The 57,671-nt window shown below is 43.4% G+C and carries 54 protein-coding genes, 1 other RNA gene and 2 other annotated features (1 of these 57 running past the window's edge); of the genes, 10 read left to right on the forward strand and 45 right to left on the reverse strand.

Annotated elements, in window-relative coordinates:
* Positions 1–554: 554 nt before the first annotated feature.
* The 12 genes from IWT5_RS10540 to yfmF form a co-directional block, all read right to left on the reverse strand.
* Positions 555–2,612: an LTA synthase family protein gene (locus IWT5_RS10540; RefSeq protein WP_089109920.1), complete on the reverse strand. Its 2,058-nt coding sequence runs from the start codon at positions 2,610–2,612 to the stop codon at positions 555–557.
* Between the two features lie 178 nt (positions 2,613–2,790).
* Positions 2,791–3,027 carry a YkuJ family protein gene (locus tag IWT5_RS10545; protein ID WP_089109921.1) on the reverse strand — a complete coding sequence of 79 codons (237 nt, stop codon included), beginning with the start codon at positions 3,025–3,027 and terminating at the stop codon, positions 2,791–2,793.
* A gap of 161 nt (positions 3,028–3,188) precedes the next feature.
* A complete protein-coding gene (mutL, locus tag IWT5_RS10550) occupies positions 3,189–5,168 on the reverse strand; it encodes a DNA mismatch repair endonuclease MutL (RefSeq protein ID WP_089109922.1) in 1,980 nt (659 codons plus the stop codon).
* 12 nt (positions 5,169–5,180) lie between these two features.
* Positions 5,181–7,826 carry a DNA mismatch repair protein MutS gene (gene mutS, locus IWT5_RS10555; protein ID WP_191981313.1) on the reverse strand — a complete coding sequence of 882 codons (2,646 nt, stop codon included), beginning with the start codon at positions 7,824–7,826 and terminating at the stop codon, positions 5,181–5,183.
* A gap of 30 nt (positions 7,827–7,856) precedes the next feature.
* Positions 7,857–8,660, reverse strand: a complete 804-nt coding sequence (locus IWT5_RS10560) for a TIGR00282 family metallophosphoesterase (protein ID WP_089109923.1) — start codon at positions 8,658–8,660, stop codon at positions 7,857–7,859.
* Between the two features lie 128 nt (positions 8,661–8,788).
* Positions 8,789–10,348: a ribonuclease Y gene (gene rny, locus IWT5_RS10565; RefSeq protein ID WP_089109924.1), complete on the reverse strand. Its 1,560-nt coding sequence runs from the start codon at positions 10,346–10,348 to the stop codon at positions 8,789–8,791.
* Between the two features lie 253 nt (positions 10,349–10,601).
* The gene (gene recA, locus IWT5_RS10570) at positions 10,602–11,708 is read right to left on the reverse strand and encodes a recombinase RecA (protein WP_089109925.1); all 1,107 of its coding nucleotides are present in this window, start codon (positions 11,706–11,708) and stop codon (positions 10,602–10,604) included.
* Positions 11,709–11,796: 88 nt separating this feature from the next.
* The gene (locus tag IWT5_RS10575; RefSeq protein WP_089109926.1) at positions 11,797–13,044 is read right to left on the reverse strand and encodes a competence/damage-inducible protein A; all 1,248 of its coding nucleotides are present in this window, start codon (positions 13,042–13,044) and stop codon (positions 11,797–11,799) included.
* Positions 13,045–13,124: 80 nt separating this feature from the next.
* Complete coding sequence (gene pgsA / locus IWT5_RS10580) at positions 13,125–13,706, reverse strand: CDP-diacylglycerol--glycerol-3-phosphate 3-phosphatidyltransferase (protein WP_089109927.1); 582 nt, start codon at positions 13,704–13,706, stop codon at positions 13,125–13,127.
* 63 nt (positions 13,707–13,769) lie between these two features.
* Positions 13,770–14,726, reverse strand: a complete 957-nt coding sequence (locus IWT5_RS10585) for a helix-turn-helix domain-containing protein (protein ID WP_089109928.1) — start codon at positions 14,724–14,726, stop codon at positions 13,770–13,772.
* 113 nt (positions 14,727–14,839) lie between these two features.
* Positions 14,840–16,126: an EF-P 5-aminopentanol modification-associated protein YfmH gene (gene yfmH / locus IWT5_RS10590; protein WP_089109929.1), complete on the reverse strand. Its 1,287-nt coding sequence runs from the start codon at positions 16,124–16,126 to the stop codon at positions 14,840–14,842.
* Positions 16,123–17,382, reverse strand: a complete 1,260-nt coding sequence (gene yfmF / locus IWT5_RS10595) for an EF-P 5-aminopentanol modification-associated protein YfmF (RefSeq protein WP_159459325.1) — start codon at positions 17,380–17,382, stop codon at positions 16,123–16,125. Before yfmF ends, yfmH begins: the two co-directional genes overlap by 4 nt.
* A 180-nt stretch (positions 17,383–17,562) precedes the next feature.
* Here yfmF and IWT5_RS10600 point away from each other — a divergent pair, with 180 nt between their 5' ends.
* Positions 17,563–18,918: an aspartate kinase gene (locus IWT5_RS10600; RefSeq protein ID WP_089109931.1), complete on the forward strand. Its 1,356-nt coding sequence runs from the start codon at positions 17,563–17,565 to the stop codon at positions 18,916–18,918.
* Positions 18,919–19,002: 84 nt separating this feature from the next.
* Here IWT5_RS10600 and IWT5_RS10605 read toward each other — a convergent pair whose 3' ends face one another.
* The 14 genes from IWT5_RS10605 to ezrA form a co-directional block, all read right to left on the reverse strand.
* Positions 19,003–19,851, reverse strand: coding sequence for an amino acid ABC transporter substrate-binding protein (locus tag IWT5_RS10605; protein ID WP_089109932.1), 849 nt, complete (start codon positions 19,849–19,851; stop codon positions 19,003–19,005).
* 16 nt (positions 19,852–19,867) lie between these two features.
* Positions 19,868–20,506, reverse strand: coding sequence for an amino acid ABC transporter ATP-binding protein (locus tag IWT5_RS10610; RefSeq protein WP_089109933.1), 639 nt, complete (start codon positions 20,504–20,506; stop codon positions 19,868–19,870).
* A gap of 20 nt (positions 20,507–20,526) precedes the next feature.
* Positions 20,527–21,171 carry an amino acid ABC transporter permease gene (locus IWT5_RS10615; protein WP_089109934.1) on the reverse strand — a complete coding sequence of 215 codons (645 nt, stop codon included), beginning with the start codon at positions 21,169–21,171 and terminating at the stop codon, positions 20,527–20,529.
* A 158-nt stretch (positions 21,172–21,329) separates the two neighbouring features.
* Positions 21,330–21,560, reverse strand: a binding site (T-box leader).
* 84 nt (positions 21,561–21,644) lie between these two features.
* Positions 21,645–22,448: a septum site-determining protein MinD gene (gene minD / locus IWT5_RS10620; protein ID WP_089109935.1), complete on the reverse strand. Its 804-nt coding sequence runs from the start codon at positions 22,446–22,448 to the stop codon at positions 21,645–21,647.
* Positions 22,449–22,453: 5 nt separating this feature from the next.
* Positions 22,454–23,116, reverse strand: a complete 663-nt coding sequence (locus tag IWT5_RS10625; protein ID WP_089109936.1) for a septum site-determining protein MinC — start codon at positions 23,114–23,116, stop codon at positions 22,454–22,456.
* Positions 23,117–23,131: 15 nt separating this feature from the next.
* On the reverse strand, positions 23,132–23,656 hold the full coding sequence (gene mreD / locus IWT5_RS10630) for a rod shape-determining protein MreD (protein WP_089109937.1): 525 nt from the start codon (positions 23,654–23,656) through the stop codon (positions 23,132–23,134).
* 10 nt (positions 23,657–23,666) lie between these two features.
* The gene (gene mreC / locus IWT5_RS10635) at positions 23,667–24,530 is read right to left on the reverse strand and encodes a rod shape-determining protein MreC (RefSeq protein WP_089109938.1); all 864 of its coding nucleotides are present in this window, start codon (positions 24,528–24,530) and stop codon (positions 23,667–23,669) included.
* 233 nt (positions 24,531–24,763) lie between these two features.
* Positions 24,764–25,768, reverse strand: a complete 1,005-nt coding sequence (locus IWT5_RS10640; RefSeq protein ID WP_089109939.1) for a rod shape-determining protein — start codon at positions 25,766–25,768, stop codon at positions 24,764–24,766.
* A 191-nt stretch (positions 25,769–25,959) separates the two neighbouring features.
* On the reverse strand, positions 25,960–27,270 hold the full coding sequence (locus IWT5_RS10645) for a bifunctional folylpolyglutamate synthase/dihydrofolate synthase (protein ID WP_089109940.1): 1,311 nt from the start codon (positions 27,268–27,270) through the stop codon (positions 25,960–25,962).
* 94 nt (positions 27,271–27,364) lie between these two features.
* Complete coding sequence (locus tag IWT5_RS10650; RefSeq protein WP_089109941.1) at positions 27,365–30,031, reverse strand: valine--tRNA ligase; 2,667 nt, start codon at positions 30,029–30,031, stop codon at positions 27,365–27,367.
* A 58-nt stretch (positions 30,032–30,089) separates the two neighbouring features.
* Positions 30,090–30,306: a binding site (T-box leader), on the reverse strand.
* A 23-nt stretch (positions 30,307–30,329) separates the two neighbouring features.
* On the reverse strand, positions 30,330–30,839 hold the full coding sequence (gene tpx, locus IWT5_RS10655; RefSeq protein ID WP_089109942.1) for a thiol peroxidase: 510 nt from the start codon (positions 30,837–30,839) through the stop codon (positions 30,330–30,332).
* A gap of 198 nt (positions 30,840–31,037) precedes the next feature.
* Positions 31,038–32,255, reverse strand: a complete 1,218-nt coding sequence (gene thiI, locus IWT5_RS10660) for a tRNA uracil 4-sulfurtransferase ThiI (RefSeq protein WP_089109943.1) — start codon at positions 32,253–32,255, stop codon at positions 31,038–31,040.
* Between the two features lie 24 nt (positions 32,256–32,279).
* Entirely contained in the window at positions 32,280–33,428 is a 1,149-nt protein-coding gene (locus tag IWT5_RS10665; RefSeq protein WP_089109944.1) for a cysteine desulfurase family protein, read from the reverse strand.
* 213 nt (positions 33,429–33,641) lie between these two features.
* Positions 33,642–35,381: a septation ring formation regulator EzrA gene (gene ezrA, locus IWT5_RS10670; RefSeq protein ID WP_089109945.1), complete on the reverse strand. Its 1,740-nt coding sequence runs from the start codon at positions 35,379–35,381 to the stop codon at positions 33,642–33,644.
* 178 nt (positions 35,382–35,559) lie between these two features.
* On the opposite strand from ezrA, the gene msrC reads away from it, so the two are divergent.
* Complete coding sequence (msrC, locus tag IWT5_RS10675; protein WP_089109946.1) at positions 35,560–36,033, forward strand: free L-methionine (R)-S-oxide reductase MsrC; 474 nt, start codon at positions 35,560–35,562, stop codon at positions 36,031–36,033.
* Between the two features lie 194 nt (positions 36,034–36,227).
* Positions 36,228–36,833, forward strand: a complete 606-nt coding sequence (gene rpsD, locus IWT5_RS10680; RefSeq protein WP_089109947.1) for a 30S ribosomal protein S4 — start codon at positions 36,228–36,230, stop codon at positions 36,831–36,833.
* Between the two features lie 76 nt (positions 36,834–36,909).
* On the opposite strand, the gene IWT5_RS10685 is transcribed toward rpsD, so the two are convergent.
* The gene (locus IWT5_RS10685; RefSeq protein WP_159459326.1) at positions 36,910–37,506 is read right to left on the reverse strand and encodes a DUF1054 family protein; all 597 of its coding nucleotides are present in this window, start codon (positions 37,504–37,506) and stop codon (positions 36,910–36,912) included.
* A gap of 84 nt (positions 37,507–37,590) precedes the next feature.
* On the opposite strand from IWT5_RS10685, the gene IWT5_RS10690 reads away from it, so the two are divergent.
* From IWT5_RS10690 to IWT5_RS10710, 5 genes are all read left to right on the forward strand, one after another.
* Positions 37,591–38,061, forward strand: coding sequence for a YueI family protein (locus IWT5_RS10690; protein WP_089109949.1), 471 nt, complete (start codon positions 37,591–37,593; stop codon positions 38,059–38,061).
* A 24-nt stretch (positions 38,062–38,085) separates the two neighbouring features.
* Positions 38,086–39,363, forward strand: a complete 1,278-nt coding sequence (locus IWT5_RS10695) for a replication-associated recombination protein A (protein ID WP_089109950.1) — start codon at positions 38,086–38,088, stop codon at positions 39,361–39,363.
* A 51-nt stretch (positions 39,364–39,414) separates the two neighbouring features.
* A non-coding RNA gene (gene ssrS / locus IWT5_RS10700) (6S RNA) lies at positions 39,415–39,604 on the forward strand.
* Positions 39,605–39,702: 98 nt separating this feature from the next.
* Positions 39,703–39,993 carry a hypothetical protein gene (locus IWT5_RS10705; protein WP_089109951.1) on the forward strand — a complete coding sequence of 97 codons (291 nt, stop codon included), beginning with the start codon at positions 39,703–39,705 and terminating at the stop codon, positions 39,991–39,993.
* A 78-nt stretch (positions 39,994–40,071) separates the two neighbouring features.
* On the forward strand, positions 40,072–40,557 hold the full coding sequence (locus tag IWT5_RS10710) for a universal stress protein (RefSeq protein ID WP_089109952.1): 486 nt from the start codon (positions 40,072–40,074) through the stop codon (positions 40,555–40,557).
* A 185-nt stretch (positions 40,558–40,742) separates the two neighbouring features.
* Here IWT5_RS10710 and IWT5_RS10715 read toward each other — a convergent pair whose 3' ends face one another.
* From IWT5_RS10715 to IWT5_RS10800, 18 genes are all read right to left on the reverse strand, one after another.
* Positions 40,743–41,315 (reverse strand): DNA-3-methyladenine glycosylase I, encoded by a 573-nt coding sequence (locus IWT5_RS10715; RefSeq protein WP_089109953.1) that lies wholly within the window; start codon positions 41,313–41,315, stop codon positions 40,743–40,745.
* 34 nt (positions 41,316–41,349) lie between these two features.
* Positions 41,350–43,008 carry a glycerophosphodiester phosphodiesterase gene (locus tag IWT5_RS10720; RefSeq protein WP_089109954.1) on the reverse strand — a complete coding sequence of 553 codons (1,659 nt, stop codon included), beginning with the start codon at positions 43,006–43,008 and terminating at the stop codon, positions 41,350–41,352.
* Between the two features lie 11 nt (positions 43,009–43,019).
* On the reverse strand, positions 43,020–44,003 hold the full coding sequence (locus IWT5_RS10725; protein ID WP_089109955.1) for a DUF2785 domain-containing protein: 984 nt from the start codon (positions 44,001–44,003) through the stop codon (positions 43,020–43,022).
* A gap of 80 nt (positions 44,004–44,083) precedes the next feature.
* On the reverse strand, positions 44,084–44,863 hold the full coding sequence (locus IWT5_RS10730) for a hypothetical protein (RefSeq protein ID WP_089109956.1): 780 nt from the start codon (positions 44,861–44,863) through the stop codon (positions 44,084–44,086).
* On the reverse strand, positions 44,853–45,731 hold the full coding sequence (locus IWT5_RS10735) for an ABC transporter ATP-binding protein (protein ID WP_089109957.1): 879 nt from the start codon (positions 45,729–45,731) through the stop codon (positions 44,853–44,855). The genes IWT5_RS10730 and IWT5_RS10735 overlap by 11 nt, the downstream gene beginning before the upstream one ends.
* Positions 45,715–46,095: a GntR family transcriptional regulator gene (locus IWT5_RS10740; protein WP_089109958.1), complete on the reverse strand. Its 381-nt coding sequence runs from the start codon at positions 46,093–46,095 to the stop codon at positions 45,715–45,717. Before IWT5_RS10740 ends, IWT5_RS10735 begins: the two co-directional genes overlap by 17 nt.
* A gap of 38 nt (positions 46,096–46,133) precedes the next feature.
* Positions 46,134–47,945: an FtsX-like permease family protein gene (locus IWT5_RS10745; RefSeq protein WP_089109959.1), complete on the reverse strand. Its 1,812-nt coding sequence runs from the start codon at positions 47,943–47,945 to the stop codon at positions 46,134–46,136.
* 12 nt (positions 47,946–47,957) lie between these two features.
* On the reverse strand, positions 47,958–48,713 hold the full coding sequence (locus IWT5_RS10750; RefSeq protein ID WP_089109960.1) for an ABC transporter ATP-binding protein: 756 nt from the start codon (positions 48,711–48,713) through the stop codon (positions 47,958–47,960).
* 353 nt (positions 48,714–49,066) lie between these two features.
* Positions 49,067–49,900, reverse strand: a complete 834-nt coding sequence (locus IWT5_RS10755) for a MetQ/NlpA family ABC transporter substrate-binding protein (RefSeq protein WP_089109961.1) — start codon at positions 49,898–49,900, stop codon at positions 49,067–49,069.
* Between the two features lie 35 nt (positions 49,901–49,935).
* Positions 49,936–50,571 (reverse strand): methionine ABC transporter permease, encoded by a 636-nt coding sequence (locus IWT5_RS10760; protein WP_089109982.1) that lies wholly within the window; start codon positions 50,569–50,571, stop codon positions 49,936–49,938.
* 40 nt (positions 50,572–50,611) lie between these two features.
* A complete protein-coding gene (locus tag IWT5_RS10765; protein ID WP_089109962.1) occupies positions 50,612–51,646 on the reverse strand; it encodes a methionine ABC transporter ATP-binding protein in 1,035 nt (344 codons plus the stop codon).
* A gap of 387 nt (positions 51,647–52,033) precedes the next feature.
* Positions 52,034–52,336 (reverse strand): glycine cleavage system H family protein, encoded by a 303-nt coding sequence (locus IWT5_RS10770; RefSeq protein WP_089109963.1) that lies wholly within the window; start codon positions 52,334–52,336, stop codon positions 52,034–52,036.
* A gap of 29 nt (positions 52,337–52,365) precedes the next feature.
* On the reverse strand, positions 52,366–53,562 hold the full coding sequence (locus IWT5_RS10775) for an FtsW/RodA/SpoVE family cell cycle protein (RefSeq protein ID WP_089109964.1): 1,197 nt from the start codon (positions 53,560–53,562) through the stop codon (positions 52,366–52,368).
* Between the two features lie 113 nt (positions 53,563–53,675).
* A complete protein-coding gene (locus IWT5_RS10780) occupies positions 53,676–53,897 on the reverse strand; it encodes a DUF2969 domain-containing protein (protein ID WP_089109965.1) in 222 nt (73 codons plus the stop codon).
* A gap of 19 nt (positions 53,898–53,916) precedes the next feature.
* Complete coding sequence (yidD, locus tag IWT5_RS10785; RefSeq protein ID WP_439959108.1) at positions 53,917–54,177, reverse strand: membrane protein insertion efficiency factor YidD; 261 nt, start codon at positions 54,175–54,177, stop codon at positions 53,917–53,919.
* 23 nt (positions 54,178–54,200) lie between these two features.
* Positions 54,201–55,208, reverse strand: coding sequence for a rod shape-determining protein (locus IWT5_RS10790; RefSeq protein ID WP_089109967.1), 1,008 nt, complete (start codon positions 55,206–55,208; stop codon positions 54,201–54,203).
* A 119-nt stretch (positions 55,209–55,327) separates the two neighbouring features.
* On the reverse strand, positions 55,328–56,632 hold the full coding sequence (murA, locus tag IWT5_RS10795; protein WP_089109968.1) for a UDP-N-acetylglucosamine 1-carboxyvinyltransferase: 1,305 nt from the start codon (positions 56,630–56,632) through the stop codon (positions 55,328–55,330).
* Positions 56,633–56,655: 23 nt separating this feature from the next.
* Positions 56,656–56,886, reverse strand: a complete 231-nt coding sequence (locus IWT5_RS10800; protein WP_089109969.1) for a DUF1146 family protein — start codon at positions 56,884–56,886, stop codon at positions 56,656–56,658.
* Between the two features lie 464 nt (positions 56,887–57,350).
* On the opposite strand from IWT5_RS10800, the gene IWT5_RS10805 reads away from it, so the two are divergent.
* Both IWT5_RS10805 and lipA read left to right on the forward strand, forming a co-directional pair.
* Complete coding sequence (locus tag IWT5_RS10805) at positions 57,351–57,599, forward strand: lipoyl domain-containing protein (RefSeq protein WP_225360277.1); 249 nt, start codon at positions 57,351–57,353, stop codon at positions 57,597–57,599.
* Between the two features lie 12 nt (positions 57,600–57,611).
* Positions 57,612–57,671, forward strand: partial view of a lipoyl synthase gene (gene lipA, locus IWT5_RS10810; protein ID WP_089109971.1) — the beginning only. 840 nt of this gene lie beyond the right edge of the window; 60 of the gene's 900 nt are visible here — the first part of the coding sequence; it begins with the start codon at positions 57,612–57,614; the stop codon falls past the right edge of the window.

Consider the following 57,671-nt stretch of genomic DNA (forward strand, 5'->3'; position numbering starts at 1 on the left):
TTTGTGACTCATTAATATTACTAGCGAAATTGACTTCGCAAATTACATTTGATATCAGCCGAAACTGATATACCCTGCACATTTGTGAAACAAAACTTTGTTCAGTTTTCAAAGATCTACTTTGTTCTGATTGGCTGATGAATATTTAATCAGTCAACTTTTAAATCATATCATCTGAGCTAAGTAATGTCAAGCAATTATTTTTAATTATTTGACATTACTTATTGGCTTCAAATGCCATGAAACCAGTTCTTACATCTTGTCGAAGAACTGACAGAACTTAATTAGTATAACAACCGTTGCCTGCCAAGTCAATCATTAATTTGAATAATTATGAATTAACTTGGTAAAACATGCGACATCATAAATCACAACTCTCATACATTCAACTTTTCTTAGAGAAGAATCTGTATAATTATTCGACAACATAACGTCACTGCTTTTTAACAACGAATACAATCTTACCAAGATATGGATTCTTGGTCAAGAAGTATTTTACTTTTTTGAAAGAAAAAAAGGGCAGCACATTTAAGTGCTACCCCTTTAATCACAAATTATTTAAGTTCAGGCGCATCCGTCTTGTAATCAGCGGTAACTTTGCCATGATTTTTAGCCATTAAACTCGTTGGTTCAGATTTCTGTGCAGCCTTTAATTGCTGCATACCATTAGCATACTTATAGTTGAACTTACTCTTATTAACCGATTTAAAGCCCTTCAGCTGATAGAACCTCAACAAATCACCCTGAATAACCCGATCCGACAGTGAGAGCTCGGAAGTCACGTGGTTTTGTTCTTGGGCTATTAGCTTCTTTTGGGCTGCATTAGGTTCAATGATGGCACCAGTCTTGGTGTCGTAAACCGTACTGCCGATCTTCACAAATTGCGGTGTGATAAAATCACCATTTCTGAAGGCAACGGTTTGGCTACGATTCTTAGCTAAGAGATCATTCCCGAATTGAATCGTATGATCATCCTTCACACCCAGCAAATCCATTAAGGTAGGTAAAACATCGATTTCACCACCATACGTGTGGTTAATACCACCCTTCATACCGTCCGCATGAATCATGAGCGGCACCTTCTGGAATTGTGCAAGATCATAATTCGTAATCTTCTTCTTACCTAGTAGTTGAGCAATAGCTGGCCGATGATTATTGGAAATCCCATAATGATCCCCATATAAAACGATCATACTATTCTTGTATAGACCGGATTCCTTCATATAGGTTAAAAATTCGCCAAATGCTTCATCCAAGTAATGGGCAGTCTGGACGTATGGATCCACCGTTTTATCGCCAGTCTTAGTCGCAGGAAAGTCCGTATTCTGTTTATCGATCTCATATGGGTAATGGTTCGTCAACGTAATTAGCTTAGTATAAAACGGCTGTGGCAACTGCTGCAGATACTTAGCTGAATCACGGAAGAAGATTTTATCTTTCAGCCCGTAACCAACGGTATAGTTTGGCTTTTCCTTGTAATACTGTGAACTGAAGAAATAATCATAGCCCCATGATTTGTAGGTGTTATCCCGGTTCCAGAAACTCGGAACGTCACCGTGAAAGGCTGCTGAAGTATACCCTCTCTGGTCAAGCATTGCGGGAGCCGCCTGAAACGTGTTTTGGGTCCCATATTCCGTCATTGCAGACCCTTGAGGTAAACCAAACAAAGAGTTTTCGAGCATCATTTCTGCATCAGAGGTTTTCCCTTGCGCAACCTGATTATAGAAATTATCGAAACTCATCGTATGCTGGTCTTTATAGAACTTGTTCAGATTAGGGGTAACTTCTTTACCGTCCACTTTGTAATTAATGAGGAATTGCTGAAAACTCTCCAAGTGAATGATAATGACATTCTTACCTTTTTCTGTCCCAAAGTATGCGGAGTTATCGCCGACACGGTTGTGTTTTAGGTACTTTTGGACACTTTGGAGATCGCCAGCGTTGGCATGTGCTCGTGTGGCACTCTGCTTTTGGGTCTGATAAACGCTAAAAGCGGCGTACTCGTTTAAACCTAAGTACTTCACCAAGTAGTTATTATCAAACGTTCTGGTTAACAAACCTGACCGATCAGCATTCGCCATGCCATATTCGGCACCCATCAATGAAAAAGCCAGCACGGTCATTGTAAACGCATATCGCCGTTTAAATGGCCGGCTATCAACTCTGATGACATGAGCCAATAACAAGATGATAAGTAAAACAACGTCCAGGTAAACCAAAAAATCGGTTGGATGAATAATCTGGGCGATACTTTTTCCTAAATTGTTTTGAACATTACCAGAACCCTTAATCACCCCAAAAGACATGAAATCAGAGAATTCGCGGTAATAAACAATATTGGCAAAAATCCATGACGTTTGAATTAAATTAATCAGGATCATAAGCCAGTAGACTAAGCGTCCACGAAAGTATAATGCGATACCAAACAGCAACAGCGCAGCCGGAATTGGGTTAACAGCAAGTAAAAATTGCTGAACGCCACCCTTGACCCCTAAGCTGAACTCCGTTTGATACGCGATATACGTCTTAATACAAAATAAAACGACTGTAAGAATAAAAAAACCAAATACGGTATTAAGCTTTGCAGTCGTCCGTTTTACTAAATCCGACATAACATCGTGCCTCCAGGTTAAACTTAACAAATGCCATTATATCGAATCTCTATAAAATAGCAATCTTCTCTAAATTACTTTGTAAAAACTTCAGACTTAAAGTAATCTTGTTTTCACATTACCCCCGAATAGACCCTGATTAAAAATAAAAACTATGGTTTCCCATAGTTTTTATTTTTTAGTTATCAGTAAGTAATTCGAACAATTCAATCGCGATCAAATCAATGTTATCAAACTCAAAGTGTTCCTTAGCTTGATGTTCATCTAAACTATAGGTCTGTGTTTCTGGGTGATAGACAACTTGAGCCATCTCAACGCCCTCTTTTTCAAAGCGACGGGGTTGTGGTTCGTCTCCGGCATCTTCTTGCATTGCTTTAAGTCGGTTAATAATGCCGATTAATTGTGATTCTTCCATGAGAATCCCCTTTCCGAATTCATTTTAACAGTCTAATTCTACCAAATCCTGTTGCAGTAAGCACTAGTTTTTGTAAATATCCCTGTGAAATTTTATTTTAAAACTGTAAATCGTTTAAAGAAAAAGGACACACCTAACTAAGTGCGCCCCATAAACTGTTTCTATGCTTCTGAACGCAGTGAATGATGTGATTCCTGAATTCGTTTAAACATTTTTTCCATATCGGTATCGGTAAAATGAATCAATACTGGCCGGCCATGAGGACAGTTAAACGGATTTTCTGCCGTCTTTAAGTGTTCAATCAACGCCTTAGCCTGCTGATCATCTAAGTGATGATTAGCTTTGATAGCCCGCTTACAGCTCATCATAATGGCGGCTTTTTCCCGGAATTGCGCCACCGTTATGTGGCCATCCCGCAAAACCCAGTCAATCATTTCTTTGACCGTATCTGCTTCTTGGCCTGCTTTAAACCACGTTGGATGCTGGTGCAAGATAAAGCTGTTCGGCCCAAATTGCTCTAAGTGCAAACCGACTGCGGCTAAGGTCTCCAGCTTATCGCTGATTTTAAGCATATCGCTCGTACTGTAATCGAGAACAATTGGCACTAGCAACCGTTGCTGGTCTTCACTGACTTCACCAATTGCCTGGCGGTAGTATTCATAGTTGACCCGCTCTTGAGCCGCGTGCTGATCAAGAATGTAAAGTCCTTCATCCGACTGCGCCAACAAGTAGGTGCCATGAAATTGGCCGATGTAGATCAAGTTAGGAAAACGGTCCTTATTATCCAGTAATTCCGTTTCCTGCGGTTTTTGTTTTACCCTCGTAGAATCGCTTTCTTGCGCCGAGTCATTAAACGGTGCCTTAGGCTGTTGATACTTCTCCTCAAAAGCCGAAACTTTCGGCGAACTCAACTCATCTCTCGAATGAATGACAATTGGCTGATTTGAGCCATCAGACGGCTTTTGCTCGAATAACGCTTCTTGATCAGGTTCAGTTCGTTGCACTTGCAGCGGTCGTTCATCCGGATGGGGCGTCTGATTTACTGTCGGACTAATTGATTGAGGCGTATAAGTAGCTGAAACAGCTGCTAGGTCTTCTGCCACCTGATTCGGGTCCACGTGTCCCCGTCTTAAATTAGTGAAGCCATCGGGGATAAGGTTCTGTTCGCTCAACCGTGCCCGAATCGTAGCCGTAATGATTTTCCCTAATTCAGCCTCTTTACTGATGCGGACCTCCTGTTTAGTTGGGTGAACATTCACGTCAACCAGCAGCGGATCCATCTCAAGATTAACCACGGCAACCGGGTAACGGCCCACCATCAGCTTAGACCCATAACCTTCAATGATTGCTTTTGATAACTGATAGTTCTTAATGTATCGGCCATTCAGCAAAATAGTCATATAATTACGGCTGGCTCGAGTCAGCTCAGGTAAGGAAACATACCCGCTCACTTTAAAATCAGCATCCGCATTTTCAATTGGGAGCATTTTCCCAGCTTTATTCATGCCGTAGATACTGCCAATCACTTGGCGCAGATCACCTCGGCCAGCAGTCCGCATTAATTCGCGATTGTTATGAGTCAGTGAAATTTGAATCTGCGGATGCCCTAAAGCCAGTCGGTTAACGATATCGACAATTTTAGCAAGTTCAGTATTCAGCGATTTCATGTACTTTAAACGCGCCGGAACATTGTAAAAAAGGTCTTTAACGGTAATATCTGTTCCTCGGCGAGCTTCTGACGGCTTTTGGTTAATCACTTTCCCGCCGGCGATATGAATTGCTTGGCCTTCTCCACCAGTAGAAGTCACCATTTCGACATCCGCAATAGAAGCAATACTAGGCAGTGCTTCGCCACGGAACCCTAACGAATGAACTTTAAATAGATCCTTACGATCATCAATCTTACTCGTTGCATGGCGATGAAAGGCCAATTCTAGTTGATCTGCTTCGATTCCGCTACCATCATCAATGACTTCAATCGACTTCAAGCCAGCCTCGTCCACGAGAATATCAATCTCATGACTACCAGCATCAATGGCATTTTCCACCAATTCCTTAACAACAGAGGCTGGCCGTTCAATCACTTCACCCGCTGCTATTTGGTTAGCTAATACTGCTGAAAGCTCATGAATTGCTGCCATTTTCTCACCCCATTACCGTTTTTTCTTTGAATGCGCCAATTGCTGCTGCCACTTATAAACTTGGTTCATCACGTCCATCGGCGTCATGCCCATTAAATTTAACGTTTTAACTTCCGAAGCGACTTTATCCGCTTGAGTTACCTTCTCTTCTGGTTCGCCAAATAACGATAGTTGAGTATCTGACTCATCAGTAACATCTTCAGATGTCTGTTCAACTGGTTGAGAATCAGGTTGACTCTCCCGACCCTCAGTGGCTACTTGAACCGTTGCATGCTGGTCCTGGGCTTTTTCTAAATGCGCCAGAATCGTATCTGCCCGCTTCAGTAATGAATCAGGTAAACCGGCTAACTTAGCAACGTGAATCCCATAGGACTTATCAGCTGGTCCATCCTGCATTTGATGCAAGAAAACCAGTTCCCCATTTTTTTCAACGGCGCCAACGTGAACGTTTTTCAACTGAGTCAAGCTCTTATCTAACACGGTTAATTCATGATAGTGGGTCGAGAAAAGGGTTTTTGCGTGAACCCGATCATGAACAAATTCAATGATTGCTTGGGCTAATGCCATCCCGTCGTAGGTCGCTGTCCCACGGCCAATTTCATCAAATAAAATTAAGGAATTGGCAGTTGCGTGTGCCAAAGCTTCATTGGCTTCCTTCATTTCGACCATAAAAGTACTCTCACCAGAAATTAAATCATCCGCTGCACCGATTCGGGTAAAAATCTGATCAAAAATTGGCATCTTGGCCGATTTAGCGGGTACAAAACAACCCATTTGAGCAAGAATAACAGTTAATGCTAGCTGGCGCATATAGGTACTCTTACCGGACATATTAGGCCCCGTGATCAGCAAAATTGACGTCTTTTCAGGCATTTTAACATCATTTGGCACATATGTCTGCCGTCCAAGCACCTTTTCAACGACTGGGTGCCGACCCTCAACAATCTCCAGATCATGATCCGTTTGTGTAAACGTCGGTGCCACAAATCGGTACTTTTCACTGACATCGGCAAAACTCTGCAGCACATCCAGTTCTGACACAGCATGGGCTAGCTTTTGAATTCGCTGAATATTAGCCTTTACTAGTTCACGAACCTTAACAAATAGTTTGTACTCTAAATCAGTGGATTTCTCTTCCGCTTCGATAATCAGGCGCTCTTTTTCCTTTAACTCAGGCGTCGTAAACCGTTCTGAGTTCGCCAAGGTCTGCTTTCTTTCATAGCGGCCCTCTGGCAGTTTATTTAAATTGACTTTGGTGACATCAATGTAGTAACCAAAAACACGGTTATAGCCAATTTTTAGGTTGTTGATCCCAGTAATCTTTCGTTCTGAGGCTTCTAGTTCAGCCATCCACTGTTTGCCGTTATGCATTGCTTCACGGTAAGTATCCAAGGTTTGATCATAGCCATCTTTAATGACCCCACCATCCGTCACGGACAACGGCGGTTCCTCCACAATAGCTGAATCAATGATTTCAACGACGTTATCGAGTGGATCCAACCGTTCATAAATATCGCTAAAAGCTGCTTTTGGCAGTTCATTTAAAATATGCTGGAGCTTAGGAATCTGCTTGAGCGAGGTCTTTAGTTGAATTAAATCACGACCGTTTACACTCCCAAAAGCAATTCGGCCAGCCAGACGTTCTAAGTCATAAACCTGTGTGAGTTCCTCTTGAAGGCTGTTACGTTCAAAATATTGGTCAACTAGCACGCTTACCTTTTTCTGGCGAGCTAAAATATCCTGACGGTTCACTAGCGGTCGATCCAGCCACTGCTTTAGCAGCCGACCACCCATCGCTGTTTTGGTTTCGTCTAATAGCCACAGTAAGGTCCCACTCTTTTTGCCCGTCCGCATATTCTGAGCGAGTTCCAAATTACGTTGAGAATAGTGATCCATTTTCAAAAAGAAAGTGGGTTCGTAAATGACTGCTCGCTGTAAATGCGCTAAGCTCCGTTTTTGGGTGGTATGAATGTAAGTTAATAGATGCTTTAAAACGGTTAGCTGCTCAGTTGCGGTCACACCCTGTGTCAGATAACTAAGTTCAGATCTTACCTCAACATTATCCTGATGAGATAAAAGGATCCCAACCGTCTTCAACCGCTCTAACACCTCTTTTGGAACTGATTGATCAACCACCGTCTCCTTAGTCCGCAAGCTCATGACTTCATTTAAAACGGCATCAAAGTTGTCCAAAGAACTAACCTTTAACTCACCAGTCGATAAGTCCGCATAAGCAAAACCAAACTGATTGTTAATTCGAGTCAGTGCCGTTAAGTAATTGTTTTCCTTGGCATTACCAGCCCCCGTATCGGTTTGAGTGCCTGGCGTCACCAGCTGAATCACTTCTCGCTTAACCATCCCTTTGGCAAGTTTAGGATCTTCCATCTGTTCACAAATGGCTACTTTATAACCCTTATCCACCAAGATATCAATGTAGTTTTGAACCGCATGGTGCGGTACCCCACACATCGGAATGGGGTTTTTCGAACTGTGATTCCGAGTGGTCAGTGTTAATTCCAACAGTTGTGCGCCCTTTACGGCGTCGTCATTAAACATTTCATAGAAGTCACCCAAACGGTAAAACAAAAAAGCGTCGGGGTACTGATCTTTAATTTTTTGGTACTGAACCATCATCGGCGTCTGATTTACTTTCGCCAATCTCTCCACCTCTAATTCATTGCTTATAAATTAACGATCATAAGGATGATCATGATCAATTAATACTGATTTGATTTTAGTTGCATGCCCGGTTTCGTCATTAATATCAATCACACAACCCGACATAATGCCTGGTTCGCTGGTTTCCACTTCATAACGGGCGGGCCGCTGGTTGAGGAACCGTGAAATGACGCTAGCAGGCTGCATGCCTAAGATACCCGCTGCTGGACCAGTCATTCCCGCATCGCTCATAAACGCAGTTTGATGATCGATCACTTGGGCATCGTTAGTTTGAACGTGGGTATGAGTACCAACAACGGCTGAAACACGGCCCTTTAGATACAGTGCAATTGCCCGTTTCTCGCTGGTGACTTCCCCGTGAAAGTCAACAAAGATCACTGGGGTTTCTTTTCGAATCTCTGTCACTAATTTATCAGCAACAGCAAACGGATCATCCAGTGGTGGCAAGAAAACGCGGCCTTGTAAGTTGATAACAGCCAAAGTGGCTTGATTAACCTTTAATTTTGTCCAGCCACGACCCGGAACATCCTTACCAGGAAAATTAGCTGGTCGAATCAACTTATTGGTGCTGCCGATAAATTCATAAATTTCTTTATTATCCCAAGTATGATTACCCATGGTCACAACATCAGCGCCACTTTCCAGCAATTGCTTGTAGATCTTTTGGCTGATTCCGCGCCCAACCGGCGTCGAGTTTTCCCCGTTAACGATTGTGGCTTGGGGCTTTAAATCCCGTTTTAATTGTGGTAAATAAGTTTGAATCATTTGGACGCCACGATCACCGACAACGTCTCCGATAAATAATATCCGCATGCTGATCCTCTAATCTATTTTAGTCTATTGCAACACGTTTTAGTTTAACACATTAGCGGTATAAAAAAGTACCCTCAAGCACTGTTGCCAGTTCTTGAAGGTACCATTCATTTTGTGCTAAATAAGTTTTATTTAGCGTACGCTACCGACCGAACTTCGCGAATAACGGAAACCTTGACGTGACCTGGATAATCCATGTCACTTTCAATCTTATCCTTAATATCGTGAGCTAGTGTAACAGCGTCTAAATCTGAAATTTTATCTGGTTTAACGATTACGCGGACTTCGCGCCCTGCTTGAATGGCAAATGACTTTTTAACGCCGTCAAATTCATCAGCGATCGTTTCTAGCTTTTCCAGTCGGTGAATGTAGCTTTCTAGTGAATCACTACGTGCACCAGGCCGAGAAGAAGAAATTGCATTGGCAGCGGAAACCAACTCAGAAATAATGTAATGAGGTGCTGCCGTTGCTTCGTGAGCCGCAATTGCATCAATCACAACTGGACTTTCTTTATACTTCTTAGCTAAATCAATCCCAATCTGAACGTGAGACTCTTCAACGTCATTTTCAACCGCTTTACCAATGTCGTGTAATAATCCTGCGCGTTTTGCTAGTGTGACATCCTCACCTAACTCAGCGGCAAAAATTCCTGATAACTTAGCAACTTCAATTGCATGCGTTAAAACATTTTGACCGTACGAGATTCGGTAGTTCATCTGACCAACCAGCTTAATAAGTGCTGGGTGCATCGAATGGATACCAAGATCGAATACAGTCTGTTCCCCAAGATCTTGAATCTTTTCATCCAATTCTTTACGGGCCTTTTCAACCATCTCTTCAATCCGAGCTGGATGAATGCGACCGTCTTGAATGAGCTTTTCAAGTGCAATCTTGGCAACTTCTCGACGAATTGGATCGAAACCACTTAAAACGACAGCTTCCGGTGTATCATCAATAATTAAATCGATCCCCGTCAGAGTTTCGAGAGTTCGAATATTACGGCCTTCACGACCAATAATCCGACCCTTCATGTCATCGTTAGGAAGTGTAACAACCGATACTGTGGTATCAGAAACCATATCGGCTCCGCTTCGTTGAATCGCTTGAACGATTAATTCTTTTGCCTTCGAGTCCGCTTCTTGAGCGGCCTTTTCATTGCTTTCTTTAATCATTTTAGCGCGTTCGGAACTTAACGCTTGCTTTGCTTCATTAATAATCAGGGACTGTGCTTCCTCTTTGGAAAGTGCAGCTGCTTCTTCCACAGCTGCTTGCCGTTTTTCAACGAGTGAGTCCGCCTGTTGCTGTAATTTAGCTAGTTTTTGCTGTTCAGAACTCAGTTTGTTTTCCTTTCGTTCTAGAACATCTTCCCGCTTTTGAAAAGCGTTATCTTTGCGATCAAGTGCTTCTTCTCGCTGTAAAACACGGTCTTCTTGTTTCTGGACTTCTCCACGTTGCCGCTTCAAATCCTTTTCAACTTCAGCCCGATAGCGATGACCTTCCTCTTTGGCTTCAAGCAAAGCCTCTTTAGTATCAGTCTCAGCCTGCTTTTTCGCATCAGCTAAAATGCCTTGTGCTGTTTCGTGAGCCGCGTCCAAATTGCGTTCAACAATTGACTTATGGACAAAGTATCCGATAACAACACCTACAACGATAGCGATGATTGCGAGGATTATTTCAGGAATACCCATGATTCCACCTCCGCATCATCAAAATTTTTGATTGCTAAATCAGTAAATTTTAAGATGTTAATTGATTATTGACACAACTAATATTCTAATGTTAACTCTTAACCCTGTCAATAAAAGAGTGGTCAACGACGGATAACTCCTCCTTTTATTAGAAAATGATGGCAAAATCGGCTAGCCAGCTTTGGTATGTGCTGGTTTCGGCTTTCTCACAACAAAAAAGCCCAGAAGTAATTATCTTCTAGGCTTTGAATGATTATGATTTTGTAGGTTTTGCTTTAGTTGGTTTACCATTTTTGGCATCTTTGGGTTCGAGGTCTAGCGTTTCAACGTTCTTTTCGTCCGTTGATTCACCCTGCTCTTCCTCAGCGGCACCATCCATGTTGTACGCTTTACGCACCTTGGTCTTGATCTCGGCCATCACATCAGGATGTTCAGCCAGATAAGCCTTAGCGTTTTCACGGCCTTGGCCAATGCGATCATCACCGTATGAATACCATGAACCGGATTTATTGACGATGTCTTTATCGACAGCCATATCCACTAACTCACCAGTCTGAGAAATCCCAGTACCATACATAATGTCAACTTCGGCACGTTTAAATGGCGGCGCAACCTTGTTCTTGACCACTTTAATCCGCACACGGTTACCAATAATATCAGTACCCTCTTTAATCTGTTCTGCCCGCCGAACCTCTAACCGGATCGTTGCGTAGAACTTAAGGGCCCGTCCACCTGGCGTGGTTTCAGGATTACCAAACATCACACCGACTTTTTCACGGATTTGGTTAATGAAAATCGCGATGGTTTTGGTTTTATTAATTGAGCCTGATAACTTACGGAGTGCTTGTGACATCAGACGAGCTTGTAGCCCAACGTGGGCATCACCCATCTCACCATCAATTTCAGCTCGGGGAACCAGTGCAGCCACAGAATCAACAACAATCATGTCTACTGCGCCACTTGCAACCAAGGCATCCGCAATTTCCAACCCCTGTTCACCAGTATCTGGTTGGGAAAGCAGTAGGTCATCAATGTTAACACCCAAATGAGTCGCATAAGCGGGATCCAGAGCATTTTCAGCATCGATATAAGCTGCAGTACCGCCATTTTTTTGAACCTCAGCAACTGCGTGTAAAGCAACGGTCGTTTTACCTGAACTTTCAGGACCGTATACTTCAACAATTCTCCCTCGAGGATAGCCACCAACACCTAATGCATTATCAAGTGCTAATGACCCACTAGAAATTGTTGAGATCTGAGTATCAGCCTTATCACCCATTCGCATGATAGAGCCTTTACCGAAATTTTTTTCAATTTTCTTTAATGCAGCATCTAACGCTGCCTGCCGTTCGTCAGCCATGTAGTTCCTCCTTAGTAGCCATTTGCAAGTTAAACTATACCTTTCTTAACACAAAATTGCAAGCAAAGTAGAACAAAGGTTCGCACTTTTAGTTGGCCGCTAATTTTTGCCGAATCAGGTCTAAACCAGCCATCACCGATCGCGCCCTAACCTGCTGACGGCCGTTGGTAAAGTGGTATAAGTATGCCTCGGGTTCATCATCACGATAAGCAATTCCGATCCAAACGGTGCCTGCTGATTGGCCCTCCAATTCATCTGGGCCCGCCACACCAGTAAAGGAAACGGCGATATCAGTCTGCATTTTTTGGCGGGCTTGTTTAGCCATCCAAATAGCGGTTGCTTTGCTGACAACTCCCTGCGAGTCAATCACTGCCGAAGGAATTGACAGTAATTGATGCTTGGCTTCGTTAGCGTAAGTCACAAAGCCCCCAGGAAAGACTGCGGAAACACCTGGCACACTGCCAATTGTGCTTTGAAACTCGCCAGCAGTCAGACTCTCAGCAGCAGTCACCGATAGCTTGCGAGTAATCAATTGTTGAACCACGACGTTGGCCAGAGAATTATCGTCCCCATACCCGTAGAAGTACTGACCGTCCTTCGCTAATATCTGATTCACCACATCTTGAATCATTTCCTCAGCGCGTTGCTCATCCTTTGCCGAAGCGGTTATTCGAAGCGTGACCTCTGTCATTTTTGCATATGGTGCAATCGTTGGGTTTGTCTGATGGCCGATTAAATCAGATAGGTCGGTTACCAGCTGGGATTCGCCAATACCGATAAATCGCATCACCCTAGAGGTAAATACGCGGCTTTGCTGACCCTGTTTTTTTAATTGGGGAATCAATTCGCTATCAATCATCTTCAAGCACTCTGCTGGTGGTCCTGGTAGCAAAACATAGCTCGTCCCATTCTGGTTGAGATATAAATCACCGACAGCAAATCCGTTGTGATTAGTCAAACTGATGGCATGTTTAATTTTCAACGCTTGCTTGGCATTATTGGGCGTCGAATTTCTGCCGCTGGTGGCAGCATAGTCATCGATCTTAGCTTTTGCTGCTGCATCAGTCACTAACGGTTCTCCCAAGTGCTGGGCGACGATTTGCTTGGTTAAATCATCTTCGGTAGGACCAAGACCGCCAATCGTCAGCACAAGGTCACTTCTGCTTTCAGCCACTTTTAAGACGCTCTCAAGCCGCTCAGGATTATCACCGACAACAGTCTGATAATAGACGTTAACACCTATCTCAGCTAATTTTTGGGCTAAATAAGCACCGTTTGTGTTCGCAATCTGCCCCAATAGTAATTCCGTACCGACAGCAATAATTTCTGCATTCATATTTATCCTCCGTCATTCAATTCATTTTGCTAGTAAAAAAGGGCCGCTCCGATTTGACGAAGAGCATACCCTTTCTCAGTTTAATCGTTAAATGAATCCGCAAAAACGCTTCGGTTCTTAACAAAATAGTCAATCCCTGAATAAATCGTAAAGAACAGGCAGATGTAAAGTAAAATCGTTCCTAATGGAAAACCGATGAACAAAAAGTTGTTCAGCAGCAATAAAATAATACTAAACATCTGTGAAGTCGTCTTAATTTTACCAGGCCAAGCGGCAGCCATCACCTGACCATTGTTTTCAACAATGATCAAACGTAGACCAGTTACTGCCAATTCACGGCAAACAATAATGGCGACGACCCAAGCCGGTGCCATGCCCATTTGAACTAACAGCACAAAGGCGGTCATCACGATCATTTTATCCGCCAACGGATCGGCAAATTTACCAAAGTTAGTGACTAAATGCTTTCGGCGGGCGATTTGCCCATCAAGAAAATCAGTAATAGAAGCAACAGCAAAAACGATAGCTGCCACAATCTGGGTCACTGGAATCTTGGTTGACAGCCACATAACTGAACCCCAGTCCATTGGTACTGCCAGAATGATTAGGAAAATGGGGATTAAGATAATCCGGCCAATCGTTAATTTATTAGGTAAGTTCACGGTGTTCCCTCCAAATACGTCAGTCTCAAGAAAAGGTAAGCTATTTAGCTTACCCTTTTTTGGTTACTTAAATTGTACGGTGATATTTTGAACCTGAGACGTCGTGGTTGTCGACGATGCTGAGCTAGCTGTACCAGCCGTAGAACCCGTTGTCGACGAAGCCGTCGTTGAAGTAGCAGTTGTTGCTGAACTCGTTGCCTTTGAAATTGGTAATCTCTTACCACCAATGGTGACCTTAGTTTCTGGTGCATTTCCCAAATTCAAAGTAACAGACGTTGCATTAGCGTTCAGCTTAACCGTTTGAACTTTGCCAGCTGTAAGGGTTCCCTGAAAGAGGGAAGTACCGGCAGAAGTTACTGATACCCACGCACTAGCGGACGTCTTGATTTTAACGGTTTTAGTCTTTGGGGCGTTAACCATCGTGTAGGTTGTCGCTGCTCCCGTAGTTGAAACTTTGCTAAAGCTAGCTTTTGAAGCAGCCTTTGAAGAAGCTGTGGCCTTCTTACTAGAAGTTTTAGCAGAAGAACTAGACTTAGCAGCACTCCCCGAAACGGAAACAGAACTGCTATCCACGTTTTGAGAATTGTTGCTAGACTGAGAGCTTTTGGTCGTAGCTAACCAAATACCGATTAAAACGGCTACCACAACGATCACTGCGGCTACAATTGGCACTTGCCGTTTGATTTTAGCCGTTCGATCATCGACCTTGCGTTGAGCTGAACGGGTAGACGGGTTATCTTCGTTAACCCGGTCAACGTACTCCTGCGTTTTGGTACTTGGCAATTGATCACTGTATTCATTGAGTAATTCATTACCATCTAAACCAACTGTCTGTGCGTACTGCTTAATAAAGGCACGCACGTAAAAATCGCCCGGCAGATCAGAAAACTTACCATCCTCAATTGCAATCAGGTATCTCTTTTGAATCTTGGTCGTTTGCTGAAGGTCATCTAAGGTAAACCCTTTAGCAATTCTGGCGTCGCGTAAGGTTTCGCCAATTGACTTTGTATTTTCACTCATAAATTATTCTCCACCTATTAACCTATAAAGTCTTGTCATTTCAGTTTTAGTATAGCATACGTCAAGCTATGATTTAACGAAGAATTCTTGTGTGCCAACTTTTTAAAGCTTTCTTAATGACCAGGAACAATTTCTTGAACACTGATTCCAGCTGAACCCAAAAACTGCTGCATTGTGGCAATGACATCCTGCATGGTCAGGGCTTTGATCACGCCAACTTCGTCAAACAAACTGGCATCACCATATAATTGATCATCAAATTGATTGGCAATTGCTTCCAACGAGTTAAATGACGAAAGTGTGCTGCCAATTGCTTCCCGTTGAACGGCTTCAAAGCGATCACGCGCAGCTTCAAGTTTATCGGTAGCATGGTGTAAAATATCCAGCACTGCGGTTTCAAAAGCTTTTGGATCTTCAGCTTCACCGGCCATGATCACATGGTGAGCACCACGCTGCAACTCAATGTTATACCCAAAACTATCATCAATAATGCCTTGGTCATATAATGACAAGAAATCAGGCGCCGTTTCACCCAAAAGAAGTGTAAAGCCCAGAGAAATTGCATCCTCGTATTTAAGCCGGTTGATCCCCGTCGGCAAATCGTCATTACCCCGTATGCCAACAGTCACTTTAGGCCGTTCAACCGGCATAACTAATTCTTTATGGGCAATGATCTGCTGAGATACCGGTGGTAGGATTCGCTTTATTGGCGCCGGTTTACTAAACGTTTTAGCCGCCTGATTAGCCTCGATCCACCCTAATGCTTCTGCCGGTTTTAATCGGCCCACCACAAACAAGCTCATATTGCTAGGATGATAGAAGGTTTGATGGGCTAAATATAAATCTTCGGGTTTAATTTTATCAATTGATTCAATTGAGCCCGCAATATCATCAGCTAAAGGCTGGTCAGGATACAAATTAGCAATCGTTCCAAAATAAGCACGTGAATTAGGATCGTCCTCATACATTTGGATTTCTTGCCCAATGATCCCCTTTTCTTTATTGACCGTTTGTTCAGTAAAATAAGGATCCTGCACGAAGTCCAGCAAGGTTTCCAAATTTTCCTTCAAATGGTGCGTTGCCGAAAACAAATAACTGGTATGGGTATAACTGGTAAAAGCGTTAGAACTGCCACCAAAATGAGCGAAAGTATCAAACGCATCATGATCAGCTTTTTCAAACATTTTATGTTCCAAAAAATGAGCAATTCCTGCAGGCTGAGTGACTGGTGCTGTACCGTTTAGCGGCACAAAAGACTGGTCAATGGAACCGTAATCCGTCGTCATCACCGCATAGGTTTTATGAAACCCTTCCTTAGGCAGTAAATAAACGCGCAAACCGTTACTTAGTTTTTCGGAATAGAGTGTTTCGCCTAAATCTGAATAGTGCTTCTCTTTCATTTGGCGTCCTCTCCCTTCAAAAAATAAACCGCTTGTAGCTGAACCCGTTTGGCAATCGCCGACACATCTTCTCGGGTCACTTGTTTGATCTGGTTAACCCAGTCTGTGGCACTGACACTGCTGTTCAGTAACTGGTCAAGCATCGCCTGATTAACTAAGGCCCGCTGTGAATCTAAGCGTGATTCGCGACCGTTGATTAAACTAGCAATCACCTGATCAAATACCTCATCACTAAATTGCCCCTTAATAATGGCGTCCAGCTGCTGTGCAATGATTGTTTTCACTGCTGCTTCATTAGACTGATCGATCCCAGTCTGCACGAGTAGTGTGCCCGTAAAACCGTCAAAACGGCTGGAAGCATAATAAGCCAAACTATTTTTTTCACGAACATTTTTAAACAGCATTGAAATTGGTGTTCCGCCGAACAACCCATTGAACACCAAAGCTTTGTAAAAATCTGCTTCACGATAATAAACGGGCAGCTTATACGCAATATTAAGCTTAGACTGCTGCAAGGGCTGACCTTCCGTTTTAGCAACCATTTCGCTTACAGGACGACGATAAATAATTTCTGAACTCTGAATTTGTCGGTCTTCAAGCTGCCATTTAGCTAAATCAGCAACTAAATCAGCTTCCGAAACATCACCAGCTACCGTAATTTGGACCTGATTGGTCGCCAGCAGTTGCTGATAAGTTGCATACAGTGTTTCAGCACCAATACCATTAATTGTCTCGGCGTCACCGTAAAGACTGGTTGCAAAGAACGGTTCATTTTTAAAATAAAGCTGGCTTAACTGCTGCTCAGCATAGTATTGCTTATCATCGTTTAAGGACTTTAAGTACGCCATTAAATTCTGTTTTTGACGGGCAAACGTGACTGACTCAAACGCACCATCGTTCACAAGCGGTCGGTAGATAACACTGCGCAAAAAAGCGATCATTTCACTCAGCAGTGATTCACCGCCAATAAAATGGTCATTAATAATGGTACTTGAAAAGCGCAGCCCCTCTTGCAGGCCATAGCGAAAAACATTGACACCGTAACTTGCACCGTACATCATCGATAATTTTTGAGCTAATTTTGTTTGTGTGGAGTATTCAGCACTGCTGGTCTCCAGTAGCTGTGCTAATAAAATTCGGTTGGATAATTCTTGCACGTTACCGGGCGCAATAAAGTCAACCGTCATACTGATTGTTTTAAATTGGGTCGTTGGAATGACGTTTAACCAAACACCCTTTGCTAATTGCTTTGGCACTTTTAGCCCTCCTTTGGACATTACCAAACCATATTAGATGATTTATCACTAAAACGCCACCCTTTTGGATTGAAAAAGCAAAAATATTTGGCACCCGTTTCACTTTCATCATTGACCTTGCGTTTTAACCGTCTTCTTTGCTATTCTTAATGTTAAATTAAGTCAGTAGGAGGAATTATCATGAAAGTCGTTAAATTCGGGGGGAGTTCCCTTGCCAACTCTACTCAGGTGAACAAAGTGGTTAACATCGTTAAAGCTGACGATCAACGGCGCTTTGTGGTCGTATCGGCACCTGGTAAACGGTTTGACGGGGACATTAAAGTCACAGACTTACTCATTCAATATGCCAAAGCCACCCTAAATGGTGACCCTAGCGACACGATTACTGGGCAAATTATCGCTCGGTATGAAGAAATCGCCACCGCCTTTCAGATTCCTCAATCTGCCTTTGAAGCAATCAAACAAACCATTTTGAACTTACCCCACCACGATTATCAAGATGACAGCTACTTAATGGCGGCTTTTAAAGCTCATGGTGAAAAGCTGAATGCCATCCTAATTGCTCAAGTATTGAAAGCCTCTGGTGTTAACGCGAAGTTTTTGGATCCCAAAGAGGCAGGGTTAGTCGTGACTGACTCACCAGATGATGCTGAAATTATTCCTACGAGTTATGACCGCATCAACGAATGGGCTGACAGCAAGCTTGTCCGAGTGATCCCCGGGTTCTTTGGTTACAACGATCAGGGCCAAATCTGCACTTTCTCTCGGGGCGGTTCCGATATCACCGGTGCAATTATCGCCCGTGGTGTTAAGGCTAAACGCTACGAAAACTTTACCGATGTGGATGCCATCTACGCTGCCAATCCACAGGTTGTTCACCATCCCATTGCCATTCATAACATGACTTTTCGTGAGATGCGTGAACTTTCTTACGCCGGTTTTTCGGTTTTTCATGATGAAGCTTTAATCCCTGCTATTCAGGGTGATATTCAAGTCGTGGTTAAAAACACCAACCATCCCAGTGAACGGGGAACCTCCATCACGTCTCATAAACGCGTGAATCCCGCATACCCAGTTTCAGGGATTGCCAGCTCGCCAAACTTCTGCGGTATTTATATTCGGAAGTATATGTTAGATAAAAAGCGCTATTCTCAAAAAATCCTCAAACTCTTAGCAGAATATGATTTATCTTATGAGCATATGCCCTCTGGGATCGATGATTTAACTGTCATTATGCGTCAAGATCAACTCACACCAGAACTGGAAGACACACTGATCCGTGAGTTAGTCATTGCATTACGCCCAGATGAAATCCATATTTCTCACAATTACGCCCTATTAATGGTCGTTGGTGAAGGCATGGCAAACCGTACTGGCATCATGTCTAAGGCAACCGATGCCTTAGCCCGCCAAAACGTCAAACTGATCATGGTCAACCAAGGGGCTTCAGAGATTTCCATGATGTTTGGAATTAAGCAAGACGAAGCAAAGGTTGCCATCAAAGCGTTATACGATACTTTCTTCCCTGACCTTTAGGAGCTTTTGATGAGTTAACGTAAATAAGCGCTACCCCGTAAAACTAGGGGTAGCGCTTATTTATATTAGACACGCATTCTTTAATTACTTGTTATTCAGTAATGGGGAATCCGCGTTGTCACCAAACCACTTGTGATTGATTTTAGCCAACGTCCCATTCTTAGCAAGAATCTTCAGCCCACGATTAATTTTTTGACGCATCGTTGTATCGGTTTTACGCATCCCAACACCGAACTGCTCTTTAGGAAACTTACCATTCGTAATTTGGTAATCCTTAGGGTTACTTTCGTGGTTGATATAGTAACCGGCATACGTTGAATCAATGACCATCCCTTGAATTCGGCCAGCGTTTAAATCAATAAAGGCATTGGTAAACGAATCATAAAGGACGGGAGACTTACCTTTAATGCGATTCTTCAACAAGTTAGGGTACTGGCTGATATCTTGTGCACCAGAGGAACCCGCTTGAGCCCCCAAAGTCTTTCCCTGCATATCTGCGAAGGAATTGATGTGATCCTTTCTTAGCGAAACCAACGTCTGATCATTTTGCAGATAGGTATTACTGAAAGCGACCTTCTTTTCACGTTCAGGTGTCTTGGAATACCCATTCCAAATCAGATCAATCGTCCCATTATTTAACTCAGTCGCGTTCATTGACCAATCGATCGACTGGAAACTGACCTTAATGCCGTATAGCTTAAACAATGCATTTGCTAAATCAACATCGTACCCCACAAGTTTACCGCTCTTTTGCCGGAAGCCCATCGGTACAAAGGTGTCATCCAAACCAACAGTGACGTAGCCGCGCTTTTGGATTCGGGTCCAGTTATCGACGTGGTTTGCCCGTTTACCAACACTGACACCGCTACAGCCAGATAAGAGTGAGACGGTGCAGACCAGCATGATCAGGCAAAGCCAAATTTTCTTTTTCATGCTTTTTCCCTCCTCACTATGCTTTAATCGGTTCAACACGAACAATTTGATCAGCAATATTTTGAGCAAATTGCATATCATGAGTGACGACAATCTGAGTCATGTTATCCTGCTTTAAGCCCAAAATAATTTGTTCCACTGTCTGACGTAAATCAGGATCCAAAGCACTGGTTGGTTCATCATAGCAAAGGATCTTGGGGTTCATGGCTAAAGCCCTAACAATCGCGACCCGTTGTTTTTGACCGCCAGACAACTGATAAGGATACAAGCCCTCTTTACCGGTCAAATTAAGTTGATCAATCAATTCTTGTGCCCGTTTTTCTGAATCTGACTTCGACTGCTTTAACACTAACTGCGGCGCCAAAGTGATATTGTCCAAAACGGTTAAATTCGGAAAAAGCTGAAAATCTTGGAAGACAACACCGATCACGTTGTCATTGTCCCGGTTATTAGCTGGGTCAAAAGCTTTTCCGTCTAGGATAAACGATCCCGAATTGACGGTTTCTAGTCCACTGATGCAACGTAACAAGGTCGTTTTGCCGGCACCTGATGGTCCAACAATAGCGGTAATCTGATCATCTGGGACCTGCATATTGAAATCATTTAAAATCGTTCGGCCACTAAATTGTTTTTTAATATTTTTAAGTTCTAGCATATCCGTATCCCCTCTCTAGCTTATCGCCATGCCCGGTAGTGTTGCTCAACTTTACGTAGCATAAAGGTCGCAACCGCCGTCATCAGGAGGTAAATGATCCCAACTAAAACAAGTGGCAATAACGTGACATCTCTTGCGGTGGCAACGTTACCTGCACGAAGCAAGTCGCCTAAACCGATGACGTATACCAATGATGAATCCTTAATCAGGTTAATGACTTCGTTCCCAATTGAAGGAACCACGATCTTAACCACTTGCGGAATCACAATTTTGCGAAGTGTTTGACCACGGGTTAAACGCAGCACCCGCGCACTTTCGAACTGGCCTTGATCAATGGCTTGAAAACCACCACGGAAGATTTCAGCAAAGTAGGCGGTGTAATTTAAAATAAAGGCAAACAGTGCAGCGTCATACCGCTGGAAAATAACGCCAATGATTGGCAGACCATAAAAGACAAAAATCAATTGCAGTAATAATGGGGTTCCTCGCATCAGCCAAACGTAAAATTTCAAAATCCAACGAATCGGTGCGATTCTTGAGGTTAACCCTAAACTAGCCAGGATACCCAATGGGATCGAAGCAATCAGTGTCCAGAAGAAAATCTTAATGGTCATCCAGGCACCACTTAGTAATGACGGTAGTATTTCAGATGCGTAATGTAACATAATGTCTCCCCCTTCTTAATAAAAAAAGCCCTCTTGAACTGATAAACAGTTCAAGAGGGCGACAATATCGCGGTTCCACCTCTAATTCGATTACTGCTTACGCAGCAATCCTCACAAAGTTTATTACTGAAATTAAAAAGTCCTCTTGGCAATTAAGCCAAGAGGACGATAATTTCGCGGTTCCACCTCTGATTCGCTGACTGCTCACACAGCCAACCTCAGTAAGTTTATATAATAAACTTCAGCGATAACGAGCTTACCGGAGCTTTCCTACTTGGTTCAGAAAGTCAACTCCCAGATGTGATTCATCATACTCAACTACCCGGTTCTCATCTTCGCGGGCTCTCTGATTAACTAAGTTTGACTACTAGTCTGATCAACGTTTCTTTTATTAGATTAGTTCTCATTATATCTTAAAAAAAGTTCTTGTCAACTCTCATCGGAAAATTAACATAGTCTTTTCTTGAAAATTGTTAGCCACGGGAGAACCAGTGACTAATTTTAGACCAAAAACCGGTCTTCGGCTGTTGAATTTTCATCAACGGAACCGTTTCGCCTTCCAGGCGACGGGCAATGTCCCGATAGCCGCGGCCAGCAGCGTTTTCCGATTCCAAAACAATTGGCTCGCCCCGGTTAGAAGTCGCAATGACTTCATCATCATCTAACACAATGCCTAGTAACGGCACACCAAGATGGTGCGTGATTTCATCAATATCCATTGCTTCGCCGTCAGCCATCATATGGCTTCGAATCCGATTGATAACCAAGTGTGACTCTTCTTTAAGCGGATTTTTTTCGAGCAAACCAACCACCCGGTCAGCATCACGAACAGCAGAAATCTCTGGTGTGGTCACAATGATAGCCGCGTCGGCACCCGCAATCGCGTTAAGAAATCCTTGTTCGATACCAGCCGGACAGTCGATTAAAACATAATCGAATTCTTTTTTCAGCTCGTCGACAATTGCTTTTGCCTGATCTTCTGTTAGCGCGGTTTTATCCGTGTTTTGAGCAGCTGGCAACAAATATAATAAATCATCAAAGCGTTTATCTTTAACCAGCGCTTGCGCTAATTTGGCTCGGCCTTCAACAACATCCACAATATCAAAAATAATGCGGTTATCTAAGCCAAGCACAACGTCCAGGTTTCTCAGACCAATATCTAGATCCACTAAGCAAACGCGCTTACCCATTAAAGCAAGAGCCGTACCAATATTGGCACTGGAAGTTGTCTTACCGACACCCCCCTTACCAGAAGTGATTACAATTGATTTTCCCATCTTCGTTAGCCTCCCATTTGGTGATAAATCTTTGGATTAATCGTTTTTAAATCCGTTAATTGTCCGTACTGCAAGACATGGAGATCGTTAACGTATGCTACTGTCTGATTACCCTCTGCAGGCTGATCAGTTTCCACAATGCTGATTTGCTCACCAATGCGGATTTGCTGTGCGTGTTTTAGATCACCAATCACCACTTTATCTTCGCCACTAGGGTAACCGGCCTGTAAAATTCCCAGAGCCGTACCCATGACATAGATATTACCGGTTGTTAATAGCCGACCACCTTCATTGATCACACCCAGATACAACACATCGCCCTTTAATTCAAGCGTTTGACCGTTGCGAATCGTTTGCGTTGCCAGATGAACGTTGTCTTGTTCCTTTAGATGAAGTGCATCTTCGATGGTGATCACGTCTGGGATCACCTTATGAATCTGAAAATGGTCATAATCACTAAAAATCAGCTCTAACTGTTTATTCTGTTCAGCAGTCAATAATCTTTGATTACTGAGCACGTCAAAACTGATTTGATTGGTGGCGTTAGAATCAGCTGCCAAATTATCAAGAAGTTCCCTAAGCTTCTCCTTGATCTCGTTAAAACTAGCCGCTTGATCTAACACCAATTGATAACCGTCCTGATTACCACGTAACACTACAGCTTGCATACTCCCGACCCCTTTTTAATTCCTCAAACGATTGAACAACCATTGAACTGGAAAATATAGTATGACGTAAGTTGCCAGATTATAGGCTAACGTCGGTGCTAACGAATCAACCATCATATCTGCAAATGACGCCGTTGTCATGTGAACGACTAAATTACCGAAGTAACTTAAACTGCAGATCACGGTGATGTCGATAAAATAAACGAGCAGCCCACTTAAAAAATTAATTGGAAAAGCTTTATAGCAAGCCTTTGTCAGTGCAACTGCAATTGGAAAGACAAATACAAAGATACCCCAAATACCCGTGTAATATACGTCAAACAGGCCACCCGCAACGGCCGCCCAGACAGTCAGCGGAACCTGAATCTGTTCTTCAAAGAAAACGGTAAAAACGAGCCATAAAACCACTAGATAGCTACTCATTGAGTATGGCACACTAAACAGCTGTTGTGGAAATGTCGCGCCTAAGATGCCGTCCAGGTAAAAAAACAGAAACAATCCAATTGGAAAGCCGTAACGTAATTTAGTTACTCGTAACATGATTGCCTCCTTAATTGGTTGTTTGAGCTTGTCGAACAGCGACGGTGACAACGCTCAATTCAGAAAGGTTAGTGGCTGGCTTGATCGAAATCTTCGCCGCTAGGCCGTAATTATCGGTCCCTGTAGTGGCAACGGTACCAACATATAATCCTGCCGGCATCACGCCACCCAATCCACTGGTTGACACTTTATCGCCTTTTTCAATCTTGGTCTTGGCGGTCACGTTACCCATTTCGATGAGGTTCTTATCACGGTCATAACCCGAAATAATACCGTGAACGTTTTGACCGTTCTTGTTAGTAATTGTCACCGCGAACCGGTTAGCAGATTCACTGCTATTAGAAAGTAGTTCAACCTTACTGTTCGTTCGGTTAACTTCTGAAATTCGGCCCACAATACCAGAGCCTGAAAGTACCGGCATGTTCTTCTTAATGCCAGCAGCACTCCCCTTATCGATGATCACTTGGTTCTGCCAAGCAGAAGGTGTTCGCGCAATAACCGTTGCGTTAACCGGTGCATAATCGGTCAGAGAGTGAGCTAATTTAAGCTCTTTTTTTAAGTTTTTATTTTCTTGACTAATGGCTTGATCATGAACTTTAGTCTGTGCCAGTTCTTGAACTTGACTCTTTAGCCGTTGATTTTCCTGATAGGTATTCATTAAATCAGAAAAACCGCTAACTGATCCCTTCAGACCATTTACAGGCCATGCAACGACGCGGTTAACGATACCCACAACGTCGTTGCCAAACTGCTGGATCATAGGTGGCGTCGACCGTTTGTTACGGATGGCAACCGAGACACTCATTAACCCAAAGCTGACAATTAGACAAACAATCACAATCACCAATCGTCGGTTTGAAAAGAATTTATTCATGATCGTCCTCCAGTGATTGGAGAGTGAGTCAGTATCTTAAAATGACTCGTTCTCTTTTTACATTAAACATTAAAAAAGTGCAGTACTCTTCCGCACACCTGTAAGTAAATAATTCCGTATGTTCTAAAAATGAACATACGGAATTATTTGCTTACACGGCTGGAGGTGTTCTGAAAGGTTAAATACACAAACATGGTACCCAACAACCAGAACCAGTACCCCACTCCCGAATGTTATTTCTTTTTCATAACGTCGATGCTCTTAAGTGATTCGCCAGTACCAATAGCGACACAATCAAGTGGGTCGTTAGCGATAAAGACTGGGACTTTAGTTGCATCTGCAATAACGTCTGGTAAATTATGCAATAATGCACCACCACCAGTAAGAACGATTCCATGGTCGATAACATCAGCTGCAATTTCAGGTGAAGTTTCCTCTAAGGTTTCCTTAACCGCACCAATGATTTCCTCGACGGGTTCATGGATAGCTTCCGCAATATCAGCGGCAGAAACGTCGATCGTCTTTGGCAAGCCAGTGATCAAATCACGGCCACGAATGGAAGCACCATCGTCTTCTTTAACAGCTTCCTTTGAAGCAGAACCAATATCCCACTTCAGCTGTTCTGCAGTCCGTTCACCAATCAATAAATTGAAGTGCTGACGAACATAGGCAACGATTGCTTCATCCAGCTTGTCGCCGGCCATCCGGATTGAACGGCTCGAAACGATCCCACCAAGTGAAATCGTCGCAACGTCAGTAGTACCACCACCAATGTCCACAACCATGCTACCGGTTGGATCCATGACTGGAAGGCCAGCACCAATGGCTGCTGCAAATGGCTCTTCAAGTACGTATGCATCACGGGCACCAGCTACTCGAGTAGCGTCGATCACAGCACGTTTTTCAACTTCTGTGACACCACTAGGCACACAAACCATCACGTAAGGTTTGCCGTTTGAGCTGCCTAACGTTTTTTGAATGTAATATTTCATCATGGCAACGGTTGTATCATAGTCAGCGATAACGCCGTCTTTCATTGGCCGAATGGCAACGATACTTGCCGGTGTCCGTCCAATCATTGCTCTTGCATCTTCACCGACGGAAACGATCTCGCCAGTTTTCGAATTCTTAGCAACGACCGATGGTTCGCGTAAAACGATACCCTTACCATCCACGTAAACAATCGTGTTGGCCGTACCAAGATCGATACCAATGTTTTTAGTTCCTATTCCGAACAATCTGTTTCATCCCTTCATTTAGCCGCAATCACTCGTTTGATTGCTTGTTAATTTGCTAGGTGTTATTATACCATACCTCGAAAATTTAATAACTACTCGCCGGTAAAAAGCATAACCAATTATAGGGTGGTCTGGCAAGTATTAATTGGTTATTTAAAAGAAATTAAATATTACATATATAAGTCGCCGAATTAGAGTTCCTTAAAGAAGGCTCGAACATCCGAAATAAAGTACAATGAGCCCGTTATCAAGAATAAATCTTCAGCCGACATCCGCTGGAGGATAGTTCCAATTGCGAGTTGCCAGTTGTCGATAACTTCGATTCGTTGGTCATCCTGATACTGTGCGGCTAATTGCTGTGGATCCGTCACTGCACGAGTTCCCGGTCCTTGAAAAGTGGTCAACACAATATGCAGATTGGCAACGGTCCGCAAAGTTGCCAGCATCTTGTCATGCTGCTTATCTGCTAGTACCCCAAACAAAATATAGATCTCGTTATCGCTGAATCGTTGCTTGAGTAAGGCGGTTAATTCTTCGATAGCGGGTTCATTGTGCGCACCATCGATGACGATCAATGGGTCTTGATTAAGCGGTTCAAACCGGCCAGCCCAAACCGTTTTAGCCAGTGAGCGAACGGTCGTCGAGTGATTAATCACTTGGTGCTGTTGTCTCTGGTACAAAATGAAGGCGGTCAACGCGCAACTGGCATTATCCACCTGATAATCACCCAGCATGCTAATTTTTAGTCCCTTAAACAGCTGATCTTCAAACTGATAGTCAAATTTTTCCTGCCAGCCAGTTGCCGATTTAATATCAGCTGCTGCTTCATGTCCTACCCGATACAAAGCGCTCTGATTTTTTGCTGCGGTTTGTTCGACCACTTTCATTGCAGATTCAGGTAACCGGCCAGCCACAACCGGAACCTTAGGCTTAATAATCCCCGCCTTTTGCGCTGCAATCTCTGGTAAGGTATTCCCAAGGATCTTCATGTGATCAAACCCAATCGTCGTAATGACTGAAACAGCAGGTGTAAACACATTGGTTGAATCCAGTAAACCGCCAATACCAACTTCGATCACCGCCACATCAACCTGGGTTTTAAAATACAGAAACATCATGGCTGTAATAATTTCAAACTCTGTGGGGCCGCCCTCTGGATAACTAGCGTCCAATTCTGCAACTACCGGCTGAACCTGGTTAACGAGTTCAATCAGATCAGCATCAGAAATTGGCTTGCCATCAACTGATATCCGTTCATTAAAGCGAACCAAGAACGGTGACGTAAACGTCCCAACAGTATAGCCTTGCGTCATCAGTAAATCGCGTAAATAAGCTACTGTCGAGCCCTTTCCGTTTGTACCGGCTACGTGAATCGCAGAAATATTTTGCTGAGGATCACCCAGCATTTCAAGAAATCGGTGCATCCGATTCAAATGATCGCTTTTCTTAAATTTCGTGCGTCCATGAATAAAATTCAGGGCATCATCATAATCTTTAACCATGACTAATCAATCTCCACTCTTCTCATTTAAAAGGGGCGGAATCAATATGATCCCGCCCCTTTTGATTCGAAAGCTATTATAACATGTGCAACACTTACTGTTCAGCTTTCAAAGCAGCTAAACGATCCTGAGTTGCCTTTAACTTAGATTCATTATCCGCCTGTTTTTGCCGTTCACTTTCAACAACTTCATCAGGTGCATTGGCAACGAATCGTTCGTTACTCAACTTCTTCTTGGCCCGATCAACCTCAGCTTCGAATTTCTTAATTTCCTTATTCAAACGGGCTGCTTCTTCGTCCAAATCAACCAATTCTGCCAGTGGTACATACACTTCAGCATCGGTGATGATCCCAGTCATGGCAAGCTTCGGCGCTTTAACGTCAGCGCCAATTGTCAATGCCTTAGGATGAACGAAACGATCGATATAATCGCGGTTGGTTTCAAACACGTGGGCTAATTCCTGATTGTCGGTCTTGATCAAAACATCGATCTCTGATGACATCGGTGCATTGGCTTCAGCGCGAATGTTACGAACAGCCTTGATGAGTTCAATCAAGTTAGCCATTTGCGATTCAGCCTTAGCGTTATCAAAGGCCTCATGAAGGACTGGATACTTAGCGGTTACCAGTGACTTGCCGTCATGCGGCATCGTCAACCAAATTTTTTCGGTGACAAATGGCATGATTGGGTGCAGCAAACGTAAGGTCTGATCAAGGACGTAAGCCAAAATATTGCGGGTATTCGCTTTGGCTTTTTCATCGTCACCCGTTAAAATTTCCTTACTCATTTCGATGTACCAGTCACAGAAGTCATTCCAGATGAAATCATACAAAGCCCGACCAGCTTCACCAAAGTTGAACTTGTCAAACTGCTCAGTCACCTGTGCCACCGTTTTGTTCAAACGGCTTAAAATCCAGCGATCGGCCAAGTCCCATTCGCTTTCATCTGGCAGTTCTGGCGTACTCATATCACCGAGGTTCATGATGACATAACGACTAGCGTTCCAGATCTTGTTGATGAAGTTCCAAGCAGCGTCCATCTTGGTGTAAGTAAACCGGATATCTTGACCAGGTGTTGAACCGTTAGACAGGAACCAACGCAATGCATCGGCACCGTATTTATCGATCACATCCATTGGGTCGATCCCGTTACCTAATGACTTACTCATCTTGCGGCCCTGTTCATCACGAATCAATCCGTGAAGCAAGACGTGTTTGAATGGTCGACGGCCAGTAAATTCAAGGGATTGGAAAATCATCCGTGAAACCCAGAAGAAGATGATATCGTATCCGGTTACCAGCGTATTAGTTGGGAAGTAGCGCTTGTAATCTGGCGCGTCTGTGTCAGGCCAGCCCATGGTTGAAAATGGCCATAGCGCACTAGAGAACCAAGTATCCAAGACGTCCTTGTCCTGTTCCCAGTTTTCAATATCTTTTGGTGGCTGCTCGTCAACGTAGATTTCACCGGTCTTTTTATTGTACCAAGCAGGAATCTGATGGCCCCACCAGAGCTGACGGGAAATCACCCAGTCATGGACGTTTTCCATCCATTGGGTGAACGTCCCTTCAAACCGTTCCGGAACGAAGTCGACTCGATCGTCACCCTTTTGGTTCTTCAAAGCTTGTTCTGCCAATGGTTTCATCTTAACAAACCACTGAGTAGACAACCGGGCTTCAACCTGAACCCCAGTCCGTTCTGAATGGCCAACGGAGTGAACGATTGGTTCAATTGAAATCATCAACCCTTGATCTTGCAGATCTTGCACCATGGCTTTACGGGCTTCAAAACGATCCAAGCCTTCATACTTACCGGCCTTTTCGTTCATCGTCGCGTCTTCGTTCATGGTATTGATGCGTTCCAAATTGTGGCGGTTACCAACTAAGAAGTCATTAGGGTCATGCGCTGGTGTTATCTTAACGGCACCAGTTCCAAAATCGGGGTCCGCGTGCTGATCAGTGATGATCGGAATTTCCCGGTTAGCAAGTGGCAAAATAACCTTCTTGCCCACGACATCCTTGTACCGTTCATCTTTAGCGTTTACAGCAATGGCGGTATCACCCATCATGGTTTCTGGACGAGTCGTGGCAATTTCAATGTAATCTTTGCCATTCAACTTCGTTTTGCCATCTGCAAATTTATACTTAACGTGGTAAAAGGCACCCTTGTCATCTTTATGGATAACTTCAATATCAGACAAGGCAGTCCGAGCTTGCGGATCCCAGTTAATGATATATTCGCCACGATAGATCAAGCCCTTGCGATACAGCTGTACGAAAACCTTCTTAACGGCATCTGAAAGGCCCTTGTCCAGCGTGAAACGTTCACGTGAGTAGTCTAATGACAGCCCCAATTTACCCCACTGTGTCTTAATCGTGCTGGCAAATTCGTCTTTCCATTCCCAAACTTTATCGACGAACTTCTCCCGACCTAAGTCGTATCGGCTGATTCCTTGTTCACGGAGCTTAGCTTCCACCTTAGCCTGAGTTGCAATACCAGCATGGTCCATTCCTGGCAGCCATAGTGTATCGTAACCCTGCATCCGTTTTTGACGAATGAGCATATCTTGTAACGTCGTATCCCAGGCATGGCCTAAATGCAATTTACCCGTCACATTAGGCGGAGGGAGCACGATTGAATATGGTTTGGCTTTTTGATCTCCACTAGGCTTAAAAAGCCCCTCTGACAACCACTCGTTGTAACGACCGGCCTCAACGGCTTGAGGATCGTACTTGGGTGGCATTTCTGTTGACTTATCTGTCATCTGATCTCTTCCCTTCTTATTTGATTGTTATGTAAGAAAAAAGCATTCCATCCTATAAAAATAGGACGAAATGCTTTTCGCGGTACCACCTAAATTGGGCTTTTAAACCCCTCTTAATAACAATCGTTAACGGATGTCACTCCGGTCAGGCCTACTGTGCGTTCAGTCTGACAGCTCGCAAGCTACTGCTGATCAACGGGTCGAAAAACCTTTCAGCCAAGGGTTTCCTCTCTGGGCGACACTGTTTGGTCAGCTCTCTTGCTCATTGCTTATACTCGATATAATAGCCATTTTTAGGCTACTCGTCAACTCTAGATGTTAATTTTTCTAAAGCCTTTAACGCTGCGAGGTAATCTGGTTCGTTGGCAACGTCTGGCACGATCTCTTCATAAGTGATTGTGCCTTCAGCGTCAGTTACCAAAATTGCCCGGGTCAATACACCCATGTTTGGCAAGTACAGATTCGTCGCATAGCCAAAGGATAACTCTTCGTCAGAAAGGATCTGTAGATTAATGACACCTTCAGCTGCACACCAGTTTTTCTGCTGTGCGATCGTATTATTTGAAATCGTCACAAAAGTCGCGTTCGGATAGTGGTCAGCTTGCTGATTAAACTTGTGTGTCTGTGTACTGCAGACCGGCGTTTGCAAATCAGGCACGATGGACAGCATCAGCGGTTTTCCCAGCAACTGTGCCATCTTGACCTTCTCATCGTTTTGATTGAACAACTTGAATTTAGGTAACTGATCACCCACTTGAGGTGGATTACCTTCCAATTCGACATCTTGACCGTTAAATTTAACCTTCATAAATTAAACACTCCTTTTGGGTGCAACTATAGCTTAAATTTACAGCGTTAAGGCTGAAAAAGCAAGTGAAATCAAGCGTAAAAATATGCTAACTAAACCCTATTAAGCCCTCATTTTTGAGCCTATAAAAAAGCGTCTGTTCACACTCGAAAAGACAATCTCTTTCAGGTGTGAACAAACACTTAATCGGTTTTTAATTTAAAGTAATTCAGCAAAAACGTCTTCTTGCTGATTCATAAAGTTCTCGCCAGGACGGATGACGGTGACTTCAATACCGTCTAAGGCTTCTTGCATCAAGCCGTCCACGTCGATCAGCTTCTCAAAATTACGGGTTTTTTCTAAATCAGGCCGTGTTTTGGGTGCCGGTGGCGTGAAAATCGTGCAGCAGTCTTCAAATGGCATAATTGATAAATCATAGGTGTCAATTTTTTCAGCGATCTTGATGATCTCCGTTTTATCCATCGATACTAATGGCCGTAGGACGGGCAACGTCGTCACATCGTTGATTGCCATCATACTTTCAAGGGTCTGTGAAGCAACTTGACCCAGTGATTCACCGGTGAAGACCCCTTTGTCGCCACGGGCTACAGTAATCGCCGCGGTGATTTTCAGCATCATCCGACGTTGAATGGTCATGAGATAGCCTTCGGGTACCTTTTCTTTAATCGTTTCCTGTACTTTAGTGAACGGTACTTGAATAAAGTTGATACTACCCGCGTAACCGGCAATCTTTGAAGTCAGTTCTTTGGCCTTAGCTAGCGCTTGTTCACTGGTATATGGCGGACTGAAAAAGTGCACCATATCCAGCTTAACGCCCCGTTTCATTCCAAGGTAGGCTGCAACGGGTGAGTCAATCCCACCAGACAGCATCATGGTGGCTTTACCACCCGTACCTACTGGTAATCCACCAGCACCTGGAATAGTCTCACTGCTGAGGAAGATCCCGTTTAAACGGACTTCCACTCGAAGCGTAATATCCGGGTTCTTCATTTTAACGTCAATGCCTGGAACATTTCTCAGAATATGGCCACCCAGTTTATCATTGATCTGGTTAGTGTCATATTCGAATTGGTGGTCTTGTCTTCGAGTGTTGATTTTAAATGTCATACCCGGCTGATACTGTGCCTGGATCATTTCAAGGGCAGTCTTCTTAACCGCCTCAAAATCTTTTTCTACCTTGATAACTGGCGAAAAGTTTTCAATCCCAAAGACACCCTTTAACCGTTCGATCACTTTGGTTGAGTCATTCCCGTTGAGTGCAACGTGGAGCCGGTCATACTGGGCACGAATATCTAAGCCTTCAAATTCATGCAGGCTGTGACGAACGTTGCGACCAAGTTGCCGAATAAAATCTTTTCGGTTCTTGCCCTTGGTCGAGAGTTCGCCATAACGCACCATAATTTCTGAATATTGCATATGGGTCTCCTTTTCGATTAAATCTTATGCTGAAAGTAATTTAAATTTATCATACAGTTGGTCAAAAACTTTGTTGAATTGATCTGCTTCAGCCAGCGTATTGTGGTCATCTAACGAAATTCGAATCGCGCTAGTCGAAATACTTTCAGGAACGTTCATCGCTGTCAGTGTGCTTGAAGCCAAGTGCTTTTTTGAACTGCAGGCACTCGTCGTTGAAATGTAAATCCCCTGTTCCTCAAATGCGTGCACAATTGTCTCGCCCCGGACACCTTGAATCGCAAAACACAGGATATGCGGTGCGAAGCCATCGTTATCTTCCGAGAAAGTAGTCACCAACGGGAACTGTTTAACGTGATCAAAGATCCGTTGCTTAATTTCAGCTTCTCGAGCCACTTTTTGCTTTTCATCCGTCAGCAACAGCCGTAAAGCTTTAGCCATCGCGGCGATTGCTGGTAAGTTTTCAGTGCCGCTCCGTAAATTACGCTCTTGACCGCCACCAGTTAATAATGGCGCAATTTTACGGCCACGACGGGCGTAAATAAACCCAATACCACGAGGTGCGTGGAATTTATGGCCAGAAAATGTCACAAAGTCCACCCGGTCGTTCATGATCATATCTTGGATACCCTTACCAATACCTTGAACGGCATCAATATGAAAATGAATTTTCGGATAATCTTTCAAGACTTCAGCCACGTCTTTAAGTGGCTGAATCGTGCCGATTTCATTATTAACGGCCATTACCGAAACTAAGATAGTTGTTGGCCGAATAGCTGCCTTTAAATCGTCGATTGAAATCCGTCCGTGCTTATCAACGGGCAAGTAAGTGACTTCAAATCCTAACTGTTTAAGCTGTTCCATTGAATTATGAATGGCAGGATGTTCAACGGCAGTCGTAATTAAATGGTTACCAAATTGGCGCTTTTCAATGGCTGTCCCTTTCAGTACCCAGTTATCTCCCTCAGTACCGCCACTCGTAAATAAGATCTCACTTTGAGATGCCCCAAGTAAATTAGCAATCTGCTTACGGGATTGTTCCAGCAGGTTGAAGGCTTCTTCACCAAACTGATGTAAACTTGAAGGATTCCCCCAAATCTTTTCACTTACTTGATCGTAAGTAGAAACGACTTCGGGATCGGCCTTAGTTGTTGCACTATTATCAAAATAAATCATGTATAATCTGCCTCTTTGTGTTTTAGATTGGTTCGACTCCAATCAAATAGACTGGGGTTGATTATATAGGAAAGGTCGAATGGAAGCAAGTGTCAGGTGCACAATGGGTTAGCGACTTTCACCTCAATTTAGACAAACAAAAAGCACTGCCATCCCCCGCAAAAGGGATCGCAGTGCTGCGTGATACTCATCGTTGATGATTTTATTGCCGGATTACTTTGCTGGCACCTCGCTATCATCTTCATCAGCCACTGGCTTTTTACTTTGATAATAACGGTCTTCTAGGCGCTTATATGAACCCGGTTCGACTTCATCCAAAACGGTAGCAATCGTTTCAAGACTTTTGGCATAGTCGTAATCTTCATCAAACAAGTGCTGGGCTTCTTGACTAGCTGTTGCCACTTCTTCATGAGTCATTCGGTAGCGGTTAGCATATTGAATCAATTGCTCCGCCAGCTGTGCGCTATCGATCAGATCATTCGTCTTCTCAGTTAAGATATCTAAGTCTGATTGAATCATGATCAATTGTTTCGTAATCTCTTCCATATTAATTTGAACTTGATTCATATCATCCGTTAGCTTATCAATTTCATCACTGACGACCTGGTAATAATCGAGGTAACTCTTAGCAACGCCCGGCAGATTTAAGTTTTCAACTTCCCGCCGAATACTGTGCAGCTTAAATTCAAACTGCTGCAAGTTCTGGTTAGCCTGCTCTTCTTCCTTAGCTAATCCAGCAACCGAATCATTAATTTCTTGCTGCTGTTTCTCAATTTGGGTAAGATCATGAATTTGTCTGGTTTGCCGAGCTTCTACTTCCGTATAAACAGCGTCATTACTGTGAATGTTTTCAACGTCCTTTTGATAGGCCGTTTCAATGTTTCTCAGCTGCTCAGTAAATTCACGGGTCGTTTCAAGTTCTTGATGATCCAGTGTGTAGTTGTGATTTAACCGTTCCAGTTCCTTCATCAGCACACTATTTTGATTTTGGGCGTGACTGATGAATTTGGCCAGGTAATCAAGGTTCTTAACCACTTTGGGCTTAGCAACCATTTCTTTTTGCATCAAATCATAAAACCGATCGATTTTGGTGGACAAAGCCGTATCAGCTTGCTGTACCGCACTAACATCTAATTTTGCAAGCAGTGCCTTGCTCTTCTTTATTTCAGCGGGCAAAGCAGCAATCTGATCCTTTAAATCGGCAACGGGAAACTGGTAACCCTGTTGTGTCAGTTCACTTTCTCCCTTGGTTAATTCCTTGATTTGAGTTGGAAATTCAGTTTCAAGATTAGTCACTAGGGGTGGGATCGACTTCAGCATTTCAGTCAAATGATCCGTGTCAGATTGAAGCTGCTCCAGTAATTTAGCGGCCTCTTCATGATCACCCTTACTCGTCACTTCACGGAAGTGGTCATTATCATCTTCTAGCTTGCCTAACTGCGTCTCAAGCCCGTCGATGGCATCACCATACATAAAGTTTTTTGCCAGCAATGTCTTGCGTAGTGACTGATACTGGGATTCAAGTGTCTTAACGGCCTGCTTATGTTGCGCATCAATTTTTTTAAGTTCAGAAATTTGATTCTGAACCTGCTCGATAGCTTGTTGGGCAACCTCTAGTGAAGCAGCCGCTTTTTTGGCGCCTTGCTGCGCAGTTAACACGCGGTATTGTTTAGCACTATTAATCGCGTCATTAACTTGCTCTTCTAGCCGCGGTAACCGGTTTTCCTTCAGATCGCCAAAGTCCGTGGTCAGCTGCTTAACTTCTTCCAGCGTCTTGCCCGTTAAACTCATGGCACGAACTTGATCGACCGAGTCGTTCAGCTCATCAATTGTCAATTCTTCTCTTTTTTGATTGAGTCCCTTCAATCGTCTGATCAGATACTGCTGGTAAATTAAGATACCGGCGTATATGACAATTGCCAGGATAATGACACCTATTAATATCCTAAACATCTAATCCCCATCCTTCGTTACCAAAATACACTTTTAATATGTATATTTAGATAGATTATGATTGATTTTTCATCAAATACCCATTAAAATCTATACCAGTTTAAATTATAGCATACCTTATGAAAAGGCTTCACCCGAATTTCAAGTTTCGCAAATTAAACCGTGAGAGGTAATCAAAATGACTGAAACAAAAACAACCGTTTCAATGATGAATCAACAGCTGGATGCACTCCTATATAATGAAACTAATTTGATTGCCAACTTATCAAATGCTTCTGCCTTATTAAAACAGAGTATGACTGATGTTAACTGGGCAGGCTTCTATCTGTATCAGCCAAAAGAGGACGAACTGGTCCTTGGCCCCTTCCAAGGCAACGTCGCCTGCATGCACATCAAAAATGGCGCCGGTGTCTGCGGAACTGCTTTCAAGACTCAAGAATCCCAGCTGGTCGAAGATGTTCACCAATTTCCCGGGCACATTGCCTGCGATTCTGCTAGCAACAGCGAGGTGGTTGTGCCGCTCACTAAGAATGGTGTCAAAATCGGCGTCATGGATCTTGACTCACCTAAAATCGGCCGTTTTACCGAAGATGACCGTGCAGAACTACAACAATTTGCCTTGATCCTGCTGAAACATATTGACATTCAGTAGGGATTCGAAGTATACTGGCGTTTGTGTAAAATAATGCAGCGGTGAGCGGTAAGCTCGTCAACAGATCACTGCCAAATGGTGGTTGGGTAAGTAACCTGCGGCTGCACAGGGCGAAAACCGCAAAGGGATCTGCACGAATATCAAACTCACGTCAAATTATTTTACTCCAACTAAAATTTTTGGAGGAACTATCTATGTCTCGTTATACAGGACCAAGCTGGCGTGTATCACGTCGTCTTGGCGTTTCACTTTCAGGTACTGGTAAAGAATTAGCACGTCGTCCATTCGCACCCGGCGAACATGGCCAAGGCCGTCGTTCAAAGCTTTCCGAATATGGGACTCAATTACGTGAAAAGCAAAAGCTGCGTTTCACTTACGGCATGACTGAACGTCAATTCCACAACTTATTCGTTCGCGCAGGTAAGATTCGCGAAGGTAAGCATGGTGTTAACTTCATGATCTTGCTCGAACGTCGTTTAGACAACGTGGTTTACCGTTTAGGTTTGGCAACTACTCGTCGCCAAGCTCGTCAATTGGTTAACCATGGCCACATCACTGTTGATGGCAAGCGTCTTGATATCCCTTCATACGAAGTTAAGCCTGGTCAAGTGATCAGCGTTCGTGAGAAGTCAAAGGATATGCAAATCATCAAGGATGCCGTTGAAGCCGTTGTTGGTCGTCCTCAATACGTTGAGTTCGATGCTGACAAGCTTGAAGGTAAACTTGTTCGTTTACCACAACGTGAAGAAATGGATGCAGACCTCGACGAATCACTTATCGTTGAATACTACAACCGTTAATAAGCGCTGCTTAACTAAAGAAAAGCAATTTGCACACTGCGTGCAAATTGCTTTTTTTGTGTCTTGAATCCATCGTTCACTGAATTAGTTGATCAAAGAATGGCCGTAAATCTGAAACCGTTGCTAAAATCATTCGTTGGACCTGCTCAGGATCATCAAAGCACTTGTCGCCCCGAAACCACTGACGGCCAACTAAAAAGTCCGACTGCTTCACCCGTTGATAATGCGTCAATTGGTCAGCTAATCCGGCTGCTGAAATGCGATGTGATAACTTCGCCATGTGATTAGGACTAATCTCATAATCGTCACTTAGCCTAGCAAAATCAGGTAGCAAAGCCGCTGGCCGTTGCGTCATTAGCTGGCGGTCCTTTGCTTCTGCTAAAACTGCTAACCAGACAAACAAGCGGTCATCCCAAAAGCCAATCATGAGGTGCGGGTTCATCTTATAGCCACGTTTATTGGTACTAAATGCAATCCACGTATTCATCGGCGGATTCTTGTGCCGCCTTAAATGTTTGGCGACGTGTGCATAAATTGGTGCCTTGCTCCCTAGAGTTGCAACTGCCAATGGTGCTAAAGCTTCAAATTTAGGGTCGATTTCAGATCGAATACCAGCCATCCGGCCAGCCAAAGTTTGATCCTCAAAAACCTGAAAATCAGAATCGTTAAACAATGTCTCTCCCCCGTTCATCTTGGTGTCGGTGTTTATATAGTCATGTTACAATAGTCTTACTACTAATGAAAGTTGGTGTTACGCATGCCTGACAAAGATCAGATGACGTCTCACTTGGATAACGCCATCTACGGTCCACCCAAACTGCATCCCGATGAGCAGCGAACTTATTTAGGCACGTTTCGTGAACGGGTGTCTTTGCTGATGTCCATCCAACAGCTCCAGCACGGTGAGTACTTACCATCTTTTGAAGCTGAATTAAAAGCTCACCCTGATTATCAAGTGATTTTCAATGGTCATACGGGAATGGCAGCTTTGAAACCCTATCTACAAATTGCTGGCCAGCTTCAACGGGCATTTACAATTGTTCAAGACGATTTTTACGGCGGTCAGCCAACCGATTCTGGACTGGTTGTCATTTCCAAAACGGCGATCAACCAATATCCCATTAAAGTTGAAGACAAGGCTGGTAACCAGCCTGCATCCGCTCAGCAAAACACCAGCGAAGATCCATCAACGTTCTGGACTAAAATGAAAAAGAATCTCGGCCTTTAATTTACTTTTGAAAGAAGACATACTATGCCACAACCTTTAGCTTACCGCATGCGGCCACAGCGGATCGAAGACGTGGTCGGACAGCAGCACTTAGTGGGTCCAGGTAAAATCATCTCGCGGATGGTCAAGGCTAAAATGCTGTCGTCAATGATTTTATACGGCCCACCTGGCACTGGTAAAACGAGTATTGCCAGTGCCATTGCCGGTTCCACAAAATACGCTTTTCGAAAACTAAACGCAGCCACCGATTCAAAAAAAGATCTTCAAATTGTCGCTGAGGAAGCTAAGATGAGCGGAACGGTAATCCTCTTACTGGATGAAATTCACCGTTTGGACAAGGTTAAGCAGGATTTCCTGCTGCCACACCTGGAAAACGGTCGAATCGTTCTGATTGGGGCAACAACTGAGAATCCCTATATCAGTATTAATCCCGCTATTCGTAGCCGAACCCAAATTTTTGAAGTGAAGCCGTTGATGCCAGACGATATTCGCACCGCAATTGACCGCGCCCTTACAGATAAAGAAAACGGTCTGGGTAACCAGCAAATTGATTTGGCGCCAGAAGCTGAAAATTTATTGGCTACGGCAACTAACGGTGACCTTAGAAGTGCTTTAAACGGCCTAGAATTGGCTGCTAAGTCTACAGATTCAACCGATGGTGTCATTCACCTTACGCTACCAATTATAGAGGAGTGCCTGCAAAAGAAGGCCTTCAGCCATGATAAAGATGGCGACGCCCATTATGACGTGATTTCTGCCTTTCAAAAATCCATTCGTGGCAGTGATACTGACGCCGCCCTCCACTATCTTGCCCGGCTGGTAACTGCAGGTGATCTGCCAACCATTGCCCGACGCTTGACCGTGATCGCCTATGAAGATATTGGCCTGGCAAATCCGCCAGCGGCAGCCCGCGTCGTCGAAGCCATCACCGCCGCACAGCGCTTAGGTTTTCCTGAAGCAAGGATTCCGCTAGCCGACGCCGTCATAGAATTGTGCTTATCGCCTAAATCGAATTCCGGAATGGCTGCAATTGACGCTGCCATGTCAGATATCAGTTCTGGACACTATGGCGATATTCCAGCTCATTTAAAGGATGCCCACTATAAGGGTGCAAAAGACTTGGGCCATGGGGTCGATTATAAGTACCCGCACAATTTCAAAAATGACTGGGTCAAGCAGCAATACTTACCAGATAAAATTAAAAACGCCCAGTATTATGAGCCCAAAACAAACGGTAAATTTGAAACTGCGCTGGCTCAACAGTATGAACGACTGCGAAAAGCACAGCGTTCACCAAAATGAGCGTCCAGGAGTCAAAATGGTAAAACTGGGAAAAATATGCTAGTATATAAGTAAGTTCTAGGGTGTGCGCGTTGTCCACATACGTGTTTGCCGAACAACTAATGTTACTTTGGGACATGGGTTAACTTTACCGGATTGCAGGCCTTTTACACTTGGTAGCATGAACGTAAATATACCCGTCCCACCTGCTTATGAGCGGGCCAAAACCTATCGGACAATTAACGGCACTATTAGATCTTCAAAGTGGCAACACTTTGGGGCTGACTTGCACCTTGTAAGTCAGCTTTTTTATTTTATGACAAATGACAAAAAATGGCGCTACGCCTTGGAGGGTTCTTCGTGTTTATTACGATTTTAATGGTTCTCTACGTTCTGCTGACTTTCTTTATTGGCTGGTTTTTTCTGTCCCACACTCACCGGCCGTTCCTCGTTTTTCATCCTGAGGAAAATGCTAATTTAGCTGGTATCGTCAAGTTTAGCGGCTGGTCACTGATTGTGATCGGGGTGATTGCAGCAGTCGCCACCATCATGCAAAACGATGTCTTTATTTCCATGACCTTATTAGTAGGTGTGCTCGATGTTTTAGCGATTCAACTCATGCTGGTTCACTTCTTTCCGAAGATTAAATGAAAACGGTTTACATTTCTCTTTTTATTTGGCGTGAAATAACGTAAAATAGAATTAACAAGTAGAGAGAGGTGAGTCATCATGTTACAACAATACAAGCACATCTTAGTTCCAGTTGATGGTTCTTACGAAGCCGAATTAGCCTTCGAAAAGGCTGTGGCCGTTGCCAAGCGGAATGATTCAGACCTGCACCTGGTTCATGTTGTGGATACCCGTGCATTTCAGAATATTTCTAGTTTCGATACAACGATGGTTGAAGAAGTAACCGATACTGCCAAGAAAACCTTGGATAAGTATATTCAACAAGCAAAAGATGCTGGCGTTAGCAGCGTTGACTACTCGATTGAATACGGTGCACCAAAGACCATTATTGCCCGTGACATGCCTAAGAAATTAGGTATCGATCTGATTATGATCGGTGCTACGGGTTTGAATGCTGTGGAGCGGCTATTGATCGGTTCAGTTACCGAATACGTTACCCGCACAGCAATCAGTGATGTTTTGGTTGTTCGGACTGACTTGGACAACAAGCCAGCTAAACAACCAGCCAAAAAAGCTGAGAAATAGTTTAAATTTTTAATCAAAGCAGTTTGCACCAAAACGCGGTAGATTCCAGAATTTAACGTAAAAAAGCCTAAATAAGGCCTGCTTCGACGATTGCCGGAGTAGGCCTTATTTAGGTTTAATTTCGGATATTTTCACATGATAAGATTAACGGCTTGCATAACACAACTATCAGCTTACTAGTTGTCCTAGCTAATTGCCTGAGTGATTTCATCATGCCGATAACAATCCGCTAAATGATCATTAACAATCCCTGAAGCTTGTAACAATGCATAACACGTCTTAGGCCCGATACGTTTAAACCCAAGTTGCCGCAGTGTTTGTGCGAGTTCAGCCACGAAAAATTCAGTCTCTAAATGATCGTTTGACCGTAAATGATGGTCCAGCGGCATGTCATTAACTCGTTGCCAAAGCGTTGCGCTCAAAGTCCAGCCCAGTTCGTGTAAACTACTCAATACCCGAGCATTCTCAATAACCGCATCAATCTTTTGCTGATTACGAATAATTCGCTTGTCCTGATGCAAACTTTGCAACTTGGCTGGTGTAATCAGTGCTAATCTTTCTGGCTCAAAATCTTCAAACGCGTGTCTTAAGGCTTCACGGTATTTTAATATCAATTGCCAAGCTAAACCCGCCTGAAAAATCTCTAATGATAAGTTTTCAAATAATTGCCGTTCATCACGAACGGGAACGCCCCACTCTAAATCATGGTAAATCAGTAGTTGTGGGCTCTTTTCCGCCCATGCACATCTGGTTGTCATCGTATCAGCTCCTTATGGAACTAACTACGCCTAATCAACAGAACTGGTTCACGACGTTTTCAACTATTGCCCAGTTAAATTGCTTGAGTGGTTGTCGATTAACTCGCTGGAGGCGCAGAAGCTGGTTGGTAATTTGTCCATCCACGCCCAAGACCCGCATAACCTGCATATCTGCGATGCCATCAGGTGTCCAAACAAAGACTGGCGCCCCAACAGAATGCGCTTGTCTAATCATCGTTGTATTAAGCCCAATAGCTTGCAATGAATAAAAGTCAGCCGGCAAGTTTTTAATCGACATCACGTTCAACGGTACGATATAACCAACGATCAAGTTGGGATTCAACTGCTTTAGTTTTAATACTGCCTGATAACTCATCGTGTGAACAAAGTCATGGTCAGCAATCAGTTGACCAGCGTACTGGTGTGCAAAACGTTGGACAACATCAGAACTATCTTGAGGCGTCACTTTCAGTTCAACGATCAAACGCTGTTTTTTCTGTCTAGCCGTTTTTAAATACTGCGCTAGACTGACAATTTCAGTCGTTTGACCATTTTTCTCAGCCCACTGATTTTTCAGTTGGTTAAAGGTTAATTTTTGAATATCCGCTGCCTTGATTCCAGTTCGCGTTTTCAAGTGGATATCTTGACCATGAGCAACAACAAAATGGCCGTCCTTTGTTTCTTGGACGTCAATCTCAACAAAGTTTGGTTTTTGCTTAACGGTTTGCTTAAAAGCCGCCAAAGAATTTGGTACCCCATTTGTCCCAATAACACCACGATGGGAAATCGTTAAACTTGGGGTCGCTGCCACGGAACTAAAATGAAACGCTTGGAACCCAAACAGCACCACTAACAGCACCACCAAACCGGCTGGGAACCAGGCCATGGTGTGTAAGGGTTCGTCATCCTCATCAAATTCAGGCTGAAATCCTGGTTGCGCAACAGATTCCCACACCATTGCAAGCAAAAAGACACTCAGTCCGATTAGCGCAAATATGATCAGAACTACTAAAACGAATAAAGTTGTGCCATTACCGACACCGTTTGAGAGTTGCGCCCCTAAAGCTCGGAGCCCCAAAACAACACCGTGTTCAATGAGTGACATTGGTAACCAAACGGCAATCAGCGGCCGAACAAACCAAACAAGCCGCCGCCAACCGCTGATGGGGACCAACTCAGGCTTGACAGTTACCCTTAAAAAACCGAGTAATTTCAAAAACGCGTAGAGTAAAACAACGTATACAACAGCCAAAATAACAACCATAATTCTACGCTGTAGAACGAACGTATCTACCCAGTTGATCGGTAGCATCACTAAATTAAGAACGGGTGCGGTAAAACCAGCATCGCCAAACGGCAACCACAATATCGCCAGCAAAACCACCAGCCCCGTTAACTGCAGCCACCTTTTGGCTAGTCGGTGCCAAGCAGTCAGCATTAAGAGATCTGATTGATTCAAAATCGTTTTATTCGTTGTAAACGCCGTTAAAATAAGGTTCAGCTCAAAAATTAACCCAGTCAAAAAGGCCACGATCAGGACAATCTTGATGCCAACTAGACCAGGATTTAACATCAAAATATGCAAAGTGGTTAAAATCGCAAGTAAGAGCAGCCAACCAAGATTAACTGCTCGCACTTTTAGTAATTGATAACTTGTTTGAAATAAACGTTGATAATAATTGATTGGTTTCACCCTTTCGCTCACTAGGCTAGGAAATCGATGACAGAGTGCAAGTATTGCAAGATATCATCGTTAAAATCATGCCGGACGATCATTGCCTCAATCAATCGGCCACGGTTATAGATTCGATTCCAGCCAGCCTGGCTTTCCTCTTGTTGCACCACGACTAATTCCTGCCGCCAATGTTTAAGCTGCTTTAGAAAATAATCCGCATATAACTGGTTTTTATTAGTCAGCCGTGCGAGGTAGCCAGCCAAGCGTTGCGGTTCACCAAAAATTAAAGCACCGTCTAGGGTCTTATATCGCTCAATGATGATTGCCATCAGATAAAGCTTGTCAGCCCTCGTCAATCGTTCACGTTCAGATAATTCATCTAATAAGTTGCCAATATGGGTATACGCGTGCGCCCAACCATTCGTTTTAATGAAACCACGTGTATCTACTTCAAGCACCATGTATAAAGCTAATTGGTCAACCACTTGACTAACCAGCTTTTGATCCAAAAATTGATAGCCTGCGCGGTCAGCATACAGCAGCACCGAAAGTAACAACACTGCAAACCCTCGTTGGTAGATAGCATCGTTTTCGGGTTCGAGAATATGAGCAAAAAGAACCGTATCGCTAGTCAAATAGCGAACAATCATCACCATTTGCTGATCTGAAAGCAGGTGCTGCTGAATCAGATCATTGAAAAGAAAATAGATGCCTTTATCCCGAATGTTGGGATCAGGAGACCCAATGTGACGCACTAATTGAAGAACCTGCTGGTCACTCAAAGCCGTCAGTGATTCGTCTTTCAGTTGATCGTTTAACTGCGTCAATAAGTCACGAATACCGTCATTATCATCGGGTAAGTTGACAGCCGTCACTATTTTCTCACGTTGAACCGATTTAACCAATAACTCCAGTCGGGTGCCAAGTGATTGGAATAGTTCGCCTGCGTTAACTTGAGTACGGATCTCATTTAGTTGTTTGCGTATGTCATCTATCTGATTGTTGGCTTCCACTTTTCTCGCTCCGTTCTTTAGTCATGTTCTTATTTTAGCACGTTTATCACTAACGAGAAAATCAGCGTCAATCAGTCAAATTATCTTGGCACTCGGAAACGTAAAGTCAACTGGTAACTTATCAGCAACATCACAATCGTGTATATTGAGCCAGAGATGATTGGTGCAAAAACGTTAAAATGGCCTGTCGCCACCTGCTGATTCATTCCGACGATGTACAGCAGCAGATCGCCCAACCACGTCAGCTTTAAACTTGTCTGATCATTTAACATCACTAAGACCGCTAGAAGGACGAAGAGGATAATGGGTAGTCCAACAATGATAATGCGTTGGGCCCTTCTATTGAATAAACCTAAACAAGACCCAATGACCATTCCCGTTGCCATAATGCAGGCAATAAATAAGACGGTAATGATGAAGACCGCAACCGTGTTTGCCGTGGCAGAATTAAAATAATGACCGTAAAGAACACTAAACGTCATGACCGGATTTTGCTTAGCATTAATGAACTGATGATACACAGCCCCATACAGCAGATTGATGCCTTCACCAACAATCAAAATGGTGGTCAACGCAGCCAACTTACTGTAAAAATAAGTTTTCCGGCCAATCCCATTCTGAATGAACAACTTAAACCCATCGTAACTAATGCCGCCAAAAACAAATAGGTAAAAGCCTAAAATTAAAGCTGGTAGCATTTGTGGTAAATAGTCGCTGAAATCATAAACGTTAATGCGGCCTAAAATCAGCGAAATGAGAAATGGCAGGATCACGACTGCCGCAATCGACCAGAGGTAAACCCAGCCAAACGATTTGAAGTAATTTTTAAGTTGGTACGAAAAAGCCGCTTTAATTTTCAACCTTTGCCACCTCCTGATTGGTCAAATAGATAAATAATCGCTGTAAGTCAATGTGACTGATCGATATCGTATCTGGTATTGGTCGATCATTGTCCAAGTCACCATAAACGTAATGGACGACTAAGTGACCAAGCTCCTCATGGCCAATGACATTCAGACCCGCCGTGTAGGTGCTGACATCATTGATTGGTCCAGTAATGGCATAGCCTTTATTGAGCATTTCCTCAGTTGTTTCGTCAATCATGATTCGGTGATCTTGCAGCACCCAGACCCGTTCAATCAGCTGACTGACTTCTTCAATCAAATGAGTTGAAATAACAAAACTGCGTGGTCTTTTAGCATAGCTATCTAGCAGCGCATCATAAAACATGCGCCGGTGATTTGCGTCTAATCCAAGTGTCGGTTCATCTAAAATAACGTAGTCTACATCTACCGCCAAAGCAATGATCAATTTCATGATTGAACGTGAACCCGTCGATAGCTTGTTAAAGCGCGCATGGCTATTTAACCCGAATTGCTGCGTCAAAGACTGCGTCAGTTTCTCATCCATTCCCTGGTAGAGCTGCTTTGTTAGTTTAAAAATGTCCTCGACCCTCATCCGTGACGGATAAAGGTTAGCCTCACTCATTAAATAGATCCGATTGAGGACCGCGTCATTATTTGTCACAGACTGCCCACCGATGGTGACCTCACCTCTGGTTAAGGGCAAACGATTTGTGATGATGTTGAATAAGGTGCTTTTACCAGCACCATTTCGACCTAGGAGGCCATAAATGGTCTCTGGTTCAATCGTCAGATTAATGTCATCAAGGACCTGTTGTTTACCAAATGTTTTGCTGACATGTGTGATTTTAATTGGTTTGACCATTTTCGAACCCCCTCTTAATCATTTCTAGAATGGCTGTTTTTGATAACGATAGTTTCTGGGCTTCTTTCACAAGATTGACCACATAATCGTCATAGAATTCCGACTGACGTTTTTCACGGATTCTGGCATAAGCCCCCGCGGCGACAAACATCCCTAACCCCCGGCGCTTTTCCAAGAAATGATGCGTTACTAAAATATTCATTCCCTTTAAAACCGTAGCAGGATTGATATGAAATTGCTTCGAGATTTCCGTTGTCGAAGGGACCTGTGTCCCCTCCTCGAAGCTGTTTGTAAAAATTGCCTCTTCAATCTGCTCGGCAACTTGAAGATACAGTGGTTCAGTACTATTAAAATCAAACTGCATGATCCACCATCCAATCCTTCCTTTTACCGCTATACTGACTACTGATCAATTTTAAGTTTAGGCAGCACAATGTGCTCGTAAAGCTGAACAGTAATAATGTAATAAATCATATACAAAACAAAGAAAATTGTAAATGGCAGCCAAATCTGATAATACGGATTTAACATTAAGACTTTAAACATCTGTAAACCAAAGAAAACGTGAATTACGCCTACGATCGCTGGTAGTACAAACAGGACTAAAATCTCTCGGGCGATGGAACTGCGTAATGCTGCTGGTCGGGCCCCAATTTTATTGAGCATCTCATACCGTCCCTTATCACTGGCCGCCCCGCTTAAGATCTTAAACATGAGACAGCTGGCTAACATTGCCAGGAACGCAATACCAAGAAAGAACCCCATAAATTCCAGTCCACCGAATAAAACAGTGCCGAGAATAAAAACGTTGTAGCTTCCTGGAATGGTCGTTACCGGTGGATTCCCTAGACTGGCAACAACCCGCTTTAAACCGGCTTTATCAGCTTGAAGATTGTTCACACGGAACAGCATTAAGCGTTGCGTTTTAACGGGGATCTTTTTAAAGGCATCATCTGAAACCAGTCGCGGCGTTTTTTGTGGTGCTTTAGGCTGCAACACCATCAATTTTTCAGGGTGCTTGCTTAATTGTGACCTCGTCATAGGCCGATATTTCGGTTCAGCCAGCCGGTTTCGCTTGGTAGAATTAATGAGTGGCCCAAAGCCCGTAAATTGCACGGGATGCTGTTTGATTTGATTGGCACGATAGTAAATGACTTGCTTGGTTTCTTTTTGCTGATAGGTCACCTGAGTTGCTAGTTTTAACTGGTTGATTTCATGAAGCGTTTCTGCTGATGGATTTTTTATCGCCATCGTGTAAGCATTACTGGCCGTAGATAAAGCAGTCACTTGGCGCTGTAAACCAATTCCAACTGTAATTGCCCCTAGTGACAGTGCAACTAATATCGAAACAATGGAAAGAATTTTAGTATAATTCCGAATTCGAAAGCTCAGCTGTGAGAGCGTAAAATTTCTTAACCCTCGGTTTGACCAATTAGACCGCTTAATGATGATAATTAGCCAAACAAAGACCGCATTGAATAACAGATAAGTCCCTAGGACAATGGTCACTAAGCCAATCGGAATCGCGCTTAAAACAAACGTTTGAATGTGACTCATCGCATAATAACCCATGGCTAACAACCCAAGACCAATAATCACTTGTAACAGCTGACTAACGGGTTTTAACCGTGGTCGATTAGGCTGGCTGTCGCCCTTCAACAGTTTGAGAACTGGCGTTTTGGTTAATACCAGCCGGTTAATCGCACCAGCAATCAAGAAGAGCACGATGTAAAGCAGAATGGTAATCCATACCGCAGGCCAATAAAGCGCACTGAAATGGTGAAGTTTCGTGCCAATCATTCGACTCATCAAAAATGGTGCCAGCGTCGCGGTAAGCCCCCACCCAACAAAGGTACCGATTAGACTGGCAATCGTGCCAATAACTGACGTTTCAATCAGAATCAACTGACCAATTTTGGACTGCTTCGCGCCTAACATCATGAATAAACCATAGTCATGACGCCGCATACTCATCAAAAAAGAATTCGCATAAAAGACATAGACTAACGTGATGATCGTTAACAAGATGGCACCGAACAGAAAAATAAAGTTGGCACCCGTAATCTGCCGGGCGTTAGCTTTAATAAATGCCCTGTTAGTGGCTAATGATTCAAACATGTAGAAGATGCCACTGGACATCATCAGACCAAATAACAACACAATATAGTCTCTTAGCCGGCTTTTAATCCCTGTAAACGCTAATTTAGTTAACATTTTGCCAGCCCCCTAATCAAACGTACCAAGCGCATCTAGGATCGCCTGATAAAACTGCTGCCGAGTCTGCGCACCTTTTTCTAGTTCCTGACCGATCTGACCATCCTTAATGAACAAAATCCGTTGGCAATAGCTGGCAGAAAATGGATCGTGGGTCACAAGTAAAACAGGGACTTGTTGTTCCTGATTGACGGTGGTCAGCATCTCAAGCAAATCACGAGCACTATTAGAATCAAGCGCCCCCGTCGGCTCATCACCAAATAAAATGGCTGGATGTGAAATCAAGGCTCGTGCTGCTGCCACCCGCTGTTTTTGACCACCTGAAATTTCAGTGGGATATTTATCTAAAATAGCTTCAATATTAAGCGACTGTGCAACCTGTGCAACCTTTGAGTGAATCAATTTTCCCTTCACGTTTTGTAACGACAACGGCAGCGCAATATTTTCAAAATTGGTTAAGTTTTCTAATAAGTTGAAATCCTGAAAAATAAACCCAACTTGTTGCGCTCTGAAGTCAGCAATCTGGTTACCTTTCAGGTCAGTCAAAACCTGCTGATTAATTTCAACGTCACCTGATGTAGGCTGATCCAACGTTGCCAGAATATTAAGTAACGTTGTTTTGCCAGAACCTGAAGCGCCCATAATGCCGACAAACTCACCTGCGTTGACGTCAAAACTGATTCCTTTTAGTGCTTCATACTGTTTTTCACCCGTTTTACCATACGTTTTGTGTAGGTCTCGTACCGAGACAATTGGGGTTGTTTTCATGATTCTCCTCCATTTAACCGAAATTTTAAAGATGTTAATTGGTTAGTTACTTGTGTAACTAACTATAAAGGTGAGTCATGGGTTTGTCAATTAGAAATTAAATTCCAGACCGATTAAATGGGCCTCAAAATGACATGTGATATAAGTCGATATCGATAAGGATTTCATTTAATCTCTTGACGTAAACACATTCTAAAATTGACTTTAGATCACGACTTAAATATCGCCTTTACCTGCTCTACAACTCAGATTCCGGCCATATAACACGAAACGACGCCATCCCGATAGCCCATCGGAATGGCGTCGTTTCGTGTTATATTCTAGAATCTACCGAGTTGCGTCGCAGCTACTCTTTATTTATAACTCTTGGCTGGTAAAACAGCACCCTTATAGTGATTGTAGATCCACTTTTGTGTACTCTTTGATTGTAAGGCCTTCATCAATTTCTTAATAGCAGGTTTCTTTTGATCACCTTTGCGCACGGCAACAATGTTGACGTATGGTGAAGATGACTTTTCAGTGACGATAGCGTCTTTACGAGGATCAAGACCTGATTGAACCGCGTAGTTGGCGTTAATAAAGTCGACGTCGCCTTCACCGTTCTTGTAGATACTTGGCATCAATTTTGGTTCGTAACTGTGCTTGAACTTCAAGTGACGAGGGTTTGACGTAATATCACTGAAGTTAGCAGTTGTAATGTCAATCCCCTTCTTGACCTTGATCAAACCGGCATCCTGCAAAATGGTTAAGATACGGCCATAGTCAGGGGTGTTTGAACTTGCTAAGACGGTTGCGCCATCCTTCAGATCCTTTAAGTTCTTAACCTTCTTTGAGTAAGCAGAGATTGGTTCCAAGTGAACACCACCGGCGCTGACAAGGGTACCATGGTTAGCTTTGTTCCACTGGTTTAAGAATGGCGTGTGTTGGAAGTAGTTAGCATCCAATTCCTTGCTGGCTAAAGCTTTGTTAGGCATAACGTAGTCTTGGAATACCTTAACCTTTAAGTTAACGCCTTCCTTTTTCAATTGTGGTTGAACGTGCTTTAAAACTTGAGCGTGAGGTACAGCTGAGGCACCCACCGTAATCGTGGTGGTCTTTGATTGGCTTGAATTGTTACCACAAGCAGCTAACAGTACGGTTGTGGCCGCAATCCCTAAAATACCTAGAATCCGTTTCGAAGTCTTCATGAACAATTCCTCCCAAAATGTAGAATAATAAGTTTTTATAAGGTCCGCTTATCGATTCGGCGAACCAGGAAATCCCCAATAAATTGAAATGCAAACACGACGACCACAATGATAACCGTCGCAACAAACACGATCGTATTGTTATTGGCTTGGAAACCATCGATGTAAGCTAAGTTACCTAATCCACCAGCACCGATAGCACCGGCCATTGCGGTGTAGCCAATCAACGAAATCGTAGTCACTGTGGCACCTGATACTAATGCTGGCATACTCTCCGGCAGCAAAACTTTGTAAACGATCTGCCAGCTGTTTGCCCCCATCGCTTCCGCAGCTTCGATCACACCGCGATCGATTTCGTGGAAAGCTAACTCGACCATCCGGGCATAGAACGGCGCCGCGGAAATAATCAACGATGGCAGTGCCGCTGTAGGGCCGATAATCGTGCCAACCAGGTTTTTGGTAATTGGTAACAGCAGCATGATCAAAATGATGAATGGAATGGATCTAAACACGTTAACTAAGAAAGAAACAATTGCATTAAGCACTTTCACCCAAACATTTTGACTCGCCGTTGTCTCAAATAATAGCAATCCTAATAAAACACCTAAAATGGCAACGGCAATCATCGAAACAACGGTCATCCAAACAGTTTCCCAAGTGGCAGCGCCCATGTTGTTCCAGTCCACCGTATTAAACGCAAAGTAAGAGCCATTAGTCACGGTGAATCACCTCCGTTTCAACACGCATTTTCTTCAGCAGGTCCAAAGCACCGTCAAGGCTTTCTTTATCACCATTGAACTGCAAGTATAATGAGCCAATTGACCCTTCCTGGGTTTGGTGAATACTGCCTTCAATGATACTAACCTGAAGCTTAGGAAACTTATGAATGATTTCAGATACAATCGGTAACTTGGCTTGATCACCATGGAAGACCAGCTGAACGATCGTCCCATCTGGGTAACTCTTGATCAGTTCTTCAACGATACTGTTGGTATCCGTCAATGCTGGATCAACTTCTTCGCTGACGAAGCGCTTCGTAATTTCCTCTTTCGGATTCCGGAATACGTTGAAGACCGTTCCCTGTTCAACCACCCGACCATCATCCATCACAGCCACATGATCACAAATCTTTCGGATGGCATGCATTTCGTGGGTAATGAGGACGATGCTCAAATTTAATTTCTTATTAATTTCAAGCAACAGGTCCAGCACTTCATCCGTCGTCTGCGGATCCAAGGCACTAGTCGCTTCATCGGAAATTAAGATTTCCGGATCATTAGCTAATGCCCGAGCAACCCCGACACGCTGTTTTTGTCCCCCTGATAATTCAGACGGATACGAGTGCTCTCGACCAGTCAACCCAACTAAGTCAACGAGATGCTGGGCTTTTTCCTGACGCTCTTTGCGGGATACACCAGCAACTTCCAGCGGAAACATAATGTTTTGAATGACTGTACGTGACCAAAGCAGATTAAAGTGTTGGAAAATCATCCCAATCTTTTGACGCTTTTTTCTTAAATCCGTGCCAGAAAGTGCAGTGATTTTATCGCCATTAATATCGATTTCACCGCTGGTTGGTGTCTCCAGACCATTTAACATCCGTGTTAAGGTACTTTTCCCAGCACCTGAATAACCAACAATGCCATAAATCTCTCCGTCATCGATGTTCAGATTAACATCTGAAACGGCGGTTAAGTCACCGTCTTTTGTAGTGAATCTTTTTGTCACGTCTTTAAACTCAATCACTCCGGTTACCTCCCTTTTCCTCAAATAAAAAAGCTTCGCCCCACTTAAATCAATCGATTTAAGTAAGGGCGAAGCTTATCGCGTACCACCTTATATTCGTCACTGCCTCACAGCAGTAACCTCAACGGGTCTATAGACCCAACGGGATAGTGGCCGTTAACCAGTTGCGGTTCACTTAAGCTCACCGTAACCTCTTTATGCAAAACCATCTTCAGTATGTTGTAGCGGTCCCTTTTCATCTAACCGAGACTCTCTAGGCATCTACGCTATGCTTACTCATTTTGCTGATCTCTTATTCAATTGAGTCAATGACAAAAGTATAGTCATTTGAATGAGAGCTGTCAAGAAGAAATGTCATTGTATTCTCAGAATCTAATTAATATGCAATTAGCTTTCCTTGATATCAACTAGCCAAGCATCGGCTTCTTCTTCACTGTTTAAGCTATCAAAGTCGTTAGCTAACTGTGGGTTCACAGCAACAACTTCACCGCTAACAGGACTATCAATATCTGAAACAGCCTTTTCAGCTTCAACACTGATCAGGGTCTTGCCCTTGGTAACTTTGTCGCCAACACTTGGTAGGTGAGCAAACTTAATGGTGCCTAATTCATCTTGGCCAGCTTTCGTTAAACCAAGACGTGTCTTGTCATCCATTACTTTTGTCCAGAAATAAGTTGCTTCTTCACTCATACTTTCACCTCATACCAATTTTTTTGACTTTATTCAAAGTCCTCGTTACGACTAAACATGTAACTCTTATTATGATAACGCATTGACATAATTAATCCAATACCTATCATGTTCCCAATCAGCGCTGAACCACCTTGACTAACAAATGGTAAGGGAATACCCGTTAGCGGTAGCAAGCCGATATTCATCCCAATATTTTCAAAGGTATGGAATAAAATCATCATGATAACACCGGTAGAAATATAGGCATAAAAAACGTTTTTAGTGTCAAATGTTACCCGAATCATTTGATAAATCAACATAAAGTAAAGCAATATCAGGATCAAACTGCCAATAAAGCCAAAGTTTTCACCAATAACTGAGAAAATCATGTCGGATTCACGAACAGGAACATACACTTTAGAGACGTTGAATCCCGTCCCAAAAATGCCACCTGAACCAATGGCCTTCATGCTTTGCCATAATTGATATCCTTGATCAGAAGTATTGCTGGCAGGATTTAGCCATGTATCAATTCGTGAAAATTGATACGCAGCAAACCCTAAATGGCCAAGTATGGTTCGGCCGGTAGTCGTTGCAACTAATGCTAAGGCACCCCCGCCAATTCCGGCTAGGGCAATTGCAACCGGCACAATAATCCGCCAAGTGATCCCCGCGACTAGTGATACACCAGCAACAATTGCAAAGAACACCAGCATCGTCCCAAAGTCATTTTGAAGACGAAGCAACACGGCAACTGGCAGCAGCCAAGCAACCATCTTGCCCAGTAATAGCCAATCTGAATGAACTGTATGTTCATAGTATTTATGATTATGGTCACTGGCAACTCGTCCCAGCATCAAGATAAAGGCCGGCTTCATCACTTCTGATGGCTGGAAAGTTAACGGTCCAATGGCAAACCAGGATTTTGCACCCGTTGAAGCTGCGTAAGATCGGCTATAAAACACCAAGACAGCTGCCAGCAGGAAAATCCCCAGCCAGTAAGCTAACGGGGCCACTTTCCATAATTGTTCCGAATCAAATTGCATGATGACAACGACTGCAACCGTTCCAATCGCGTACCAAACAACCTGTGACACCATTACTGTTGTCACGTTGGTTGCACTAGAGTCGTGGACGGCTGCAACATAGATCGACGCTAAACCGATCAATGCCAGCATCAGCACACAAAAAATAACGCCATAATCGATTCGCGATTCTGAATCATCTTCGCGACGTTCATTCATTGCATCATATCCTCCTCTCACTCACGCGTTAATTATAGACGGCTTATCAGCCGTTCTGATAAAAAATGATTATCCTTAACCGTTTTTTAGGGTTAGGACTCATAGCGAGAAAATTAATGATGTAAATTATAAGCTTGAATCAAGTACTCAACGGCTTCATCTTGCGTTTTAACTTTAACGGGTCGATCTGAGCCGATCTGAGCTTCGAAAGAGCCATTTTCAAGTGGCATTACAGTACCGATCACTTCATCGTTAATGGACAATTGGAGACCATCAACACCCTTGATCGTCACATCATCAATTGCCACACCGACTGGTTGTTTCTTTTTTGACATGGGAAGCTCCTTTTTAATTTTATTTTAAGTTCATCTCTTTTAAATAAGCCAGTTCAGCTTTTCTATTGCGTTTCAAACTGAAGTGGTCGGGAACGGGATCATAACCGCCATGCACAAACGGATTGCATCTGAGTATGCGGGCGATCCCCATTAACGTTCCCTTAATCGCACCGTGTTTTGATAGTGCTTTTAACATATAGGCTGAACAGGTTGGTGAATAACGGCAGGTTGGCGGAAATAACGGTGATATAAAGCGCTGATAGCCGCGCACAAGCATCATCAATAACCTTTTCAAGTTGGCTCCTATCTGCGGCCGTGCTTATTAGTGGCCGCTGCGTTCATATGTTCAAGCAAAATACCGGCACCCTTAGCCACGTTATCAAGTGGGTTTTCTGAAATGACAACAGGCACTTTCAATTGTTCGATCATCAGCTTGTCGACACCGTGGAGTAAAGCACCCCCACCAGTGAGCATAATGCCGCGATCAATAATATCAGCAGCTAATTCTGGTGGAATAATTTCCAAAACATCCTTTGCTGCATTAACGATTTGAACCATGACACTGTCAATTGCTGGGTAGATATCTTTTGAAGTAATTTCAATTGAACGTGGCATCCCAGAAACTGAATCACGGCCACGAACTTCCATCGATTCGTTATGATCGTCATCCGGATAAGCAGAACCGATTTTAATCTTAATCGATTCGGCAGTTCGTTCACCAACTTGTAAGTTATGGTGCGTCTTCAAAAAGTTAATAATATTAACGTTTAACTCATCACCGGCAATTCGTACTGATTTGCTGGCCACAATATCACCAAGTGATAAAACAGCAATATCGCTAGTCCCACCGCCAATATCGATGACCATGTTCCCTTGGGGCTTAAAAATATCCATGCCTGCCCCAACGGCAGCAACTTTAGGTTCTTCCTCTAGATAAACCTTGCCACCGCCTGATTTTTCAGCCGCCTGAATAATCGCGCGACGTTCGATTTCGGTAATGTTAGTCGGTGCACAGATCATAATGTTAGGTTTTGCCATAAAGCCCTTCACACTTAGCTTACTAATAAAGTATGACAGCATGCTTTCAGTAACATCAAAATCAGAGATCACACCGTCTTTTAATGGCCGGATTGCCCGAATGTTGCTTGGGGTACGTCCTACCATTCGGTAGGCTTCAGAGCCCACTGCTAATACTTGATTTGACTTCGTATCAACCGCCACAACTGAGGGTTCGTTTAAAACGATTCCCTTGCCAACCGCGTAAATTAAAACGTTGGCGGTTCCAAGGTCAATACCAATATCTTTTGCCATCCTATTTGATTCCTCCTGAACTTATTATCTCAACCGTTAATTATAGCATACCCGCCTTAAGATGGGGTATGCGAAAAAAGTTCGGAACAGCCCCGCCGTTCCGAACTCTTCGTTTCATATTAATCTTTCGTTTTAGACTTTAAAACAACTGCTTCTTGCTGTGGCACTTTGACCCGTTCAATTTCAGCGCCTAACGCACGTAATTTCAGATGGAAATCATAGTAACCGCGGTCCAGATACTTCAAATTGGTAACCTGGGTATACCCATTTGCGACCAAGCCAGCGAGTACCAACGCTGCGGCAGCTCGTAAATCGGTTGCTGCAACTTCAGCACCGTTGAAGCTGGTTGGACCATACAAGGCTACCGTTCGGCCTTCAACCTTGAATTTAGCGTTCATCCGACGTAGCTCTTCCAAATGCATAAAGCGGTTTTCAAACACCGTTTCAGTTAACGTACTGGTACCACTGGCACACAGCTGAAGAACCGTCATCTGAGGCTGCATATCCGTCGGGAATCCAGGATGTGGCAACGTTTTAACGTTAGTGGGCTTTAAGGTTGATGGGCCAATCACACGAACCCCATCATCTTCAACTAAAACCGTAACACCCATTTCCTCTAACTTAGAAATCAAGGGTTTGTTGTGTTCTGCAATCGCGTTTTCAACCAAAACGTTACCGTGAGTCAGTGCAGCAGCAACCATAAAGGTTCCAGCTTCAATCCGATCCTGCACAACGTAGTGGTCAGTGCCGTGCATGCTGGTAACCCCTTCGACCCGAATCGTCTCGGTCCCGGCACCACGGACTTTAGCGCCCATTTTATTTAACACGTTAGCCAAGTCGACAATTTCTGGTTCGCGAGCAACGTTTTCAATGGTGGTTGTGCCCTCCGCCATAGTGGCTGCCATCATAATATTTTGGGTTGCACCAACACTTGGGAAATCAAGGTAGATGTTTGCCCCAACCAATCGGTCAGCAGTTGCTTCAATATAACCATCATGCTGATCAATACTTGCACCAAGAGCTTCGAACCCTTTCAAATGAAGATCAACTGGCCGTGAACCAATGGCACAGCCGCCTGGCATAGCAACTTTGGCATGACCGTAACGTGCCAATAAAGGTCCCATGACAACAATTGAAGCACGCATCTTTGACACGTACTCAAATGGTGCTTGGGTTGACAGCTGTTTAGCAGCATTAAGGCGCACCGTATTCGTTGCCTCGTCAAAGTCGACGTCCAAATTCAAAAATTTTAATACTTTATTCATGGTATAAACGTCAGATAGAATTGGTACGTTCGTCAGAACCATATCATCATGCTCAGCCAAGATTGAAGCAGCTAAAATTGGCAAAACAGCGTTTTTGGCACCTTCGATATGTACAGTTCCAGACAATTCTCGGCCGCCATGTACAATAATCTTTTCCAAAGAAATTCCCTCCACGAGTTGCGTTATTTCACAAGAAAAATTAAGTTTCTTACATTATCTATAAAGTTCAAGAAAAATTCGCTGCAGGTAAAGCCTACCGTTACCGACAGCAGAACGATCAGTACACGTGCTTGGCTCGGATATAGTCGCATAAAATTCTCAATGTGCAGCTTTTGGATACTCCAAAAGGCGACAAAAATAAAAACAAAATGACTGATTAAGGTCATCAGAGCTTGGGCACCGATAGTTCGCATTGTTCACTTTCCTTTCTGCATTACCCCTAAAATATAGCATATTTCATACGCTCTGTCCCTAATTCTATTGCATTTGTAATATTACGTTTTACAAAGCAAACTTTTTGATGACCTACTGAGTTTAAACATAAATTATAAGGTTATGATAATCATTACTTTTTACTAAACAAATATGTAAGATTGCTTCCCACCTGACCACAAATTTGCTCGTTCAGGGGTTCACATTCAATTGTATCCAATTCATCTTTTTTAAGAATAATGAACTATTCTATACAGAATAGTTTTTAACCTATTTTCCGATTAAAATACATATTCCCTGTGGAGTCTTATTTTTATTGTCTACGAACTGTTGTACGGGCATTTGTAAGCGCTAACGGGTTGGAATATTCGTGGCGTTTCACAACAATATCGAATCATGTTAATCTTTAGTCGTTCAGTTCAATATTAATATTTCGTTCACGGAGATGATTAGTTTGATTAAAGAAGTTCATATGCCAAAGTTGAGTCCTAAGTCTGATGAATACTTTTTCGGCAAGTGGGATAAACAACCTGGTGATGCTGTCAAGACCGGTGATGTGTTGTTCGAAGTTGAAACCGAAAAAGCCATCAGCCAAGTTGAAAGCCAAGAAGACGGCATCTTGAAAGCCCAAGAAGTAGCAACTGGCGACACCACTAAAGTCGGCGATTTGGTTGCTACAATTGAAGTCGCATAGGAGGGACATATCATGATTACAAAGCATAAAGCACCAACAACAAAGCAAAAAGCACCAGCCAAACCAAGCTGG

It is taken from the genome of Secundilactobacillus mixtipabuli, from assembly GCF_002217925.1.
In the GTDB taxonomy this organism is placed as follows: Bacteria; Bacillota; Bacilli; order Lactobacillales; family Lactobacillaceae; genus Secundilactobacillus; species Secundilactobacillus mixtipabuli.

Coding starts and splice junctions, on each gene's coding strand:
- IWT5_RS10615 (WP_089109934.1), bottom strand. CDS start 21,171: ATGTTACATTACGCATCTGAAATACTACCGTCATTACTAAGTGGTGCC.
- IWT5_RS10560 (WP_089109923.1), bottom strand. CDS start 8,660: ATGCGGATATTATTTATCGGAGACGTTGTCGGTGATCGTGGCGTCCAA.
- mutL (WP_089109922.1), bottom strand. CDS start 5,168: ATGGCAGCAATTCATGAGCTTTCAGCAGTATTAGCTAACCAAATAGCA.
- tpx (WP_089109942.1), bottom strand. CDS start 30,839: ATGAAGGTTAAATTTAACGGTCAAGATGTCGAATTGGAAGGTAATCCA.
- IWT5_RS10585 (WP_089109928.1), bottom strand. CDS start 14,726: ATGAGTGAAAATACAAAGTCAATTGGCGAAACCTTACGCGACGCCAGA.
- recA (WP_089109925.1), bottom strand. CDS start 11,708: ATGGCTGACGAACGGCAGGCAGCGTTAGATGCTGCATTAAAGAAAATT.
- IWT5_RS10755 (WP_089109961.1), bottom strand. CDS start 49,900: ATGAAGACTTCGAAACGGATTCTAGGTATTTTAGGGATTGCGGCCACA.
- IWT5_RS10760 (WP_089109982.1), bottom strand. CDS start 50,571: ATGGGCGCTGCCACTTGGGAAACTGTTTGGATGACCGTTGTTTCGATG.
- IWT5_RS10805 (WP_225360277.1), top strand. CDS start 57,351: ATGATTAGTTTGATTAAAGAAGTTCATATGCCAAAGTTGAGTCCTAAG.
- mreD (WP_089109937.1), bottom strand. CDS start 23,656: ATGTTACGAGTAACTAAATTACGTTACGGCTTTCCAATTGGATTGTTT.
- IWT5_RS10695 (WP_089109950.1), top strand. CDS start 38,086: ATGCCACAACCTTTAGCTTACCGCATGCGGCCACAGCGGATCGAAGAC.
- IWT5_RS10540 (WP_089109920.1), bottom strand. CDS start 2,612: ATGTCGGATTTAGTAAAACGGACGACTGCAAAGCTTAATACCGTATTT.
- rny (WP_089109924.1), bottom strand. CDS start 10,348: ATGGGTATTCCTGAAATAATCCTCGCAATCATCGCTATCGTTGTAGGT.
- thiI (WP_089109943.1), bottom strand. CDS start 32,255: ATGCAATATTCAGAAATTATGGTGCGTTATGGCGAACTCTCGACCAAG.
- msrC (WP_089109946.1), top strand. CDS start 35,560: ATGACTGAAACAAAAACAACCGTTTCAATGATGAATCAACAGCTGGAT.
- IWT5_RS10605 (WP_089109932.1), bottom strand. CDS start 19,851: ATGAAAAAGAAAATTTGGCTTTGCCTGATCATGCTGGTCTGCACCGTC.
- IWT5_RS10545 (WP_089109921.1), bottom strand. CDS start 3,027: ATGGAAGAATCACAATTAATCGGCATTATTAACCGACTTAAAGCAATG.
- IWT5_RS10745 (WP_089109959.1), bottom strand. CDS start 47,945: ATGTTAACTAAATTAGCGTTTACAGGGATTAAAAGCCGGCTAAGAGAC.
- IWT5_RS10780 (WP_089109965.1), bottom strand. CDS start 53,897: ATGTCAAAAAAGAAACAACCAGTCGGTGTGGCAATTGATGATGTGACG.
- IWT5_RS10775 (WP_089109964.1), bottom strand. CDS start 53,562: ATGAATGAACGTCGCGAAGATGATTCAGAATCGCGAATCGATTATGGC.
- IWT5_RS10600 (WP_089109931.1), top strand. CDS start 17,563: ATGAAAGTCGTTAAATTCGGGGGGAGTTCCCTTGCCAACTCTACTCAG.
- IWT5_RS10665 (WP_089109944.1), bottom strand. CDS start 33,428: ATGATTTATTTTGATAATAGTGCAACAACTAAGGCCGATCCCGAAGTC.
- IWT5_RS10750 (WP_089109960.1), bottom strand. CDS start 48,713: ATGAAAACAACCCCAATTGTCTCGGTACGAGACCTACACAAAACGTAT.
- IWT5_RS10610 (WP_089109933.1), bottom strand. CDS start 20,506: ATGCTAGAACTTAAAAATATTAAAAAACAATTTAGTGGCCGAACGATT.
- ezrA (WP_089109945.1), bottom strand. CDS start 35,381: ATGTTTAGGATATTAATAGGTGTCATTATCCTGGCAATTGTCATATAC.
- minD (WP_089109935.1), bottom strand. CDS start 22,448: ATGGGAAAATCAATTGTAATCACTTCTGGTAAGGGGGGTGTCGGTAAG.
- IWT5_RS10735 (WP_089109957.1), bottom strand. CDS start 45,731: ATGGTCAAACCAATTAAAATCACACATGTCAGCAAAACATTTGGTAAA.
- IWT5_RS10625 (WP_089109936.1), bottom strand. CDS start 23,116: ATGCAAGCTGTAGTGTTACGTGGTAATCAGGACGGTTATCAATTGGTG.
- yidD (WP_439959108.1), bottom strand. CDS start 54,177: ATGATGCTTGTGCGCGGCTATCAGCGCTTTATATCACCGTTATTTCCG.
- mreC (WP_089109938.1), bottom strand. CDS start 24,530: ATGAATAAATTCTTTTCAAACCGACGATTGGTGATTGTGATTGTTTGT.
- IWT5_RS10770 (WP_089109963.1), bottom strand. CDS start 52,336: ATGAGTGAAGAAGCAACTTATTTCTGGACAAAAGTAATGGATGACAAG.
- IWT5_RS10715 (WP_089109953.1), bottom strand. CDS start 41,315: ATGACAACCAGATGTGCATGGGCGGAAAAGAGCCCACAACTACTGATT.
- IWT5_RS10790 (WP_089109967.1), bottom strand. CDS start 55,208: ATGGCAAAAGATATTGGTATTGACCTTGGAACCGCCAACGTTTTAATT.
- IWT5_RS10645 (WP_089109940.1), bottom strand. CDS start 27,270: ATGGTTAAAGATTATGATGATGCCCTGAATTTTATTCATGGACGCACG.
- IWT5_RS10650 (WP_089109941.1), bottom strand. CDS start 30,031: ATGACAGATAAGTCAACAGAAATGCCACCCAAGTACGATCCTCAAGCC.
- IWT5_RS10740 (WP_089109958.1), bottom strand. CDS start 46,095: ATGCAGTTTGATTTTAATAGTACTGAACCACTGTATCTTCAAGTTGCC.
- rpsD (WP_089109947.1), top strand. CDS start 36,228: ATGTCTCGTTATACAGGACCAAGCTGGCGTGTATCACGTCGTCTTGGC.
- IWT5_RS10690 (WP_089109949.1), top strand. CDS start 37,591: ATGCCTGACAAAGATCAGATGACGTCTCACTTGGATAACGCCATCTAC.
- IWT5_RS10800 (WP_089109969.1), bottom strand. CDS start 56,886: ATGCGAACTATCGGTGCCCAAGCTCTGATGACCTTAATCAGTCATTTT.
- IWT5_RS10710 (WP_089109952.1), top strand. CDS start 40,072: ATGTTACAACAATACAAGCACATCTTAGTTCCAGTTGATGGTTCTTAC.
- IWT5_RS10575 (WP_089109926.1), bottom strand. CDS start 13,044: ATGAATGCAGAAATTATTGCTGTCGGTACGGAATTACTATTGGGGCAG.
- yfmH (WP_089109929.1), bottom strand. CDS start 16,126: ATGAAAGAGAAGCACTATTCAGATTTAGGCGAAACACTCTATTCCGAA.